We start from the raw sequence: 55,794 nt of genomic DNA, 5'->3' as shown, positions 1-55,794 counted from the left end.
CCTCACGATGCTGTTAATGCCAGATCTACCTCAAGAGTCATTGGTGACGCTCCCGCCTCATACCGCAGGTGAAATTCATAGCAGCAGCCGGCCTTCACTTCGATCGGCTCGGCGAGAAATACTACTTGCGGATTCAGGAGGAACTCGGTTGGCTCTTTTCTCAGAAGAGACGGTGTCAGATACAACTGGTACGGAATTCGTACGGCGTTGGCGATCCCGTCTCCTGTTCCCGTAAGTGAACCTCCTGCCGTAATGGACGTAGTGATGTTGTTACGGAAGTCGACATCGGAATATAATGCTTGAGTCGACAGCGTCCGATCACCGGGCAGTGCATGATATCGTGTACCGAACCCGAAGTTCAAGCCGTAAAGCTTCTCCTGCGCAGCAACGAGTTCGATGCCATTGACCATCCGTGTCGGGATCACAGTGCTGTTCGGCTTCAAAAATCGTTGAAGATTAGCCAATATCTGGAGCTGTGGCTCGTAGAAGAATCCGGCACTGATTACTTCGCTGATCAGCACATCCACTGACTCCGGAAGATCGATGGCAGCCGCGTCGCCAGCGACGACGACGATTTGATCGCTCATACCGTTGAGAAGGGCATGGCCCGCGATGACATCCAAGTACTCTTCATTGATCTCGATGCAGTAGGCCCGTCGAGCGCCAGCGCGCACGGCCAGCATCCCGAGCAGTCCGGTGCCGCTGCCCGCATCGACGACCACATCGCCAGGGCGGACGACCTCGGCAATTGCCCGGCTGAATAGATCAACTCGTTCTCGGTCGTGTAGGCACGCCTGAATATCGAGAGACGTAAAGATTCTCGCGGTGCTCGTCATGGCAACGGATGCTAACCAACGTCCGCCGCCCACGAGTTCCCATATTTGGTGGTACCGCCCACGTCGAAGTTGACGGTAGCGTAATCGGTTGTGGGACCGCTGAAGACTTCTCCCGATCCAGCTTTCGGCCGACTTTCTCGATTAGGTCCGCCAAGATCGCGTGGTCAGGCATCCTATGGTCGTGGGACGACGGTGCATGACGGAATCGAGTTCTTGCGGACCGGGAAGCAACATCTCGGCGAATAACTTACGGCAACGAGAGTCTCGCGCTCGGCGACGACATATCGCACGCGAGCCGGAGTGCAGAGAACACGCAGCCACCCAAGAGAAGAAAGCACTCGTCCGATGACCGAGGCCAAGCTCACCCGTGCCGCCATAGTCGATGCGGCCATCGCAGTGGCTGACGAATCCGGGATCGACGGAATCTCGATGCGGCGCATCGCCGAACGAATGGGTGCCGGGGCCATGTCGCTGTACCGGCACGTGCCTAACAAGGACGCGCTGCTGGCCGCCATGACCGATGAGGTCTCGCGCCGCAATCCCTACCCCTCCCCTGAGAGCCAGTCCTGGACCTGGCGCGATCGGGTCCAGATTGCCGCCGAGGTGGATTGGTACCTGTACCAGAAACATCCGTGGGTGTTGTTCACGTTCGCGATGCCGCGCTACAACTTTGGCGAACACAGTCTGATCGTACTGAGTTGGCTGGTCGAGGGCTTCACAGGAGATCTCGGGGTTGATGCCAGGGAGGGCACCCGGATGTCGCTGTCGGTCTGGAGCTTCACCGCAGGCGTGGCGCTGCAGCAGGTCAGCGCCCGGCTACTGGTGCACCGTGACGTTGAGCCGGCGGACTGTTCGGGCCTCGGCGCTCTGCTCGAGGGTGCACCGCGCTGGCCGACCCCACCGGCGCTGGCCGAGCTGCACGGCACGGGTGCCGGCAATCTGCTCGAGCCCGAGCACCTGCTCCACACGGGTCTGACCGCGCTCTGCGACGGCTTCCAGGCGTACGCCCGACGCGCCTGACATGGGCGCGTCGCCGCGGATCCTGCTCTTGACCGTCGGGTCGCGTGTCGAGCGTGCGAGCAACCGCCTACCAGCCACTCGCTGACAATCGCAAGCGCCTAACTGCCCGCTGCGGCAATATGCGCCGTGCTCACGAGCTGCACGCGATGCGGCGCTCGCGCCGTGTCGCTCCGACGCGGCTGCTCGCGGCCTAGCCGGTGCAACGATCGATTCCACTCGGGTCGGCGTCCGATACTTCCATACCTATCTCCGGTTCGGAGAGTTGAGCGAGCGTGCTGTGGTCCATGTCGACCACGGCACCTAGGAGCAGCTCGGTTATCGCGATCAAGTGGGCCTGCTCAAGGCTGCGGGAGCATGTGGACCACTAGAGTTTGAACCGCCTCGATGTCGGTCCAGGCGTGGCACAGGTGCGCGCGCTCGATATGGACGACCTGGATCTGGCCAATTTGCCCGGCTTTATAGTTTGCGTTGGCCTACTTTTTCTTGCCGACCTGCTTCACTGTGACAGTCAGCCTGGGTAACAGAGTATTCCGTGACTCTTGCGGCTGCTGTAAGTATTTCAACCATGCAGTGCCCGGTACTCACCCGGAGTCATGCCGGCTTCCTTCTGGAAGCTTCGATGGAACGTGCGTTCGGAGGTGAACCCCGACGCCGCCGCGACCGCGGCCATCGACCGCGTGGGAGGTAGGCGTAGTAGGACCTTCGCGTGAGAGATCCGGCGTCGGCGGATTAGGTCCGCCACGCCTTGACCGTCGCCCTCGAACAAACGAAAGAGGGTGCTGCGTGACATCGCGCAGGCCTGGGCGATCTGGTCGGCATTCAGATTCGGATCGGCGTAGTGGCGCTTCACGAACGCCAAGACCTGCTCGCGCATCATCGCCTTGGCCGGCTGGCCGACGACCGGGCGATCGGTGGACAGCAGGACCAGGGACGACATCAGGTCGCTCGCGTGTTCCCCCAGGACGCCGGCCGCCAGCGGGTCGGCGTCTTCCAAGTCCAGCAGTCCGCGGAAGAAGGTCTCCGCGATGCCGACCGCTCCCACCGCGGGGATCCGGACACCGGTCGGAAGCCTGCCCAGGGGCAATCCGGTTCGCTCGAGGACGTCGTCGAGTGGCATCTGCACCACGCACAGCCCCCACGCGCCTTCGAAGCGCGCGTGCATCGGGCGGGCGCTGTCGTAGAACAGCAATCCACCGGGGGCGTACTCGGCGGTCCGGCCCGCGTGCCGGAGGCTTCCCCGGGCGTTCAGGGAGAACGTTGCCCACAGCACCGGTGTCGTCGGATCCTTTGTGCCACGGGCGGTTCGGTGAACATCGTGTTCATCTGCTTCGACCGTGGACACCTGAACGGAGTCGTAGGACGCCAACCTGATGCGACCGCGAAATGGCGTGGGCTGGGGACGGCTGATGGAGAAGGGAACATACGTACGTGAGAGCGCGTCCTCCCATTGCTCGAACGCCTCGAGGGGTGCGACACCCGGTGCTGATCGCACTTCGATCGAAGTGTTCGGCACCGCGTGCGCAGACGCCGGCGATACGCGGGTCGAGCGCTTGTGCCCGACGGGGTTCTCGAGCAGTTGCGGCGCCTTTCATCGATGCTGATGCGTCAGCACTGCCTCCGTGCTCGGAACAGACTCCCCGGCAATGCTTCTCACCCGTTCCCCACCGAACGACAGGTCGTTGCATCGTAGCGAACGCGGGCCGCTCGCCCTGGTGAAACGGGCACTCTCCAAAAGATACTGGACTCGCGACAGGTCGAATCCGGCCGCTCGCCACGGTGGCTCAGCGGTACCCGGCCGGACTCGATACCGATGTCAGCGCAGCGCGACGAGTTCGTGCAGCGTCGTCCCGGAGTGGCGTTCCACGGTGTCCTCGTGGTGGATCGACAGCTCGAACGCGGACTGGAACCTGAAGTAGGCCGGGTGGCCGATCGCCCTGTGCAGCAGCGGGCGGAGCGGCTTGGCCCGGATGAACGGAACGTCGTCGAGCAGGTCGTGGGCGTGGATCACCGTGTTCACGGTCAGCCGTAGTTCGAGGTGGCCAGGCACTTCCAGGTGGACCCACTTCGGGTACTCCCGCCCGGCGGTCGCGTCGAAGCGGGTAGGCCCTTCGGTCAGCACGGTCTCCCCCGTCGACAGCAGCACCTGGTCGCCGCGAGCCAGCATCAGCGGGGCGATCGCGTGTCCTCCGCGCCGAGGCTGGGTCAGCACATTGGCGAACAGCAGCGAGTACTCGTCGGTGTACAGCCGCCCCCAGTGCCAGCGGTCGATGACGCGCTTCATGTCGCCGACGCCCCAATTGTGGTCGGCGTATCCGCGTCCGGTGACCTCGAGCTTCGTCCCGTCGATCTCCACCGTGCCGTGGACGCGCGCCCGCGGGGCTCCGACCACCCAGCCGAAGATCTCCCCCGCGCCGAAGCTGGTTTCGCCCCTACCGGGCATCCACGCGGGAGTCTCGTTCTCGAAGGTCAGGTCGAAGACTAACCCGTCCTCAGCTAGGCGCACATGGTGTTTGGGGAGCTCGCCGGGCGTGAACTCCGATCTGGCGGTGTTCTCCCCTATCCGTACGTCGCAGCCGTCTGCCGAAAAGCTGGTCGCCGCAACGGGATAGCGCCGAGCGGCCTGCCTGCGTTCGCCGTCGGGGTTGTAGACGATCAACTCCACCCACGGCTTGGCCCACGGCAGATCTTCGGGGCGGCGCTTGATCAGGAACCCGACCACCACATGGCCGCTGTCCAGGAGCGCGTCGAAATACCAGTGTTCGAAGGCCGCCCGGCTCGGTGACGGGTGCAGGCCGTTGTCGTGCGGGGCAACCGTGGTCAGGTCGCCGTCGCGGCGGCCCGGACCGTTCCACGCCTCGGTTATCGCGGTACTCGGCATAGCTTGTACATCCTTGGGAAAGAAGGGATTCGGAGAAGCCGTTCAGCGTCGCAACGCACCGCTGGCGTCGAATTGCGCTTCCCGCCCGGACATCTGGGCGCGATACCAGTTCTCGCGATGCTTGCTCATGACCCGCTCGTGCACGCGCGCGAACGGCGGGCAGACGCGCCGCGCGATCTCCATCGCGGTGATGAGGGGAAACCGTGCGACGGGAATGAGAATCCACGGGAAGGCCGGTGGCATCCGGTAACCGCGCCGGGTGCCGGGAGCCATGTACATGGCCGCGTACACCGAGTTGATCCGGTAGTTGTAGGCCGCGCGCACCCGCGCCCACCCCTGCTGGTTGGGCCGCGGCGCGAAAGCCTCCGGGTAGGACTCGATCAGCTCCGCACCGTGCTGTCCGGCGTCGAAGGAGCGGGCGATGACCGTCATGGCCAGCACCCGCAGCGAATCGGCGATCGTCTCGGGATACCACCGCACCCGGACCCCGAGCAGATGACCCATGTATCGCTGAAAGTGCAGCAGCGCACGGATTTCCGACGGTGTGGTCTGATAGCCGAGCAGCCACAGGCCCATGCCGGGCGTGACGCTGCCCGCGAGCAGGGTCAGCAGCTGGTACGTCTGGCTGATCGGCAGCCCCCACCGCTCGGTGTCCCATTCCGGGTGCTCGGCGACCTTGGCTCGCACCGAGACGTGCATGACCCGCACCTTCATCGCGGTGGCCCGGCCCGGCGACCCCGGGGTCAGCAGCGCACCCGGCTGTGAGACGTCGATCCAGAACCGGCAGGTCTCGAGAAACCGCCGCAGCGCGCTGTCTCCCGCGTACCCGCCGGCGAGTGAGAGCGGGGTCGCCACCGCCGCCTCGGTGTACACCTCCAGGGTTTCCGCGCCGGCGAAGCTGAAAAGCATTGTGCCCCAGCGCCGCCAGATGGCCGCACCCTGTTCGACCAGCTCCGGGCGCAGCCAGTCCGGATCGGTTTCGAACTCGGCGAACAGCTCCCGCATCTCGGCCGGGGCGTCGGGTACCGCGTCGATGCCTGATTCGAGGGCGGTCTCGAGCATTGCCCGCCCGCGCACCCAGCCGATCTCGCCGTGCATGACCGCGGCCACGAAGCGCTCGGCGACCGGGTCGCCGGTGAACAGGTCCGCGCACAGCGCGTGCGCCTGCTCGTCGGTGGGGAACGCCCCGCTCCCGGTGAGCGTGGTGAGCAGGCGATCCAGCCGCCGGGCCGCGGGGGTGTCGCGGGCTTGCCAATAGCGAAAGGCGCTGGGGCAGCGGGCCGGCGCTGTCGCGGGCACCGACGGGATATCCACTGACATGGGCGATCCTTCCGTTCGAATCCCGCGATCACCTATCGGGGACGACTACCTCAACATACTGAAAGGTACCTACCACCGTACTCAAAAGTATGGAAATGCGGGAGGGGGGTTCCGCCGCGCTCACGGCACGATCCGAAAACGCAGCATCATGTCGTGGTCCTCGTGATCGAGCAGATGGCAATGCCAGACGTAACCGCGAAGCTCATCGGTGTGCGGACCATCGTGCACCGGGTGCACGCCCGCACCGTGTGGTGAATGCGACGCCGCCGGAACGGAAGCCGGGGCCTGCTCCCCCGGAACCCGCGCGAACGCCGCGTCCGGATCGAACCCGAGTTCCGCGGCCGTCGGGAATCGCACGATGATGCGGGTGACGGTGCCGCCGTCGGTCCGGACGACGTCCTTCCAGCCCGATTCCCACTCCTCGGCGGGCATCGGTGCGCCGCCGAGGAATCCGTCCGGTGCCGGTGTCCACTTCTCCCCCACCGGCGGTTGCGGATTGGCTACCTGGTAATCCACGGTCCGCAAGACCGTGCGATCCAGGATCCGGAACGTCACCAGGTGGATGTGGATGGGATGCGGATCCGGGGTGATGTTGATGATGTTCCACTGCTCGACCGTGCCCTGCCTGGGCATTTCGATCTCGGAGCTGCTGTACCGCAGGTTGTTCAACGACATGATCGACGGCGGCATCCGCACCTCGTACGGCTGGCTGACGGTGACGTTCCGGATCATCGACGGAGAAGCCAAGGGCGGCAGCATGTCCGGCAGTCCGGGACCGCCGCGCAGGCGAGTAGGCACCGGCAGCGTGCAGCCGATGCGATCCTCGGCGCGGAATCGGCAGAACAACTCCATCGCGACCTCGCCCAGCACCGCGGCCTGGAACGGCGGGGCGAGATCATTGCGCAACTCCACCGTCTCCCCCGGTGCGAGCCCCGAGAAGTCGACCAGCAGATCCACGCGCTCGCCCGGGGCCAGCAGGAACTCGGTCACCGGCACCGGCGCGTCCAGCACGCCGTGGTCGTTGCCGATCACCCAGAACCGCATCCGGTTGCCGAAGAACAGATTCCACACGCTGTACGAGGCCGCGTTCAGCGCGCGAAAGCGGTACAGCCCGCGTGCCACATCCATGTTCGGCCAGACCTTGCCGTTGACCACCCCCACATCCCCGACGCCGCCGCCCTCCCAGGAGCCCTGCGGCACCACCGGTGTCGTGCGCAGACTCTGCCGGCCGTCGGCGTCGAAGATCTTCTCCTGCAACACCAGTGGCACTTCGAACTCCCCCGCCGGCAATCGGAGCGGGTTGTCGGCGGCGCCGGTGTCGAATTCGTCGCGCAGCAGCACCATGCCGGCCAGGCCCGCATAGACGTTGGCGCGGGTGATGCCCATCGCGTGGTCGTGGTACCAAAGCCCGGCCGCGTGCTGCGGGAACGGATACTCGTGCACGGCGTGCTGTCCCGGGTACACGGGGCGTTCGGGGTGTCCGTCGCTGTCGGGCGGAGTGACCCCGCCGTGCAGGTGCAGCACGGTCGGGGGCGCGGTGCGGAAGCCGTCGTGGACGCCGTGCACGGTGGTGTCCAGGTCCGCCGCGAACGGGTGCGGGCCGAGCTCGTTGCGGAACCGCACGGTGAGCGGGGTGCCCGCGCGATGTTCGATCGTCGGGCCCAGATAGTCCATGCCGCTGTAGCCCATCGCGGGTGATTCGGGCAGGTCGCGATGGAAGCGGTGGGTGGTCGTGGCGGCGGTGACGTGCAGTTCGCGCCCGGATATCACGGGCAATCTCGGCAGATCGTCGACGAACGGGGTGAGTTCCGGGGAATGGAAGATCAGCGGGCTCGGTGGCGCGCTCGCGGATCGAATTCCGTTCCAGGACAGTGCCACTGCCGCGGTGCCGATGATCCCGCCGCGCAACAATCCGCGGCGGTCGAAAGTGCCGTCCATCGTGCTCAACCCTTCTGGTGAGGGCGTATCCGAACGCCACTCCATACCTTCGGGTACAGTAGACCGTACTTTCGAGAATGGTTACTTGGCGGGTTCGTCCACCGGCCCTCGACGCCCCGCCTTCTACGATCGAGGTGTGCAGATGACCCACAGGCGCCGCCGCCCATGACCATCGAGCCCCCGCGCACCCCCGCCGCCCCGCGCAAATCCAAGAAAGCCGAAGCCCAGCAGCGCGGCGCCAAACCCGGCGGCCGCGGCCCCCGCCTGTCCTACGACGACTGGATCGACGGCGCCCTGACCCTGCTCGCGCAAGAGGGCCCGACCGCGGTCCGCATCCCCCGCCTGTGCGAGGCGCTCGGCGTCACCAAAGGCAGCTTCTACTGGCACTTCGACGACATAGGCCAACTCGAGAACGCCATGGCCGACCGCTGGAGCGCCAACCAGGCCGTGGTGATCGCCAACGTCGCGACGGTCGAGTCGATGCCGATCGAGCAGCGCCTCGAGGCCATGGCCACGATGCTCGTCGAACGCGACTGGCTCGTAGAGGCCACGGTCCGCGAATGGAGTCGCACCCACCCCAGCGTGGAAACCGCGGTCCGCGAACTCGACAAACGGATCTTCGACACGATCCGCACGGCCCTGTCCGAGCTCGGCTTCGACCCCGAGGCCGCCCGCCTGCGCGCGGGCGCGATGGTCTACCTCGGTATCGGCTTCATCCACGGCCGCGGCAGCCTGCCGATCCCCGCCCAGAACGAGGTCCGCGCGGTGCTGTCCCTGCTACTCACCCAGTAGTCGTAGTCCGCAGTTCCGCGCTCCGCGAAACGAGGGGCGTTCGATATCTCGGGCGCCTGACCTTCGAAGCGGCAGTGGTGCAGTAGGTTTGGGCAACCGTGCACAATCATGAACCCGCCGGCTACGACTGCCCGTTCTGCTTCCTGCTCGCCGGCGGCGAGACTCCCCTCGACACCCCGCGCGACATCGTGCTACGCACCGCCCACGCCACCGCCTTCACCGCCTCCCGCTGGTGGCCGAACAACCACGGACACGTCCTGGTGATCCCGAACGCCCACCACGAGAATCTGTACGACCTGCCCGCCGAATACGGGCACGCGGTACGCGATGTGGTCCGCGAGGTCGCCGTGGCGATGCGAGCCACATACGGCTGCGCCGGGGTATCGACCCGCCAACACAACGAACCCGCAGGCGGACAGGACGTCTGGCACTACCACGTGCACGTCTTCCCCCGCTACCACGCCGACGATCTGTACATGTCCCGCCCGCGGCCCGGGTTTGTGCCCGGTGAACAACGGTGGGCCTATACCGACAAGCTGCGCAGCTACTTCGGGCCTCCATCCGAGATGTGAACCCTCGAGCGGCGGACGGCCTACGGTGGTCCAGTGCCCGCTGATCGCACATCACCCACGCGGTCGACACGGCTCTCACCGGACTTCTACCGGCTGTGGAGCGCCACGGCGGTCAGCCAGCTCGGTAGCGCCCTGGGCTTGGGAGCATTGCCGCTGATCGCGATCCTGGTCGTCCACGCCTCGGTACTGCAGGTCACGTCGATGGTGGCGGTTTCTGGTCTGGTGGCCGCCATCCTGGCGCTGCCGTTGGGACCCTGGTTGGAGTTCCGGCGCAAACGTTCGGTCATGATCGCAGCCAACCTTGTGTGCTTCACAGTCCTGGCCTCGGTGCCGGCCGCGGCGTGGCTGGACGCGGTGACATATCCGCAGTTGTGCCTCGTTGCCGCGTTGAGCACGGTCTGTGCGATCGTGTTCAACGCCGCCAATAGTGCCTACGTGAAATTCCTTGTACCCGAACCGGATAGGGTCCGCGCCAACAGTCGATTGGACAGCTTGTTCTGGACGGTATCCGCGATCGGTGCGCCCCTGGGAGGTGTGCTCATCGCCGCGACCGGTGCAACGATCACCGTACTCATCGACGCGCTCAGCTACCTGGCCGCCGCACTCGGATTGCGCGGCATCACCACGGCCGAACCCGAACCCGAACAAACTCGGCGAGAACATCATCGGGCAGCACAGATGCGCGCGGGCTGGTCCTACCTCTGGTCGGACCGCGTCCTACGCCGCCTGTTCTGTAACGCCATGATGTTCGGAGGCGGACTGACTGCCGCGGGGCCGCTGTTGGCGCTGCTCATGCTGCGCGAACTGCATTTCACCCCATGGCAATACGGGCTGGCCCTGGGCCTCCCCATACTGGGCGGTCTGCTCGGCTCGGTCTGCGCGCCGATGCTGACATCCCGGTTCGGCGACCGCGTGATCCTGCTCGTCGCCGGCACCGCGCGCACCCTGTGGCTGGCCGTGACCTTGCTCGCACATCCCGGCCCCGCGGGGTTGATCATCATCGTCACCGCCGACACCGCGCTGCTCTTCTGCGCGGGAGTGTTCAACCCGGTGTTCATCACTTACCGGATGAACGCCACCACGGACCACTACATGGCCCGCGTCGGCATTGCCTGGTCGATCAGCGCGAAAACGATCCAACCCGTCTTCGTCGCTGCGGGCGGGCTCCTTGCAACGGTGACCAGCACTCGCGTTGCCATCGCGGCTGCCGCGATCACCCTGCTCGCGAGCTCACTGCTGCTCCCCTGGAAGCACATACACGCCGCGGTGACGCCGACTACCCCCGGCTGAAGCGCTCGACCAGTCGGGCGTAGCTGTCGTGGCCGTGGCCCGCTTCGAGAGCTTCGGCGACGAGGTCGCGGGTCGCCGTGGGCAGCTCGATATCGATGCCGCGGGTGCGGCTTTCGGTGAGCAGGTCGTCGAGAGACGGTAGGTGGTGGCGGAGGGCGCCGTAGGGTGTGGCGAACTCGGCGCGGTCGATCTCGCCCGCCAGCATCGGGAACAGCGACGGGAGAGCGGTCAGGGACGGCTCCGCGATTTTGGTGAAATCGCCGACCGGGAGGCCCGCGGCGCCCAGAAGTGCTGCTGCGTGCAGGAATCCGTTCAGCAGGCCCCACATGATGTCGTGGACCGCCATTCCGTAGAGCACGGATACGCCCGGGTCGGGAGAGACGTGGGTGGCGCGGCCGCCGAGCACCCGTAGCACCGCTTCGTTCCGGGCGAAGACGTCGTGGGAGCCGCTGTAGAAGACCACCGCGTCCGGCGAGCCGATCGCCGGCGCGATCGTCATTATCTGGCCGTGCAGGTAGCCCGCACCGTGCTCGGATGCCAATTCCCCTGTGGCTCTCGACTCGTCGGACGAGCCGTCCGTCAAGTCGATGACCGTCCGTCCCTTCAAGGCCGGCCCCGTCGTGCGCAGTAACTCCCGCGCCGCCGCGCCGCCCTTGACGTTGATGATCACAACCTCGGCCGCACCCGCCGCACCCTCGGGCGCCACAGCCCGGAGCGCGCCCCTGGCCACCAGCGCGTCAGCCTTGTCCGGCGTCCGGTTCCACACCGTCACCGGATAACCGGCGTCCACGAGCGCGGCGGCCAGCGCCGAACCCATCTCGCCCAACCCCAGAACCGCTACCGTCGTTGACTTCGAATTCCTGTTCGCGTTCATGGAGCGGACGTTAGGAGCTCAATATAGGTTCAGGTCAAGCGCCCAACGTCAGAGCGTTGCCGGGCAGGCGATTTCGAACCCTTGCCGGCGAATCCCGTCGATGCCGATCGAGCGCAGGCGGGCCACTTGCCCGGCGGCATACTGCTCAGGACTGGTCACCATCGTGGAGATGTCACCGAGCGCACCCGTGGATGGGTATGTGCCACTGGTGAGGTCGTCATCGGTCGGGAGGTGTACATCCACCCGGTAGCAGCGCTGACCGCCGATATCGCGGATCACCAGGGCGGTCGTGTTGTCCCGAGTCCAGGTCAGTGACAGCGGCTCGACGTGGGCAGCGATCGCGGTCCGCCGAGCTATTGCGACGGCCAAGGCGGTGAAGCACCGTGAGATTTCCGCGTCCGGGGGCGGCGGTGTCAGCGCCATCGGCCAGTAGCGGCCGCGGGATTCGCTGCGCGGTTGGTAGAAATCGGCGAAACATGGGTTTTCGTATGTGGTTTCGATCCGACAGCCGTCACGGTCGATCCGCGACACCCGCATTCCGCGGTGGCGGATTCGGAACGACACCCAGTCGAAATCGTCAGGAGCGCCGAGAGCATGGCCGTTCCTGTCGATGAAGCAGTTGAAAAACCATCGTGGAGAGTCTGTGCCGGGGCACGCGGCGGGATCCTCGGTCAGGTAGAAAGCGTCGACGTCGGGCAGCAGGACCGTCAGCCACGCGACCGCTTCGAGATAGGTCACCGCCGGGGTTGCGGTGCCGGGGCACGCGGCGTGCTGGTCGACCGCTACGAGAACGCTGACCATATGCACCGGTTCCGGACCGTCGAAAGTGCCGTAATCCTGCACGGGCCGACTGCCGATTTCGGCGACGACCGCCACCTGCGGATTCAGGGTCGACCGCACCCGGACACTGCGAGAGCGACGCGTTCCGGAAGAGACCAGTTCGGCGATATCCTCGCGCACCGAGGCCGGACTCCCCGCCAACTGTCGTGCGAGTTCTGTCCGCACACGTTCGGCCGGCCCGCCGGATGAGGTGCTCATCGTCGAAATCCTATGCCGCCCGCAACCGAAGGCCTGCTCGCGGCACGGTGCGGGATATCCCTCGCGGAGTCCCCGAAGTGGGCTACCCGGCCGCGGAGCCGGCGGCCTCGGCAGAGCCGGCGGTAATCTTGCAGGCGGCGAAGGGGGCCGACCCGGTGCTCGCCAGAATCTCGGGGCATACGGTGAAGCGAGTTGTCCGAGTGGAAGTTCCCTGAGTGGCGGTCAAGGTGTAGGTCCCCGCGGCGGTGGGTCGCCAGCTCAGTTCCACGACATACTTCGATCTGAGGTGGCTGTAGACGGGCGTCCCTTCACTCACCACCACGCCATTGATGGACACGGTGAGCAGGTCTTCCTTATCGGCGCCGGTGGCCGTCACCAGGACCGTGCACCCGTTCGATGCCTTGCCGCAGGTCTCGTACATGGATTCGTCGAGCACCGCGATCGAGCTGACTTCCGCAGTGGCGTTGGGAGCGAACAGAATTGGCAGCGCGAGCGCGATCAGAGCGGTGCCGGCAATGCGGGTGTCGACCATGATGGGGAGATTAACTGAAAACTGCATGCTTCAAATGGAGTCGGCCGCCCATGATTCTGTGGTCTGGCCAGACGCTGTCCTCCTCGTCCGAAAGGCGCAGTGCCGCAACACGACACCCTGGCACGCCTGGTCCGTTGAGCGCTCAACCCTGATCGTCGGGATGCACCCGCGGCAACTGGTCGGTAGGCGCCTCGATGCCCTGGCGGATGTGAGCCAGGAATTCGTCGAGAGTGTCGTAGCGGTTCAGGATCTGAATCAGCAACCGGCCCGCACCGGTCGTGTTCGCAGCCGTCATCGTGCAACCCCCAAGTTGGGTGGACAGCCCCGATATCCGCAGATCCGACGGGGCGGACGTGAAATGCTGGACATGCCGTCGACGGGCACGAGGCCAAGTGTTCTACCGTTCTGTCCTCGCGCCCGCCGACAGGGTTAACCGCGGGGGCCGGTTGCAGGCCGGCCTCCCCGGGACCACCATTGGGCGGGGCGACCCGGGAATACTTGCCGACCATCGCACGCCCGGCGGTAGCCGTTCACCCGGCGAATCCGCCGTGTGAGAGTTCGATGATCATGTGGCACCCGCGCACAGGCTAGAACGAACTCCCCGTCGCCGCAGGAAATCGGTGCTGATAGGCACGCGATGTCGGCGTGTCCGATACCGCGCATGTCAGGTTACTGAAAAGTAGCCATTTGCATGTGATTTCAGCGCCGGCCCGGTGGCGAGCGGCCAGCCGACCGCCTTCGCGAACCAGCCGCCAGGTGCAGCTTCGGGCGCTCCGCGAGGGCCGAGGTCCATGCTGAACTGGGCTGTCGGGACACAGCACCTGGACTCGATCAGCGGCCTGGCGCAGCGGTCCGGTGTCGATCTCGACGCGGGTCTCGGGAATCGAGGCCGCAGGTCACTCCACCCAGATCGCCATCGGCCCCGCGGGCGGGATCGGGGACAGCCCGAAGACGTAGCCGCTGTGTACTGTCACCGTTCCGCCGAGAACGGCTGAACACCGCCAGCGCGAACGCCGGGTCCTTGCGATTGCGGCACGATCGGATATCGACGCTGGCCGAAGGGCCGCCCTGTGGTGTGGGATCAGATGTCGGCGCAGCATGGAACCTTCCCGGTGTCCGAGCCGATACGAGGGTCGCGCCCCATGTGCCTCTTCGAGACCTGGGGCGAGGCCCTTGTCCACCAGCTCGGAACCACGCCATGGCGATCCGACTCCTTCTCGGCCAAACGGAAGCCCGCAGAGAGCTACCACTTCTGGACATCTCACTTCTGCGTGAAACCGGCTGCTCGGGGCTGATTGCGCCGCGACTTCCTATCGATATGGCTGTCGTGCAGTAGTTTTCCGCGTCAGATCCACGAAGTCGGGCTCGAAGCCCGGATCCTGGTTCACCGCCTCCCAGAGCCGGCCCCGGGCCGCATGGGAGATCGGCAGCACGGACGCCGGATCGGGGACCGACGACAGCAGGGTGTCGTCGTCCTGGGCCGAGCGGCGCAGGGGGCGGGGGTTCGTGGTGTCGCGAGCGCGGGTCACCACCGGCGCCATCGGGCCCACCGCCATCAGGTCGAGTGCGGTGTCATAGTCCATGCCGAACACGTCGGCCAGGTCCAGGGCTTCGCGCAGCCCCGCCTCGGCGGCCATCACCGCGACATTGGTGATCAGCTTGTAGGCCACTCCCGCCCCTACATCGCCGACGTGGCGTACGTGACCGAGCTCGGACAGGACCGGGGTCAAGGCGGTGACGGTGGCGGCCGGGCCGCCGACCAGGAAGGTCACCGCGCGCTCGCGCGCGTACCGCACCCCGCCGACGATCGGCGCGTCGAGCACCCGGGTGCCCCGGGGAGCGTGCGCCCGGACCTGTTCGAGCACCTGCGGTGTCGTCGTCGAGGTCACCACCACGATCGCGTCCGGGCCGATCCCCTCGAACACCCCGCCCGGTCCGTTGAACGCCGCATCGAGCTGATCGGACATGACCAGGCCCAGAACGATCTCGGCTCCCTTGGCCGCGGCCGCGCCCGAGGGCGCCACCTGCGCGCCGCGGTCGCTCGCCAACCGGTTCCGGTCAGGGTCGATGTCGAAGGCGGTCACCTCGTGCCCGGCGCCCACGAGGTGCGGAATCATCTCCGCCCCCATGTCGCCCACCCCGATCACCGCAATCGCCGTCATCGCATCTCCGTTCGGTCGAATTCTGGCCGGGCACAATTCGTTCACAACGGCGGGGCGGGCAACCGCCCATCGATGGCAAATTTACAGCAAGCGCAACTGTGCTCTCTGGGAGCCCGACGCGATGGCTACCAGAGAAAGGACTTACGGCGACCGCGCCGATCTTGCTTCCTTCGGTCCACCTGGGTCTCCGACGCAGTGGTGAATGTTCAGCTAACCAAGTCGGCGAGTCGCGACCAAGTCCGGCGACCGATGACCGACGATTCCCACAGGGACGCACCCGGTCGCCCCCGATGTATCGAAGTTCGCGGTGGAAAGGCGGAACGATGATCTCGGCGGCCTCCGAAGCGGTCTCCGGAGACCCGGCTCCCTTCACCTGGGTCACAGCGGTGTCGATGCTGGTGTTCTGCGCGATCCTGTGGCTGATCGTGGACTTCATGCGCAAGCATCCGCGCCCGGCGATGTGGGTGTGGGGCCTATCGCTGCTCACCTTCCCGCTGTGGATCTGGGGCCCGGGACGCGATATCGGCCTGGTCAACTGGTTCTCCTGGGCAAAAATCCTGTCGGTGTTGATCCCCCTGACCATCGTCGGGGCGATGCGCATCGCGGTCGCCGAACAACGCCCGGGCCGGATCTGGGATCTGCTGCGCAATCCGCGGTTCCTGTGGTTTCCCTACGCGATCCTGTTCCTCAACATCGCCGAGGCCACCCTGCGCGACGCCGAGATCGGCAACTACTGGAACGCGGCCGTCGGGCTCGGCCTGTGCCTGACCATCCCGTACAGTCCGCGCTTCTGGGAAATCCTGCCCGGTCGCAATGCCGAACTCGTCGCCTACACCACCATGGCCTGGAACTTCCTCTACACCACCTGGAACCTCTGCTTCACCTTCGGCGGGTACCCGCCCGAAGAAGAGCATTTCGCCGCCAGCATCTGCATTCTCGCTGTCGCCGAGATCTACCCGCTGGTCAAACGCCGTCCCGAGCTCTACATCATGGCGCGCATCTACACGTTGCCCGTCCTCATGCTCGTGATCGCCATCTACAACATCTTCCCCACCGTCATGCCCTCGGACGGCTGGTTCGACAACGACGTGTGGATCACCTGGGGCGTAGTCAATTTCGTTCTCACCATCCCGTATCTGTTCTGGTACACCTGGCAGCTGGAAAGTGGGAAGTCGTTCGTCTCGTTCCGCAGGGGATGGGCGCGCGAGGATTTCCAGCGCCGGCACCGCTCGACGCTGGAACAATTGCACACGACCAACGCGGCCCTCGATGCCGCCACCGATCCACATGACGGACAACGCGTTCCGCGTGCCCTATCCGAGAAGGCGGTCGATCCCAGTGCTCGCTAAGGACCCGGCGTCCGTGATGCCCGCGGCCTTCATCGGGCACGGCAGCCCGATGAACGCGCTCGAGCTCAACCGCTACACCGCCACATGGCGCGCGTTCGGGCTCTCGGTGCCGCGCCCGCGCGCCATTCTGGTGGTGTCCGCGCACTGGTACATCAACGCCACCGCGGTCACCGTCATGGCGCGGCCCAGGACCATTCACGACTTCTACGGATTTCCGCGGGAGTTGTTCGAGGTGCAATACCCGGCGCCCGGTATGCCCGAGCTGCTCGAAGAGATCAGTGACGCCGTCGAACCCACGTGGGTGGGTGCGGACACCGACAGCTGGGGCATCGACCACGGCTCCTGGTCGGTCCTGCGGCACGCGTTTCCCGACGCCGATATTCCGGTCGTGCAGCTGAGCATCAACGGCGACAAGGATTTCGGCTATCACTTCGATCTGGGCGCCAGGCTGGCCCAGTTGCGCGCACGGGGCATTCTGGTGCTGGGCAGCGGCAATGTGGTGCACAACCTGCGGAGCATCGATCCGCGGTACCCCGACAGCGGTTTCGACTGGGCACGGCGATTCGACGCGAGCGCCATGGATCTGATGGTGAATCGTCCCGCCGATATCTTGAACCTGGTCGGGCACGAGGACTTCCAGGCGTCCGTACCGACCCCGGACCATTTCCTCCCACTGCTGTATCTGGCGGGATTGGCCGCGGCGTCCGGCGGCAACGCGGACGTGCTCGTCGACGGATGCGCCCTCGGCTCGCTGTCGATGACCGCGTACACCCTCGATATCGACTGTCCGCAAGCGAGTACGGACGCCAGCGCCGCCCCATTCCCCGAAGGAATTCCGGCTGACAACACCAATGCCTGAGGCGTGTGCCGAAAATACGGCGGCAGGCCCGAGATGAATCGGGCCTGCCGCGGTTTGCCTGAGGGAAAAGAGCTTTAGAGAGTTCCGCCCGCCGCCGACGGCGCACCCGACGCGTCCTTGGGACCGGACATCTCGCGGGACACGAATTCCTCCAGATCGAACATGTTCCCGGCGGCGCGCTTGGCGACGACGACCAGCGTCGTCATCGTCGCCAACTCCCTCTGCTGTTCCTTCAGGAACCATTGGGTGAACTGCTCACCCTGGTAATCGCCGCCCTCGCGCGCGGCCGCGGCCAGGTTCACGATTTGCGCGGTGGTTTCGCGCTCGATCGTCGCCGCCAGCGTCACCGCCTCCTCGGCCGAGGAGAACGTGGACTTCGCGGAATCGATACCCCGCCAGTCCACCGAGATATCGTGATCCATGAGGTAGCGCGCGATCATCATCGCGTGATTGCGTTCGGTGACCGCCTGCCGGTAGAAGTACCCGGCGAGGACGGGCAGGTCGGCGTTGTCGAACCACGCCGCGATCGAGCGATACTGGTGCTCGATATTCAGATCGTGGCGGATCTGGTCCTGCAGTAGAGCCTGAAACTTGCTGTGCTTGACATCAGTTCCTGTTGGCATGAAAAGCAGGATAAACGCACGCTGCAATGCACTTCATATAAGCCGATCCTCATTGAGGAGAGCCTAAACTCGGATCGCTCGCGACCACCAGACCGGTCGAGCCGATTTCAGCGGGAACCGCGACACCGCGCGCCCGCCGGCCGTCGATCGTGGACGCGACGAACAGTGTGAAGCCCGGGCCGTCGCCGCCGTGACCCACCACGGTCGGCGGCCGGCCGTCGGTCATCAATCCCGAGCCGTAACCCGGTTCGGTCCAGGGATGTCCGGGCGCTGCCACGGGATATGTGCGGGCCATCCGCGATCCAATGTCCCCGAGCCCGCCGGACATCAGCCGTGAGAGCCCCCGTGCGGCCGAATTCACTGTCGCGGCAAAGGTTCCCGAATAGACCCAGCCCGGATGATAGTTCGAGACATCGGGCACCGTCGACGGCGCGCACCGCCCCCAATCCTCGAGATGCTCGAAAGGAAACGCCGATACCCCGAGGGGTTCGAGCACGGCATTGTCGAGCGCCTCGAAAAACGTTCCACCACAAGCGTCTTCGAGTGCCCGGCGGATCAAGAAGTAGCCGATGTTCGAGTAGTGAAATTGCCCGGGCGGATTCATCGTGACGCGATCCAGCAGAAGCTCTGCGGGCCAAGGCGTTCCCCGTCGTGCGACCGAGTCGGCGTAGTCCGGCCAAGCGCCGTAATCGCCGAGCCCGGAGCGATGGGTGAGCAGATCGCCGACGGTGATACCGGCGAACCGGGGAGCGACGGAGGTCAAGGATCCGATCGGATCGGACTCCTCGAACAGCAGCAGTGCCGCGGCGGCGGTGAAGATCTTGGCGACGCTGTAGATCGGGACGACACCATCCACCTCCCCCTCGAACCGAGGTGACTCCCGCACCGGCTCGTCATCCACGGCGATGCCGCGGCTCTGCCATCGGCGCGTATGCCTGGGCTTCGGCGTAGAGACTCGCATGGCTGACCACCACGGTTTCGTACTCCCGCAACAGCATTGAAACCCGTGGATCGTGAATCGGGTCGAACGGCCGATCCGCCGTACGCCGGTGTTCCGCCAGCGCGGAGACGAGTCGCCCGGCCCGCCAGTAACCCGGCACGCGCAACACCGTCAGCGACGCCAAGTGGTTTCCCTGCTCCCGGAAAACATCGACGCGCGTGCTCACCACCCCGAACATTCGTGCCACCAGCAATGGCACACCGACAACCACCTGCGCGGCCATCTCGACCAGCGAGACAGCGAAAAGCACAAACCACAGCACCAACGCCAGCAACTCGAGCGCCTGCCCGAGCACAACGATCACCAGCAAGAACACCAGCAGAAAGGGCAGCTTCCACACCCATTCCCACCCGCTGAGTCCCTCCAGCTTCTCCTCGCGCTCACGCTGCCGCCGCTCTTTGCGAACGGTCCGCGGCGTCGGATGTCGCCCCTCCTCCAACCCTGGAACCCGCGCCGCCCCCGCGGGGACCTCGTACCGAAAATAGGTGTTCTCGATGGCGATATGGAACGGCTGCGTCACCCGCCGCCACGGCGCGAACCGCCGCCGCAGATACCAGAATCGCTTGCCCGCGTCCCGAACTCTCACGGAGGCAAGTAAATCAGCACCGGTCGATGTCAGACGGCCGCGTCGTTCGTCGCTCGGGCCGCCGCGATCTGCGGTTGATGCTCGACCGCCCAGTCGCCAAGGGCGGACAGTGGTGTGAGCAGCGAGCGGCCGAGCGGGGTGAGGCTGTATTCGACGGCCGGCGGGGTCGTCGGGAACACCTCGCGGCGGACCAGGCCGTCGTGTGTCAGGGCGCGCAGCGTGCGAGTCAGCATCCGCTGGCTGATCGTCTCGATCCCGCGGTGGAGTTCGTTGAAGCGGTGGGGGCGTTTGCCCAGCAGCACGATCACCAGGATCGACCACTTGTCGCCGACGCGGCGCAGGACATCGGTCACCGCGCACTCCTCGTACTCCCGGGCCGGGACCGGGCTCGGCAAATCCGCGCTGACCATGGAGGGAACATCGATGTTCGCAGCGGACATGAAACTGCCTTCTTCCCCGGGAGTTCTCGGTTACCGATGATGCCAGTACGCACCATCGGTAACCACCGGAAGGACTTCGCCTTGTCCACGACACCCCGCGTCATCGTCATCAGCGGCGGCACCGACGGCATGGGGCGCGCACTCGCGCTGGCGCGGCTCGAGCGCGGCGATCGCGTGCTCGTGATCGGCAGCAACCCCGCCAAGGGTGCGCGAATCTCCGCCGAGGCGCACCGAATCGGCGCGGGCGACCGGCTCGAGTTCATCCGCGCCGACCTCTCCGGCATCGCGCACACCCGCACCGCCATCCGCGACATAGCCGGTCGATACGAGGTGATCGACGCGCTGTGCCTGTTCGCGAACCGCCAATCACGGCGGCGCACGCTGACCGCCGAAGGGCTCGAGCGGACCTTCGCGCTCTATTACCTCAGCCGCTACCTCCTCGGCCACGAACTCGCCCCGCTGCTGGCGCGCAGCGCGCATCCGGTGATCGTCAACGTGGCGGGCGTCGGTGTCACCGCGGGCAAGATCTACTGGGACGATCTGCAACTCGCGCAGGGCTACAGCACCGTTCGCGCCCAGCTCCAGGCCGGCCGTGCCAACGATCTGCTCGGCGCGTCCTACGCCACCCGGCCCCGGGACCCAATCCCCTATGTCCTCTACCACCCGGGATTCACCAAAAGCGGTGACCTCGGCCCACTTCCCGCCCCGGCCCGCGCGTTCATCCGCACCGCCGCCGTCCTGTTCGCCCGCACGGTCGAGCAATCAGTGGAGCCGATCCACGGCTTCCTCGACCATCCGCCGGCCGCCGGTCTGACCGCGATCGACCGTGGCAAAACCCTGCCGCTCGACCTGGCAACCCTCGATCCAGAAGCTGCCGAACGACTCGTCGTGCTCACACGGCAACTGCTTTCCAATGCTGTTACCGCTGAATAGGATTCATAGGCAGCAGGGCGGGGTTAGTCCCCGAAGCACCGGTGAAGAATCAACGACGAGATCGAACAGGGCACCGCCGCATGACCGCCGCCGAGAACGACGAACCGAGTCAGGTCGAACTCATAGGCCCGCGTGCGGGCGCGTTCACGTACCTGATCGGGGTGGTCCTGATAGCACTCGGCCCACTGCTCGCACTCACCGGCGGCGGGTGGGCGGACGGCCTGTGCACGGGCGTGATCACCCTTCCCATCGGCGTGGCGCTGGTGGTGAGCACCGTCCAATGGCGCGCCAACGAACGCAGATTCCAATCCGCCGGCGTCCCGGGAACAGCCCGGATCATCTCGGTCGACGAGATTCGCGCCGGTGGCGAGAACCCGGACACCGCCGATCTCACCGTCGAGATCAGCGGTGACCGATTCACCGCCTTCACCGCCGTTTGCACCCTGGATCACCATCGAGAACTGGTCCGCGGGCACACCTTCACCGTCATGGTCGACCCCCGCGACAACTCGTTCGCCGTCGGCTTCGACCACCTCTTTCCCCATGTCCAGGACACCGATCCCCCGTCCTGAGACCACGGCGGGCCGCACCGGTCCGGAGGCAGTCGGCGCAATCACCCGGATCGGATGAAGCGCCGCGCCCCGCCCCCGCGCGATGATCGCAACCGCTGCGGGGCCGCAACCGCGCCCCGCCGGAGAGGGGAATCGGCATGACCACACCCGTAACCGACCATTCCGGACGCCAGGCTTTCTCGGCCGGAACCTCGATCGGCGCCGCGATCCTGCTGATGGTGCTCGGCGTGCTGTCCCTGTTGCAGGGCATCGCCGCGGTCATCGACGACGACCTGTTCGTCGTGGGCGCGAACTACACCTACCAGTTCGACATCAGCACCTGGGGCTGGATCCACGTCGCGCTGGGCGCGGTGCTGATCCTCAGCGCCGCCGGCCTGATCTCCGGCGCCACCTGGGGCCGCGTCGCGGCCATCACGATCGTGGGAATCTCGCTGGTCGCGAATTTCCTCTGGCTGCCGTACTACCCGTGGTGGTCGATCGTGATCATCGCCCTCGACATCGTCGTGATCTGGGCGATCAGCACCTGGCGCCCGGCCTGATCGACCCAGAGGCTCCTACCCGGCCGCCTCCTCGATGACGGCCACGACCGCGGCCGGTTGGGACACCAGCGAGGCGTGTGAGGCGTCGACCTCGCTGGTGTGCGCGTTCATCCGCTGCGCCAGGAAACGCTGTGCGGCGGGCGGAATCACGCGGTCCTGAGCCGAGACCAGATACCAGCTCGGCGTCTTCGTCCACGCCGCCGGGCCGGACAGCTCGACATTGCCGATCACCGCCGCGGACTTCTGATGCGCGACCATGTTCGCGGCCGTCGCCGGGCTCACGTCCTGGGCGAACAGGTCGTGGAAGTACGCGGGCTCGACATAGGCGTCCAGACCGGACTCGGAGGGCTTCACCGCCAACGCCGGTGGCAGCAGGCGACTTCCGGGGAACTGCAGCGGGTTGATCGCCACGGCGGCGGGTTCGTTCTGCTGCGGCCCGAACGCCGCGATGTAGACCAGCGACTTCACGTCCGGATCATCGACATTGGTGATCACCGCGCCACCGTAGGAATGTCCGACCAGCACGATCGGCCCGTCGATCCCGGCCAGCGTCCGTTCGATGGCCGCGGCATCGCTGCCGGGCCCGCGTAACGGATTGTCGGGCACCACGACTCGGTACCCGTCGGCGCGCAGGCCGCTCGCGACCCCGTCCCAGCTGGTGGCGTCGGCGAACGCGCCGTGCACCAAAACGATTGTGGGCTTTGCCGGTTCGGCGGCGGCCGGGCCGGCCAGCACCGCGCTCGCCGCTGCCAGACTCAGTGCCGTCGCCGCGGCCTTTGCTCCAGTTCTCATACCGGAATTCTCCTTCGTGGTAACCGGTCAGGCGGGGACGCCACGCGGTCAGTACCTCGGCCCGCTGCTCCCGGAGGATCCCAGATCGAGCTGGTTGAGCAGATTCTGAACGACAACCCACAGGTTCATCACGCGGTCCTTCGCTTTCGTTTTCGGTGTGACGGCCAACTGCGCCCAGCCGGAAGACCCTGTGCCCCAGCCCCGCTCGGTCGCGGCGCGTTGCCGGTCGCTAGCGGGAGATCTTTCCGAGCAGGTGTCCGAATCCGGAGGTTGTGATGGCAGTCACGGTGTGCTGTAGTGAAGATACATTGATACGCCTCGCGTGTCTTTGTATCAAAGACTCAATGAAGAGGGAATGGCATGGGTGCACACCAACTCGGCAGGCGTGACGCATTGCGCGTCGGCGGCGGGCTTCTGGGCGCGGCCGGCGCCATGGCACTGGTAGCGCGAACCGCGCGAGCAGAACCGTGGACGTGGTCGCCGAACGATTCGATCGTCGGCAGCGGCGGCGGCGCGGACCCGTTGACGCTGTTCGACCCCGACGCCGACTCGGTGCTGGCCACGGTGATGAACAACGAGGACGTTCCCCGGGTGAACCAGCTGCTGGCCGGCTGGACCCACAACGGGCAGCCGCTGCCGGCCGGGCTCCCGAAAGAGTTCGCCTCCTTCATCGAGCACGCCCGCCAACTCCCGTCCTGGGCCGACCACGGCAAGCTCGCCAGCTCCTTCGAATTCAACAAGAAGCGCGGGCTCTACCTGGGCGTGCTCTACGCCTTCGCCAGCGGCATGATGTCGACGGTCATCCCGCACGAGGCCCTGGCGGTCTACTACTCGCGCGGCGGCTCACACCTGAAGGACCGCATCGCCAAAACCGCCAAGTTCGGCTACGACATCGGCACCGTCAACGCCTACGGCACCGACGGCGAAATGATCGTGACCTGCGTCAAGACCCGCATCATCCACGCGGCAGTGCGCAACCTGCTGCCGCAGTCGCCGTACTGGCCCGCCGGGGTCACCCCCATCAGCCAGGACGATCTCATGGTCACCTGGCACAGCCTGGCCACCACCATCATGCGCACCCTCAACGCCTGGCAGGTCCGCATCCCGACCGCCGAATCCGAAGGCTACCTGCACAGTTGGCAGCTGGCGGGGCACCTGATCGGCATTCGCGACGAATACATCCCCGCCTCGTGGGGCCAGGCCGAGTCCCAGGCCCAGCAGGTCCTGGACCCGGTGCTCGCGCCGACCGCCGAAGGCATCAACCTGGCCGACCAGCTGCTCAACCTCGGCGCCAACCTCGATCTGAGCCTGCTCAGCCGCGGCATCCTGGGCGCGTTCACCCGATACGTCATGGGCAACAAGATCGCTGACTGGCTCCACATCCCGCGCGAGCCCGTCTGGAGCCCGTTGCTGGAAGTGGCATGGGGGCCGTTCGTCGCGGTGCGCGAGGGCGCGCTGAACATCGCGCCCGTGGTCGACATCCCCTACTGGATGTTCGACGAGTTCCTGCGCCAGTTCGCCATGTGGTACCTGGCCGAGCTGCGCATGCCGGTCAGCATCGAAATCCCGCTGACCAACCGCTGATTCGAGCACGTCCGAGCGGCGCCGGGGCCGGCGAACCAGATCGCTACTCTTCGCCGGCCCCGCCCCCTCGAATACCGGCTGCGAAACAGTTAACGCCCGGACGTATCATCGACGATGTGCACTATGCCACGTGATTGCACACCCGGAACGCGATGGCGGCGTCATCGGTCAGTGAACGCCAGTTGAGCTGTCGCAGGAGGACATCGGTGGAATCCGAGCACGTACACCCCACGCCCCTCGCGAAGTCGCTCCTCGAACGCGCGTACCTCGCCGCCGTGCAGGCCACCGACACCGCCGACGACACCGATCCGGTGCGGACCCGCATCCTCGACGCCGCGGACGAACGCTTCCAGAAGTGGGGCATCCAGCGCTCGACCATGGAGGACGTCGCCCGCCAGGCGGGCGTCTCGCGCATCACCGTCTACCGGCGTTTCGTCACCAAGGACGACCTGGTCGAACAGGTCATTCTGCGTGAGTTCCGCCGCTACTTCGACCAGTTCCTCATCGACATCGCCGAAGCCGAGACCCCCGGTGAGCGCGTGGTGCAGGGCTTCGTCAGCTCCCTGCGCACCTTTCGCGGAAACCCGTTGATAGGCACCATGATCGCCGCCGAACCGGACCAGTTCATCGCCTCGCTCATCGGCGACGGCGGGCGCGCGGTCGCCATGGTCCGCGAGTTCGTGGTCCTGCAGCTGCGCCAGGAACAGCGCGCCGGCACGATCTCCCGCGACGTGCGGATCGAGGTCGTCGCCGAGGTGATGGTCCGGATCTGCGCCTCGTTCCTGGCGATCCCGAGCCAGATCGTCGACATCGAGGACGACGAGCAGTTGGCGGGCCTGGCGCGCGACTTCCTGGTCCCGATGCTCGAACCGCGTCCCGCGCACTGAGCGCGGCCGTCACTTCCGCATCCCCGCAGCGGTTTTCGCACCGCGTACCGCCGGCACGACGCCGGGCACTCCCCTCCCGGGGCCCGACGCCGCGCGGCCTGGCACACCGGGTGGAACATGCCCGCGTGCTCGGTCAATCGGTCAGCGAGGCCGCGCATCTGAGCGCCACCTCCAGTTTGAGACGGCGGCTGTCCACCGGGTGACCGAGCAGCTGCTCGATCTGCTCGAGGCGGTAGCGGACCGTATTGCGGTGCACGCTCAGCTCCCTGGCGGTCGACTCGATGCTGCACATCGACTCCAGGTAGCAGCCCAGGGTCTCGCGCAGGCGAACCGCGGTCGGGTCGGCGCCGAGCAGCCCGTGCAGCTCGCGTTCGACGAAGGTGCGCATGGCCTCCGGGTTCTGCCCGATCAGGTATTCGAGCTCGATCGAGTCGTACAGCACGATATGGCCCGGGCGCGCGGCCAGCCGCAGCATGCGCTGGGCGGCAAGGGCTTCCAGGTGGGTACGGCGGAAGCCCGCGATGCCGGGTGCGGACAGCCCGAACGCCGCGCGCACCGGCCCCTCGGCCGCGATCCGCGACACCTCGACACTGGCGTGGCGGGCGGTGCGAGCCCACGCCCACAGCGCCCGGGGACCGCAGGCCAGGGTGAAACAGCCGCGCGCGTCCAGGTGCGCGGCGATGCGCTGGGCGGTGCGTTCGAGATCGGCGAGCGTGCCGGGAGCGTCGTCGTCGAGCCACAGCACGTACCCCAGGTGCGCGTCGTCCAGGACGTAGCCGAGCCGATGCTGCGCCACGGTCGGATCGATGGGTGCGCCCGCGACGATCGCCCGCACGGTGACCCGGCGACGCGCGAACCGGCCCGCGTGGTCCACGGTGTGCTCGGCGGCGAACACACCGCTCAGCGTCTCCACCGACGTGCCCGCCCAGTCCGCGACGCACGCCGCCGAATGCATGACCAGCTCCCCCGCCACACCGGGCTCGAGCGCGGATCGCTTGATCTGATCGGACAGTGCGCGAATCATCGCCTGCTGCCCGGATCGATAGATACGCAGCAGGATCCGCAGATCCAATCCGGCATAGGCCAGCGATTCGGCCAGTACATGTGCTTCGTCCGGCAGATCGCTGGGGGTGAGGCCGGTGACGAGCCCGGGCAGCATCGTGCGCCCCAGCGCCAGCGAGCTCGCGTGCAGGTTCGCGCGCAGGACCTTGGTGTCGATCTCGGGGACGTCGCGCAGTATGTGTTCGTCGGTGTAGGCGACGATCGTTTCGAGCTGATTGTGGTCCAGCAGATCGGGCACCAGGCGGCGCAGCCAGGCCGTCCCCGCCTCGGTGATGGTCGATGTGGTCATGTTTCCCGCGGGCCGATCAGATAGTGCAACCGATAATGTCGAGCAGAGGGCCAACGCTAGTGTGAAACCCGCTCACCCGGTGCCCGGTCGGCGGACGGTGGCGGGATCGGCGGATCGAAGGCGCCGCTGCGATGGAACTCGTAGAGGTGCGAGGCGATGCGACCGCGGCTGGGCAGGTGCAGTGCCAGCGCGTGCAAGCATCCCGCGAGGTAGGGCATTTCGAAGTTGTCGCCGAACGCACCCGCGCCCATCGACTCGATGAGATGGGCCGCGATGCGGGACAGATTGTCGCGCAGGGCGCATCGCACGTACATGATCCGCACCGCCGCGGCGGTGTCGCGCGCACCGGCGTCGAACTCGCGACATGCGAAAAGCAGCGCGCTCCAGGATGACTCGACCGCCGCGGCCGCCGACGCGAACGATCCCGGATCGCGGACCCCGAGGTCGAGCACCCGCTGCATCAGCGCGGTCGCCATACCCAGATACGAAGCCACCACCAGCATGGACGACCAGGATTGCGCGATGCGCTCGATGTCGGGCTGCGCCGCTTCGGAACCGAACAGCAGCGCCGCGGCCGGCGCACCGGTGAGCACGAGCTCCTCGGTCTCGGTCGCGCGCAACAGCGGGCTGTTCCACGACCGGCTCGGGTACAGCCCCGGAGAACCCGCGGCCGCCACGGCGATGCCCAGACCCGCGCCATGGAATTCGTTGGGACACAGCACCAGATCCATCGACCGCGCCATCGAGCACGGTCGGATGTAGCCGTCCACCAGCAGGCGGTTTCCCTCCCCGCGCACGCGGGTGGTGGCGGGCAGGGTCCGGCCGCCGCCGGGTATGTCCTCGACGAACCCCGAGGTCACCAGCGCGCCCGCGGCCAGCAGAAACTGCACCGCCTCACGCTCGGCCGCGGGACCCGCGGCCGTCAGTTCGATCAGTGCCGCCAGGGACATGTGATGGAACGACGAGGCGACCGCGAGCGAGGGCGCACGCGAGCCGATGGCACGGTATATGTGCGCCATCTGCTCGGCCGAGGCCCCAACTCCCCCGGCGCTCTTCGCGACGATCAGTCCGGTGGCCCCGCATTCCTTGAACATGCGCAGCGCGCCGCCGTCCGGTCGCTCGAGCTCTTCCACGCTGGATCCGCGCAGGAAGTCCGACAACTCCGGATGAAACCCGCTCAGAATGCGCCAGGCATCGGACAGCAGGTCGTTCGCGGCGGTGGGGTGCTCTGTCATGGGATCTTCCGGGCGATGGGCGAACGACGTTGTCCTGCGGTAGTGGGAATCGATGGCGATGACCGGGCGCGTGACACCCGATAAGGGGCGGCAAAATTCGGGCATCACGCGCCGGTCGGGACGGCGCGACGCGATCATCCGCGGACCGGCGCGCCGCATCCCTTCGACAGCTCGGCGGCCACCCCCGTGTTGCTGCGCGGAGTGGGATGGCCGCCGAGCTGCTTCCAATCTACACATTGTGCGGAATCTTCACCAACATAGCGCACGGGGGGAGCATGTGGTGTTGCAAATCGCCGTTTTCAATCTGCCTTGTACAAGGCGTGTTATCTGCGCTCGCGGAGGGACGTGTCACCTTCTCTGAGTGAACCAATGTGAGAAGCGTCAGTAACTTAGACTCGCCTGCCCCGGTACGCCGTGCGGGCCGTGCCCCATCGTCGCCGCCTCGGGCGCACCGATACCCATCAGCTGCGTCGGGATCAGCACGATCGCACAGATCCCGCCGAACGGCGATTCCCGCAGCCGCACCGAAATGCGGTGCCTGGCAGCGACGGTCGCGATGACGAACAACCCCAGTCTGCCGTCCTCGACGAGAGTCTCGAGGCTGAAGCTGGGCGGCTGCGCCAGCAGCGCGTTGTGCATCTCCACGTCCGCGTCGGGGATGCCCAGGCCCTGATCGACGATCTCGATGACCGCGCCCTTGCCCACGATCCGCCCCGTGACCTCCACCCGCGACTCGGGCGGAGAGAAGGCGGTGGCGTTGTCCATGAGTTCGGCCAGGATGTGGATCAGGTCCGCGACCATCGCGCCACCGAGGTGCACATCGGGCATCTTCGCCACCGAGATCCGGCGGTAGTCCACGCTCTCGGCGACCGCGCTGCGCGCGATGTCGATGAGCGGCACCGGCTTTCGCCAGCGCCGTCCGGGGGTGCCGCCACCGAGAATGATCAGGTTCTCGGCGTTGCGCCGGGCCCGGGTCGCCAGATGATCCAGCCGGAACAGCAGGTCCAGACGATCCGGACTCTCCTCGCGCTGTTCCGCGGAGTCGAGAATCTCGAGCTGCTTGTGCACGATCACCTGGCTGCGCTGGGCGATGTTGACGAAGACGGAGTTCACCCCGGCGCGGAGCTTCGCCTCGGCGAACACCGCCGCTAGTGCGGCGCCGTGCGCGCGATTGAAGGCGTCGGCGACCTGACCGATCTCGTCGGTGCCGAAATCCAGTTGCTGCTGCGTGTCGGTGCGGAGCGGGGGATCCGCTTCGACGCGCCGCATCGCCTGGGGCAGATGATGATCGGCCAGCTCCAAGGTCTGCACCCGCAACCGGTGCATGCGCGCGATGAGCCGGTTGGCCAACTGCAACACCACGAGGAACCCCAGGATCGCGATACTCATCGCCGCCAGTCCGCCGAGCAGTGAGTTGCGCTGCGTGGCTTCGGAATTACGCACCGCGATGTCCTGCGCGTCGCGGGTCTGGCCCTCCCAGAGCGCGACCAGCCTGGTCTGGATCCGCATACCCGCGGCCAGCGCGTCGGTCTCGTCGGCCGTCGCCTCGCCGCGGGGCTTGTCCGCGGCGGTGGACTTCGCCCCGCGGCCCAGCAGCTCGTTCTGGAACGCGAAGACACCGCGCCAATCCTCGCCGCCCAACAGCTCGTTCAGCTGGTCGAGCCTGGGCCCCGCCAGAATGCCGGTGGCGAAGCTCATTTCGGCGCGCAACTCGCCGACCTCATTGCTGAACTCGACGAAGTGCTCCACACTCAGCGTGTCGAAGACCGAGGCCAGCGCACCGGCGCGCGAGAGCGCCTCACTGGCCCGCAGGGGGCCCAGTCCCTTGGACAGTTCGGTGGCCACATCCGAGGACGGGGCCGCACGCCCGGCCAGGAGCGTGGCGGACATGATGACGTCGATGATGGACCCGAACACCGCCACGACGGGTTGCGGGGCCATCACCCGACGGTCCACGGCTGCCCGCAGCCCCGGCAGCTGCTCGTACAGCTTGTCGTATCCGCTGATGTCGGTGGCGAAGTCGGCCCGCATCCGGGCCGCGTCGATCCCCTGCTGCCGGAGCTTGAGCAGCGCGTCGTCCGAGCGCTGGCGGGCGGTGGTCAGATACACGGCGACCGATTCGTCGCCGCCGATGTGCAGCACGGACAGGCGGCGTTCCTCCTGGAACGCTTGCACCATCCGCACCGCCGGACCCAGCGTGGCACTGGCCAATTCGGCCCACTGTCGCGCGTCCCGGCCCGCGAGGATGAGGTATCCGGCGGCGCCGACACCCGCGCCGAGCAAGGTCAGGCTCGGTACGAGCACGATCGTCAGCAGGCGTGCGCGCACCCCGAACCTGCCACCCGAAACCTTGCGGTCCCGGCCACCGCGCCCCGCGAGCAGTGATTTCCAGGTGAATGCGGCCCGCTCGAGATCGTCGGCCTTCGAAGCCGCTGCGACATCTGACATTCCGCGAAGTGTGATCTGCGTCGCTCCGCACCGATAGGACAGTTCATCCAACTTGGCCGTCGCTGTTCTGGACAGGACGGCCAAGCGATAGCGGCGTCCCGCTGCGGCTCGGTCAGTCCGTGATCGTCTCGAGCCGGCTCCGCACCAGTTTCCCGGTGGCGTTGCGCGGCAGTTCGTCGATGAACACCACGTCCCGGGGCACCTTGTGCCGTGCGAGATTGGATTTGACGTACTCCCGGATCTCCTCGGCCGTGGTCGTGGCCTCGGGTGCGCGAACGACGAAGGCACGCAGCCGCTTTCCGAACTCCCGATCGGCGACCCCGATCACCGCGGCCTCGAACACGTCCGGTCGCCCGGCGAGCAGGTTCTCCACCTCGAGCGGATAGACGTTCTCGCCGCCGGACACGATCATGTCGTCATCGCGGCCGTCGATGAACAGCCGTCCGTCGGCGTCGAAATGGCCGATATCGCCGCTGCAGAGCAGACCGTCGACGATCTCCTTGTGCCGTCCGTCGGTGTACCCGCCGAAACTCAGTCCGCTGGACACGAAGATGGTGCCGATCACGCCCGCTTCGCTGATCTTCTTGCGCTTGTCGTCGTACAGGGCCACCCGGCAGCCGACGGGCGGGCGGCCCACCGTTCCGGGGGCCGCGCGCAGATCCTGCGGTGTCGCCACCGCGGCGACCGCGACCTCGGTGGAGGCGTACAGGTTGTACAGCACATCGCCGAAGGCCTCGGCCGTGCGCAGGCTCAGGTCCGGGGACACCGACGATCCGGCGGCGAAGATCACCCGCAGTGACGAGGTGTCGAATTCGGCGAGCACCTCGGGGCCCAGATCGACGATGCGCTGCAGCATGGTCGGCACCAGAATCAGTGCCGCGGCGCGATATTCGGCGATATTGGCCAGCGTGCGGCGGGCGTCGAACCTGCGCTGCTGGAACACGATCGCGTTGCCCAGGCCCCAGCCCAGGGTGAGCTGTGACAGTCCGGTGCCGTGGAAGATCGGCGCGGCCATGACGAAGGTGTTCTCGCGCGGCAGCGGAACCCGATCCAGGAACTGCGCCGACTGTAGGGGTGAAACCTTGTCGCGCGGAGCGCCTTTGGGGGTTCCGGTGGTTCCGCTGGTCAGAATGACGATGCCGCCGGGGTTGTCGGGCGCCGGGACCGAACCGCCGTCGTGGGCGGCGATCAGCACGTCGGTGGTGACCGCCCGGCGATCGACCTTGTCCTCGGCGTCGACCCAGGTCAGCACGCGGGGAATCGCGGCCGGGATGGCGGCGAGCAGATCGAGGAACTCGCTGTCGTGCAGAACCATCGCGACCTGCTCGCGCTGCACCACATCGGCGAACTGTGGTTTGGCGAAGCCGGTGTTCATCAGGACCACGCGCGCACCCAGCCGGCCCGCCGCGAGCAGCGCGAGCACCATGCCGCGATGGTCACGGCACAGCGTCGCCACGACCGCACCCGGCCGCAGCCCCGCCGCGGCCAGTCCGGCCGCCAGCGCGTCGGCCTGTTTGTCGAGCTGCGCGAAAGTGAGCGGACCGCGTTCGTCGATGATGGCCACCGAGTGCGGGTTTCGCCGCACGGAGTGGTTCAGCACGGTGACGAACGGCCCGAACACTTCGGCGTCGCGCAGTGATCGAACGATCTCGCGGGGGTCGCGCAGCTCGAGCATCCCACGTTTGTTCAGCACCGCCAGGGCCGCCGCCGAATCGGTCAGGGTGCGTAGCACCTGACGCGGTGATTGCTTGGTGATTCCCATCGGTTCTCCACTCGCCGCGGCCCGGACGCATCCGCGCCGGGCGCCACTGAATGCCCGAAGCGTAGCGCAAGGTGAGAATTGTCATTCACTTAATCTCGAGTTCGGGTTCGAAGGTCCGTTGCCTGACCCGGGTCGCTCTGAGAGACTTTAGCCCTACTTATCTCATCGATTCGCAGGGTTGTGATGGCACTTCCGATAGAGAACTCCGCCGCCGAATCCGCCGCTGACGCGCGCCCGTATCTCGCGGGCGCCGGGGCACTGCTGGGCGGCCCGGCCAACGTGATCATGCAGCTGAGCCTGCCGCCCGTCGGGCGCGGCGTCGTGGAAAGCACCGTGTCCAGCGGCAGTTACGCCCTGCGCCCGGCCAAGCGCGGACGCACGACGCTGACCTACCTCGCGGTGGCGATGCTGGGCACCGACGAGGACCGCGCCGCCTACCGTGCCGCGACGAACACCTCGCACCGCCACGTGCGGTCGAGCCCGGGAAGTGCGGTCTCCTACAACGCTTTCGACCCGAACCTGCAGCTCTGGGTGGCGGCCTGCATCTACCGCGGCGTGGCCGACGCGCTGACCCTGCTGTACGGCCCGCCCGACGACGAGTTCGCCGACACCCTCTATCGCCACGCCGCTCGCTTCGGCACGACGTTGCAGATGCGGCCCGAACAGTGGCCCGCCGACCGCGCCACCTTCGCCCGCTACTGGCAGAACAAACTTCCCGAACTCTCCTTCGATGCCGAGGTCAAGGCTTACCTGCTCGATCAGGTCGTCGATCTCGCGCCCTACGGCCGCGGCCGCCGCCTTGCGCTGCGCCGGCTGAACCGGTTCTTCACCACCGGCTTTCTCCCGCAACACTTTCGGGATCAGCTCGGCCTGGACTGGGGTCCCCGCCGCCAGCGGGCCTTCGAGGTCGTCATGCGCACCATCGGCCGCGTCATGCAGCGCCTGCCCGAGCGCTGGCGCCTCTACCCCCTGGACACCTATCTCCGCGACATGCGTCGCCGCCGCGCCGCGGGCAAGCCACTGGTCTAGGTCCCGGCGCGTCGCGTACAAAAGTAGAATCTTTAGTAACTTATTTCTGTGGGGGCGCGGCCGCGACTGGTCGACTTGTTCGAGCGTCACACCGGCGACTTTTCCTGCGGGCCGGTTCCGCTGTGCACACTGCGTCGTTCCGAGCGCACGACCGCCACGACCGGGGGCCTTCACCCCACGGGGTCAGCGCTGACGCGCGGATGTCCGGGAGTCACCGCTCGGGAGCCAACTGTTGCCGGGACGGGTCCACTGTCGGTCTTTGATCATTCGTCGGGCCTCCCGCCTGTTCCGGCCGATGAGGCGGTCGAGATAGAGGCGGCCGGCGAGGTGGTCGACCTCGTGCTGCAGGCAGCGGGCGAGGTAGCCGGTTGCTTCGACCGTGATGGATTGCCCGGTCATGTCGGAGCCGGTGACCGTGGCCCGGTGTGCTCGCCCGGTGGGATACCACTCGCCCGGCACGGACAGGCATCCTTCCAGGTCGTCGTCGGGGTCGGGCATCGTCTCGGGGATCGCCGAGGTTTCCAGGACCGGGTTGATGACGTGGCCGCGGTGGCGTCGGCCCGCGTCGAACAGGTCGTAGACGAATATCGCACGCGGATCACCGATTTGGTTCGCCGCCAGACCCGCACCGTTGGCGGCGGTGTTGGTGTCGTACAGGTCGTCGATGAACCCGGCGAGGTCGCTGTCGAAGACGGTGACGGGAACGGCGGGTGTGGTCAGCCGGTGGTCGCCGGCAATGAGGATCGGTCGAACAGCCATGCACCGCAGAGTACTCATATTTGAGTAGTCGTGTCAGACTAGCGACGTGAACGAGACCCGGTTGTTCGTCCTTGCCGCGCTGGCCACACGCGGTCCCATGCACGGCCATCAGCTCCGTCGTGATGCCCGCCTGGACCGAGCCGACCTGTGGTCACGGGTCAAACCCGGTTCGCTCTACGGCGCCCTGCATCGCATGTCCGACGAGGGACTGATCCGGGCGGTACGTACCGAACAGGACGGCGCGCTGCCCGCCCGCACGGTCTACGAGATCACCGGTGAAGGACACCGAGAACTGCGGGCCCTGCGCGATGAGGCCTTCACCGAAGTCGACATCCGCCCCGACCCAATCGATCTCGCACTCGCGGTCAGCGGTGATCTCGATCGCGAAGTGCTGCGTGGATACCTTGAGGACCGCCTCGCGGCGCTGCGTGCCCGCCGTTCGCGGATCGAGCACCAGCCCGATCGGCGCTGGCCCGACCAGACCGCCGCCGACGATCTCATCGTCGAACACGCAGTCATGCGGATACAAGCCGAAATCGACTGGCACGTAAAGGTACTCACCGACATCGATAAACTCGACAAACCTCGTTGACCCCGATACCGCCGTGTGACACGAACCGTCGTCGCGACCGTCCGCCAGCCTTGATCCACGTCGCGGCGTCCCGTTGACAAGCTCCGACACCGGGAGCAAAGTCGTTCGGGCAGAATTGTTCTGGGGAGGAACACGATGTCGAACGGATTCTCCGGCGCCGTCGCCGCCACGGCGGTACGCCTGTCGTCGCTGCTGGGGCCGCGTCGCATGCGCACGGTGGCGAAGCTCAACCGGTACGTAACCAACCCGGTGCAGCGCCTGTGGGCGCCACGGCTGCCGAACTACGCGCTGATCGAGCATGTAGGCCGCAAGTCCGGCAAGACATTCCGAACGCCGGTCATGGCGTTCGTGCAGGACGGCACAATCTCCGTGCTGCTGAACTACGGCACCGGATCGGACTGGGTACGCAACATCCAGGCCGCGGGTGCGGCCGAGCTCGTGCATCGCGGACGGCGCTATCGGCTGAGCGAGCCACGGGTGCTGCCGAGCGAAGCGCCGGAGCTGCCGGTTCAGGTTCGCCAGGCCGGCGACGGATCCAGCAGTGCACTGTACGGTGTCCTCACACCCGTGTGACCGCTATCCGGCGGTCCGAGCCCGGCACCGGCAGACAGTCACGGGGCCGGAGTCATTGGCCCCGAGAGGAATTCGTCGACCTGGCGCTGGGTGCGCAGCACATGGATGTCCGCGGCCGGCGCGTGCTCGGCAATCGCGGCCATGACGACGGGCAGGCTGCGTCGCCGGTACCCGATCAGCCAGCGCCAGAAGACCAGGTTCTCGCGGGAGCGACGGGCCGCGCGCCAGGCGCATCGCCAGAGCGCGAAGTCCAGCACGACGACGGTGTCTGCGGCCCCGAGGCGAGTGCCGAGAACGTCATACGGGCCGAGATCGCCGTCGAGGATCCAGCTGTCCGCGACCGTCAGTCGTTGCTGGACGATCTCCCACTGATCGCCGGTCAGCGGCGTGAGGTCGGCGGACCAGAAATGCTTGTCCAGCTCGTCGACGGGCAGCCCGGTAACCGCGCCGAGCCGTACCGCGAACGTGGACTTGCCCGCCCCGCCTCGACCGAGCACCACCACCCTGTTCATACCCGGCCCCTCCCCTTTGCCATTCGGTAACAGTGTCCGCCGACACGTTGTTCGCCGCCGGATCCGCTCCTAGCGTTGGTTGGCGTCTCGCAATGACCATCTAGTCCGGTTCACCGTATTAGGAGGATTCATGCCTGTGTGTACGACGCGTGACGGAGTCGGAATCCACTACAAGGATTGGGGCTCGGGTCGCCCGGTGGTTTTCATCCACGGGTGGCCGTTGAACGCCGATGCCTGGGAAGACCAGATGAAATGGGTTGCCGACCACGGCTTCCGCGGCATCGCACACGATCGGCGCGGGCACGGGCGGTCGGACCAGCCGTGGACCGGCTACGACTTCGACACTTTCGCCGATGACCTGCGCGATCTGCTGGACCACCTCGATGTCCGCGACGTGACGCTGGTGGCGCATTCGATGGGCGGCGGCGAATTGGCCCGCTACATCGGCAAACACGGCACCGACCGGGTGCGTTCGGCGGTGTTGCTGTCCGCGATTCCCCCGCTGATGGTGCAGACGCCACAGAATCCCGAAGGCGTGCCCGAATCGGTGTTCGACCAGATCAAGAGCGGGATCATCAACGAGCGCTCCCAGTTCTGGCACGAGACCGCCGAAGGCTTCTTCAGCGCGAACCGCGAGGGAACCAAAGCCACCCCGGGCAACAAGGACGCGTTCTGGCTGATGGCGATGCAGGAGAACATCCAGGCCGGCGTGGCCTGCGTGGACGCGTTCGCCTACACGGACTTCACCGACGACCTGAAGAAGTTCGACGTCCCCACCCTGCTCATCCACGGCGACGACGACCAGGTCGTCCCCATCGACGCGACGGCCCGCAAAGGCGTGACCCTGATCCCCGACGCCACGCTGACGGTCTACGAAGGCGGTTCGCACGGCATCGCCATGGTCCCCGGCGACAAGGAGCGCTTCAACAACGACCTGCTGACCTTCTTGAAGGCGTGATGGCCGGCTTGAAGGCGTGATGGTCGGCGCACGCACAGCTCGGGCCGCACATCAAGCGACCAGTTTGTGTCATGTCACCGACTAGGAGTGCCGAATTGCCGGGCTCGGGGGCAAACGCCACCCGGGCGAATGCCCGGATGCGTTAGCTTCGGAACGTCCGGACAGCAAGTGGTACAAGGTGACTCGCGTGTCGGCACCGGTGAATGCACCCCCGCGGGGTGCGGCAGCGAAAATCAGACTCCCGCTGTCGCGCTCGGCCCGCATCGCACCGGCGTCCTGCGAGGTCGCCGCTGTCCGGACCCGGGACGGTCCGGATGCCTATCAGCTGCAAGGCGTCCGGACCGCCCGCGCCACCGGCGGCGGGATACGTGAGCTGACTACCGGCCGCCGGCGGCGGGATCGCCGTCCATGATCGCGTCCCACCACTGACTCAAGGGACTGGGGTCCGGCCAGACGGCCACGACGGGTCCCTGCGATTTTTCGCGAGTCGGGACGTCGGCCTCGTTGATTACCCGCACGAGAAACGCTCCTTCTGAGTGGAGTTAACCGGTCAGGCTTACGGTCAGTCGACTGATGCCGACCTATTCATGATCGATCAGTAGTTTTGCTGCCGGTTTTCCGTCAGGTAACGGTTAGCGTTCACGTGGATGACAGTGAGGCTCGAACGGCAACACAACCGGCCGAACGACCGGTTTGCTGACAGGTCGCCCGAAACGGCCGGCAATCCGCTCACATCGCGTAACGCAGGATCGCCGCGGCGGGCGCCGAGTCCGGGATATCGGCGGCACGCACCGCCAGCACCCGGCCGCTGGACAGCAGGACGCGCCTGGCGATCTCGTCGACGACACCCGGTGTATCCGCCTCCGATTCCGTTGCTAGCGTAAGGGATCCGTCCGACTCCGCGATCGTGCCGTGAATGGTCGCATCGATATCCACCAGCAGGGTGTCGATGATGCCGAACGTCGCGGAGCGTGCGATATCGGACAGATCCGTCGTGCCGCGGCCCTCGGACCGGCGTAGCTCGAACAGGCTCCGCAGGTCGGCCAGTTCGCGCGCGTAGTGGTCGTCCAGGATCGCGCGCGCCCGGGTCGCGAGCTCCTCGTCGGTGAGGTGTTCGGGATTGCCCGCGATTGTCTCCTCGAGCAGCCCGTCGTAGCTGTTGACCGATCGGAACAGTCCCGCGATCGGCTCGGCCGCCGCGAGGATCAGCGGCAGGTCACGCCCGGTCAGCAGGTCGCGCAACTCCTGGTCCACCGCCCGCGCGTACTGGCGGACACGGAGCTTGCGGCCTTCGGTGCCCTGAATCCGGCCCTTGGGCGCGCGACCGCTCAGCGACGACTTGCGCGCGTAATCGGCGGCACTGGTCGGCAGCCCGGGGACGCGCACCTCCGCGGCCGGACTGTCCGGGGTGATCTCCACCAGCCGGACCGCGCCCTCGGCGAGTGCCAGGACGAACGCGGACTGGGGGAAGGTGACCGCCCGCAACAGCGGCTTGACGAAGAATCGCTCGCCGACCGTGACGCCGGCCTCGAGTCGATTGGGAATTCGGAAAGTGCGCATGCGTTCGGGAGTGGCGTGCACGACCAATGTGCGCGATTGAAAACGCCAGAAGTCCTCGTCATCGATCAGATCCTCGAGTTCCTCGGCCAGGGACGATCGCGCTTTCCGGTCTTCCACCAGTTCCAGGGCCTCGCGCGTCTGATTGGAGAACGCGATGCGGTTCTCCTCCGGGCTCGCGGTATCGGCTTCGGTCGGGGTGTAGATCGACACGGACCACGGCGCGGAGGCGTTGACCAGAGCTTCGAGTTCGGATCGGGAGGGAATATCGGTGTGCAGCATGTCGACCCTTCTGAGGTGGATTACTGTCATCCCGAAGCTAGAAGGTGAACGTCACGAAGTCATATAGTCACCGCGCGACGGGGAACTCATCTATGTTCCCCGCACCACATTCTCCTGGGAACATACGTTCGCATTCCGAATTCGAGTGATCGGCTCGGCGCACTGCAATCGGCGGATTCGAGAGGATGACCATGGCCGTTCTCCTGCGTGGCGCGAATCTCTGGGACGGATTGACCGACAAACCCGCGGGCCCCCGCGACATCCTCGTCGACGCGGATCGCATCGCCACGATCGGAGCGAAACTCACCGCTCCCCCGGACACACGGGTGATCGACCTGAGCGGGCACACCGTGACCCCCGGGTTCATGGACTGCCACACCCACGTGACCGTGACACCGGACCTGGTCTCCGCCCTCACCCTCTCCCCCACCGCCGTCGCGTTGCGCTCGCTGGCCACGCTGCGGACCCTGCTGCTCAACGGATTCACCACGATCCGGGACCTCATGGGCGCGGACCCCGGCTTCAGCGTCCTGGATCTGCGCGACGCCATCGCCACCGGCAAGATCGTCGGCCCGCGCATGCTGGTCGCGCCGCACCTGATCTCCGCCCGCGGCGGCCACGGCGACTTCAGCGCGATCCTCGACGCGAATCTACAAGGGCCGCATCGTGTTCTGGAGATGGCAGCCGCCGACGGCGAGGACGAGATCCGCACCCGGGTACGCCAGGAAATCCGGGCGGGGGCGGACTGGATCAAGTTCGGCGCGACCGGCGGCTTCTCCAGCCCGTCGGACGACCCCTCGCACACCACCTACAGCCAGGAGGAAATGAACATCCTGGTCGCCACCGCCAAGGACCTAGGTCGCCCCGCGACCCCGCACTGCTACGGCGCCGAAGGCATCAAACGCGCGGTGCGCGCGGGTGTCCGCAGCATCGAACACGGCAATCTCGCCAACGCGACCTCCCTCCAGATGATGACCGACCACGGCGTCTTCCTGATCCCCACCCAGTTCACGGTCCTCCAGGACGCCCGCCACGTCGACGACGACGAATTCTGGGCGGGCAAACCGGCATTCAAACGCCGCAAGTTCCACCAACACCACAAAACCCTGCTGGACGGCGCGGACCTGATCGCCGCCAGCGAGGTGCGAATCGCCTTCGGCACCGACGCCGGGATGTTCCCGCACGCCGAGAACTGGCGCGAGTTCCCCGCGATGGTCTCCAACGGGATCACCCCGGTCCGCGCGCTCCGCGCGGCCACCAGCGTGGCCGCCGAACTCCTGGGGCTGGACGACCTCGGTGTGCTGGCCAAGGGCAAGATCGCCGACATAGTCGCGATGCCGGGCGACCCGTTCGCCGACATCGAGGTGACCGGCAAGGTGGACTTCGTGATGAAGGAAGGCGTGGTGTACGCGGAGCCGAGCGAGTGAAGTATCGAACGGACACGAATCCGTAGCGAACTCGCCGAACCAGCGGGGGCGGCCGGGCCTCGAGGGCGCCCGGCTCGGAGATGAACGCGCAAATCCGGCCGGTAGCGGCGGACTCGACACGACGCGCGCCGGGACCGTCACCGGTGAGGCCGCGAAGGATCGCCTATCGCGTCGGCGGGGTGAGTACTCGTTCCACGAGCGCGGTGTCGCAGTGCTCGATGACCTCGGTGAGCTTGCCCTCGGTTACCCGGAAGACGAAGCAGTACTTCTGCGGGTAGGCCTGCCCCGCGGTGGTCGTTCCGTTCCCGGTCGCCTGCACGACCACGCGGTCGCCGTCGGCGAGCACGAAGTCCGCGCTCATCCGGTAGGTGTGATCGAGCTGGCTCATCAACGGCCGCAGCAACCCGTGCACCACAGCCTCTCTCGACTCCCAGGTGCCTGCCCACGACCACGAGCCCGGAAATATCCACCGGAAGTCCTGAGCCATCGACTCGCTGAGCGCTCGCATGTCACCCTGCGCCATGCGCTCGAAAATCCGGGTGAGCAGCTCCCTGTTCGCCTTCTGCATGTTCTCCATGCCGACGATGCTGTCACCGGCGCAGCCATGCGACAATCGACTCTTTCGCACAACAGATATCAGGATCACGCATGGCTGAGTTCACCCTGGTCGGCTTGCGGGTGGTGCGCGCGGTCACCCGGCACGGCTCGTTCTCCACTGCGGCAGAGTGGCTCGGATACACCCAATCAGCCGTATCGCGGCAGGTGGCGCTCATGGAACAGGCCGCGGGACGGCCCTTGTTCGAGCGCCATGCCCGCGGTGTCGTTCCCACCGAGGCCGGACGCCTGGTGGTCAGGCACGCGGAGGGCGTGTTCAGCGAACTCGACGCCGCGCGCCAAGCACTGGGCGACCTCGACGGCTCGCGTGGAGGCCGCCTGCGCGTCGGCGCGTTCTCCACCGCGATGGCCGCGCTCGTACCCGACGCCATCGCGGCGGTCACAACGGCTGATCCCCGCCTCCACGTTGTTCCGCGAGAGGGTTCGAGCGCGAGCCTGCTGACCGCCCTCGCGCGCGGCCGGCTCGACGTCGCCGTCGTGACGCTGCCGGACCGCACACCCGACGGGGTCTCGCTCATCACGCTGGTGAACGACCCACTCCTGGTAGCGGTCCCGCACGATCACCGACTCGCCGGCCGTGGCCAGGTCTCACCCGCCGAACTGCGTGACCTGCGGTGGGTGGCAGGGTCGGCGGACGTGCGCGCCACATTGCTCGGCGCCTGGGCCGACAGCCCCTGGGAACCGGATATCCGGTTCGGAGTGCGCGACTGGATGGCCAAACTCGGGCTGGTGGCCGCCGGACTCGGCGCGACGATCGTGCCCGGTATCGCCGTGTCGGCCCTGCCGCCCACCATCGCCGTGGTCGGCATAGACCACCCGCGAGCAATCCGTTCGGTCACCCTCGCTACACCCACCGGCACGGACGAAGTCGCGTACCGGGGTCTGTTTACCGAAGCCCTGGTGGACAGCGCTGCACAGCTGTCAGCACGAGTACGGCGGCGGCTGCGCGAGTAGCCGAAGAGGTCGGACGACCAGAAGGCCGCCGCGGTCCCCGCCGCCCGGGACACGGAACAGCACCCGGATGCATGCCCCATCCGGGTGCTGTCGTCGATCATGTTGCCGGGCCGAACCATTCGGCTGCGCGGCGGTCGCTAGCGCGGCGCGGTCACCTCGGCCGGGAAGTCCTGATCCGGGGTGACGGTCCGGCCGTCCGAGCCCAGCGTGAGGGTGATGACCGTCGGGCCGCCGGACGGGCAGCAGTTGGCGTCGTTGCCGGTGAGCCAGCGGTACTGCACCTGGACGGTGCGATCGCCGGAGCCGACCACCGAGGTGTACGAGGTCGCCTTCTTGGTGGCGGTCCCCAGGTAGCCGTCGTGGTTGAACAGCAGGACGTGCCACGGCGAGCTGGCGGTCCCGCGCGGCGTTCCGGCCAACGCCCACAGCAGATCCGGGCACTCACCGAGCGCGGCATCGGTACCGCTCTCCACGGTGTAATTCTCGCCGCCGACCCCGGGCCCGAGCTTCTGCAGCGCGGCATTGACCACCCCGGAGTTCACATCCAGGCACAGGCCGTGCCCGGCGGTGGCGGGCGCCTTGTTCCCTGCCGGGGAGGTGGTACCCGGTTCGGACCCGCCGCCCCCCGATCCGGAACCGCCGGGTGCGGACCCACCGGGTTGGGTGGCCACGGTGGAGCCCGGCGCGGACGGCTGCGGCTGCGTCGTCACGTCGTCCTGACAGGCGGTGGTCAGGGCGAGTGCGGCCACGACCGCGACAATGCCAACGATTCTCTTCATGGGAACCAGCGTAGAAACGATTCCGGCACAACGGTATCGGGCATTCGACCCAAATTGTCGGGGCGCGGGCACCTGTTAACGGAAGTCGACCCGGGCGCTATCGCGCGATCGGTCCCGCGTCGAAGTGTGCAATTCAGCCGACAGCGCGATGTTGCCGCATGGCGCGGTGCCGCGCACGATGGCAGCGGGTGACATCGCACGTTATGGCCGCAGAGGGTCCTCCGGCGTCGCGATCGGCGCCCTAACGGCAGCCACTTACACGAATGGAAGTCGGCCATGAACGAGACGGATCCGTTCGACGACCTCGATCCCGGCGAGCTACAGCTCGCATTCGAACTGGGGGCGGCTCACGCGCGGGGCGAAACCCCCGACAACGGGTGGAAGATGTACCGCGAGTTCGTGACTCCGTTGGGGGTGCGTCGGTACTCCAATGTCCGGATCCTCGTGGACGGGCGCGTGCAGGCTCGTGAGTACCGGGCCAGAATGAACGATCCCGCAACGTTTCTCGACCTCGAGATGGATCGCTATTTGCTCGAAAACGGCATTGTCCATCAGATCGAATGGATCGTCGGTCCGGAATGACCGCGCTGAAGACCACGAACCGCTGTCAGGGATTCGCCGACCGAGGCCATACGTCACTGTGACTTTGATCCGAGGCATTTCGCCCGCCGCATCATGCGCCAGTGAGATCGATGGATGCGCCGTCGCGCGAGCGCGGTACGGTGAGCGCTCATAGCCGCGCCGAGACAAAGGTGGACCGCATGCGTTCGGGTGAGTCCGATGGGCCCGGTCGATCGACGCCGGAACCGTGGGGTGGAATCTTCGGCGCGGATCAGGAAATCGGGCGCGATCTGTCTCGGGTGGACTGGGACGCGACTCCGCTGGGGCCGGTCTCCGAGTGGCCGGTGAGTCTTCAGACGGCGGTGAACATCCTGTTGTCGTCCCGGTTTTCGATGTGGATGGGGTGGGGGCCGCAGCTCACGTTCTTCTGCAACGCCGCCTACCGCCGTGACTCGCTGGGTCGCAAATACCCGTGGGCGTTGGGCCGACCGGCCAGTGAAGTGTGGGCCGAGATCTGGGACGACATCGAGTCGCGTACCGCTACCGTGCTGAGCACGGGCGAGGCCACCTGGGACGAAGCGCTCCTGCTGTTCGTGGAGCGTTCCGGTTATACCGAGGAGAGCTACCACACCTTCTCCTACAGCCCGTTACGTGATGACGCCGGCGCGGTGGTGGGGATGCTGTGCGTGGTCAGCGAAGAGACCGAGCGGGTCATCAGTGAACGACGCATGGCGTCGCTGCGCGATCTCGGTTCCGACCCCAGCGTGATCCAGACCGAAGAACAGGTGCTGAGATTCGCGGAGAAGCAGTTCGCGAACAATCCCTTCGATTTTCCTTTTACCGCGAGCTATATGTTCGACAGCAGCGGCGCGGCCACGCTGGCGGGAACCAGTGGTGTGCAAGCCGGACATGCGCTGGCACCCCTGACTCTCGGGCCCGCGGATCAGGCGGTGTGGCCCATTGGTGAACTGCGGCAGGGGAATTCGGTATTGGTCGACCTGGCCGACGCGGCGTCAGCGGATTTGCCGCGTGGGGCATGGCCACAACCACCGGCCCAGGCGCTGGCTGTGCCGCTGGGTCGGCAGGGCGGTGAGCCCTATGGCTTTCTGGTGACCGGGCTCAACAGATTCCGGGCACTCGACGACGATCATCGCGGATTCATCTCGCTGGTGGCCGGGCATCTGGCGGCCGGCATCGCCAGTGCACGCAGTTTTCAAGCTCAGCAGCGGCGGGCTGAGGAGTTGGCCGAACTCGATCGGGTGAAAACCCTGTTCTTCTCCAATATCAGTCATGAATTCCGCACCCCGCTGACTTTGATCATGGGTCCCGTCGCGGAACTGCGCCGGCGCGGCGATCTCGGCGACGATGCCCTCGAGGCACTGGAGCTCGTGCACCGCAACGGGTTACGGCTCAACAAACTCGTGGCATCTCTGCTGGACTTCTCTCGTCTGGAAGCCGGGCGCATGCAGGCCCGGTATGCGCCGGCCGATCTGGCCACGATCACGACCGACTTTGCCAGTGTCTTCGAATCTGCCATGGCCAGAGCGGGTTTGGAGTTCGTGGTGGACTGCACACCACTCGACGAGCCGGTCTATCTCGATGCGGGCATGTGGGAGAAGATCATCTTCAACCTGCTGTCGAATGCCCTGAAGTTCACCTTCGCCGGGTCTGTGCGCGTCGGGGTAGAGCGCGCGGCAAGCCACGCGAAAGTCACGGTCAGCGATACCGGGGTCGGAGTCCCCGCTCACGAGATGCCCCGGTTGTTCGAGCGGTTTCATCGAATCGCCACGACGCGAGCACGTTCGCACGAAGGCAGCGGTATCGGACTCGCTCTGGTACGCGAGTTGGTCGAACTGCACGGCGGCACCATCTCCGCGAGCAGCCGGGAGGAGGCGGGAACCACCTTCACCGTGCTGCTGCCGTTCGGGTCGGCCCACCTGCCTTCGCAAGCGCTCGCCGCCACCGCCACCGCGACCGACGCCGTGGTGGCGGAGCAGTATCTGCAGGAGGCGTTGCGCTGGCTGCCCAGCGACGGTGCGTCGCCCGGCTCGAAGCCGGACGTCACCGCGGACGTTGCCGCGGCGGTCGGCGGCGCGGGGCGCGTGATCGTCGCCGACGACAATGCCGACATGCGCGAGTATCTCGTGCGGCTGCTCAGCGGTGCCGGCTATGACGTGCAAGCAGTCGGTGATGGTCTGCACGCGCTGCGGGCTGTGCGGGCGGAGGTTCCGCAGTTGCTGGTCAGCGACATCATGATGCCCGGGCTGGGCGGACTCGAGCTGGTGCGCGCGTTACGCGCCGAGTCGCGTACCGCCGCGGTGCCGGTGCTGTTGCTCTCCGCCAGAGCAGGGCAGGAGGCTGCGATCGAAGGCCTCGAGGTCGGAGCCGACGACTACCTGGTCAAACCGTTCGCCGCGGCCGAGCTTCTGGCGCGCGTTCGGGCGATCGTTGATTTGAACCGGCTGCGCAACCATCATGCTCGCTGGCGTGCGGCGCTCGTGGACTCGCTGCACGAAGCGTTTTTCATCTGCGACGAAGACGGCGTGATCATCGAGATCAACAACGCGTTCAGCGAGATCGTCGGGGTTCGCCCGGAGAGCTTGCCTTTGCATCCGGCTCGGCATGTCGCGCCCGGGGATCAACCCGATGACACTCCCCTCCCCATCGCGGACGCGCTGGCTCTCGCTCGGGCCGGGCAGCACGTGCTGCCGGTGCTGCACCGCGACGCACACGTGGTGTGGATCGCGGCCACCGCCAACCCGGTGCAGGACCCCGATACCGGACAGCGAGTGTTCGTCGGCACGTTCCGAGACGTGTCCGCCGAGCATTACCAGGAGCAGTATCAAACGGCCCTGGCCGCGGTGAACAGCCAACTCGCCCAATCCGATTCCATCGCCGAGGCACTGGCCGGTGTGGTGGTCGAGCTGCGCGACATCTGGCACGCACGCCGGGTGCTTGCCCTCGTCTTCCCCGAGCCGACCGGCCTTGTCGTCCCCGCCATGACCGTCAGCGCCGCGTCCGAGCCGACCATCGTCGCCGCCGGAGAAGCTGTCTCGTGGGCGGACCTTGCGGCCCCGGTCCGCGACGTCATCACCGCGGTGCGTGACGGGGAGCCTCTCACCGCGGTGATCCATCAGGCCACATGCGTGGGCATTGCGATGCGACACCCCGATGGAGTGCTCGTGTTGTGGATCGAGATGAGTGAACAACGATCGTTGAGCGTGGTAGATCGGACCTCACTGGCGATTCTGGGCGGACGGCTCGGACAGGGCCTGGCGCGTGCCCACCAACTGCAGCTGCAACGGGAAACAGCTCTCGCGTTGCAGCACGCGATGCTCGGTCCAAGCCAGCTGCCGCCCGATTTCGCGGTGCGCTATCAGCCCGCGACGCGTCCACTTCAGGTCGGTGGCGACTGGTACGACGTGGTCGATCTCGACGACGGTCGCATCGCGCTGGTTGTCGGTGATTGTGTCGGCCACGGCCTCGCCGCCGCCACGGTGATGGGGCAGCTGCGCAGCGCCTGCCGGGCGTTGCTGTTGGAACACCCGCAACCTGCCCGCACCCTGACAGCGCTCGACAGGTTCGCCGCACGCCTACCGGGCGCGAAATGCACGACGGTGTTCTGTGGCGTGCTCGATCCCGATACCGGCGAACTGGTCTACGCCTCCGCCGGACACCCGCCACCGATTCTGATGCATGCCGACGGCGTGACCACTCACCTGCGGCAGGCGCGGTCGCTGCCACTGGGCGTGCGACCGGAGCACAGTCGCTCGGAGGCCGGCATCCGGCTCACCGCACGATCGACGCTCCTGCTCTACACCGACGGTCTGGTCGAACGCCGCCGGCACTCGCTCTCCGAAGGCATCGAGGCCGCCGGGGTCCTGGTACGCGCTGGTTCGGACCAAACCCCCGAGGAGTTGGCGACCGCGGTGCTGGCGGGCATGACGCCGGACGACGGTTACGAGGACGACGTCGCGTTACTGCTCTTCCGCCAACCCGCGCCCCTGCGCCTGGAGTTCCCCGCGCAGGGTGACAACCTCGCCGACGTTCGTGCGACGTTGCGGGACTGGCTCGGTCGGTGTGGGCTCGAGGAGGAACAAGCGTTCAACGTCTTGTTCTCGGCCAGTGAGGCGGTCAGCAACGCCATCGAGCACGGACACCGTGAGCTGCCCGACGGCCTGATCCGGGTGTCCGCCACCGCGCTCGTCGATCAGGTGCGCCTCACCATCACCGACACCGGCGTCTGGCGACCACCACTGGCATCCGACAGGCCCTACCGCGGCCGCGGCCTGGACATGATGCGGTCGCTCATGCACGACGTGCAAGTGTGCCCCGGCGACTCCGGTACCACCGTCCATCTGCAGGCAAGGATTCAGTCATGACGACGCATCTCACTCTGGATGTCGACCACCGTGACGACGGCGCGGTCGTCGTGACCGCCGACGGTGAAATCGACATGACCAACAACGGCGCCTTTCGTCACGCCGTGTCCGACGCCGTCGCACAGCCGCATACCGGCCATGTCGTCATCGACTTTCGCCGAGTGCAATTCATCGACAGCGGAACCATCGAAATCCTCTTCGAGTACGCCGACCATATCGAGCTGATCGCCAATCCGATGCTCGCCGCCGTGCTCGATGTCAGCGGGATCACCGAACTCGTCACGATCACCTGACCGCCACCGGCGGTCAGGATGCGCACACCCTGTGCGTCAGCACGATCGGCGGAACGCCGGAGAACGTCTCGACCGCCAGGTGCCGGCTGATGCACGCGCATCCGCTACTGCCCGGGACCGTCCTGGGCTACCGGCCGGCGCGGGAAGCGAGCCCGGGAGAAGGAGCCGATATCGAACAGGCGGGTTGCCGGCCCCACCGAAGTCGCGGCCTCGAGCTCAGTCGTGCTCGGGCAACCGCACGACGGTGAGGAAGAAGTCCTCGATCTTGCGCAGCGCGGCGGTGAACTCCTCGATCTCGACGGGCTTGGTGACATAGGCGTTCGCGGCGAGCCGGTAGCTGCGCAGAATGTCGGACTCGGCCGCCGAGGCGGTCAATACGATGACCGGGATCGCCGCCAGGTCCCGGTCGGCGCGGATTCGCGTGAGAACCTCACGGCCGTCGCATCCGGGCAGCTGCAGATCCAGCAACACCAGGTCCGGGCGCGGAGCATCGGCGTACTCGCCGGTGCGGAACAGGAAATCCAGGGCCTGGAGGCCGTCGCGGACCACGTGCAGGGTGTTGTGTATCTTGTTGTCCGTGAACGCTTCTCGGGTGATCAACTCATCGCCCGGATCGTCTTCGACGAGCAGGATATCGATCGGACGACCCATGGCTGCCACGAGTGTCCTCCCTTCACCTCGGGCACGGTTCTGTTGAAAACCGCGTCGCCACAGCAAATCATCGTGAGTCAGTCGACATCCGCTGCGTTGCCGTTTCGATCTTGCCGGTTGCCAGCGTATTCCCGGTTAGGGTCGAGCGAAACAATCTCCACGGTTCGGATCGAGCTACTCCGCGGTTCACAATCGGCCCGTCCGCGGAACGTGATGAATCCCGCCCCCGCGAGGACCGGTCAACCCGCCAGGTCCAGCACCGCGTACTGCGTGGTTTGCCCCGGTGTGGTGTGTGTTCGGAACAGATCGCACAGCTGATGCACCAGCAGCAGGCCGCGGCCGCCGAACTGGCCCCGCTGCGGCGGGTGCCGCCCGGCGAGCGGGTCCGCGATGTAACCGCCGTCGCGGGTCTGACAGATCAGGCTCTGCTCGTCCCGGTACAGCCACATGTGGCAAACGCTGTCGCCATGCGCGATGCCGTTGGTCACCAGTTCGGTGGCTATGAGCTCGAGGTCGGGTATCCGCTCGGGTGAAAGTCCCAGCAGCGCAGCCTTTTCCGCTGCGAGATGGCGTGCCGCGCCTACATCGCCCGGGCCGGAAACGATCATGTCGGGTGCGGAGCCGGGGCACGGGAGCGGCTGGTTGTAGCGGTCGATGACGGCCTTCGGGTCGTAGCACTTGCTCGTGTAACGACGCTCCGGCTCCCAGATTTCCGGATGGTTCTGGCGGGCGTCGGCGATCGCGACCGCGTCCAGCGCCGAGACATCGTAGGGGCACAGGATCGTGACCGCACGTCCGGCGAACGCGAGGTTGATCAAGGCTTCGTGCTGCGCGCACGCGGGATACTCGAAGGCGGTGCGGCCGGCCCAGATCGGTTCTCCCACAATCCGCACGTGCCGATCGGGATGCTTGTCGGCGAACGCGCGCATCACACCCGGGATGATCCGGCCGGGGTTACGCCCGGCGACACTCATGTCGATCAACGTCACCGCGGCGGGATCCACAACCGTGCGCAGCAGCTCGAGCCGGGCGGGGGGCACGGCCGCGGCGACGGGGTCCTGCGATTCGGTCAGGAAGGGAACGATGCCGTCGAGGTACTGCCGGTCGGTGCGGTAGAAATATGCGGGATGTCCGTGCGAGTACGTCAAACCCCGTCCTCCACTCGCACATTCGGCAGTTCCAGCAATTCGGCCAGGCGCGCGACCCCTGGCCATGCCGTCTGCACGACCAGTTCGGCGTCCCGGGATTCCGCGTAGGCGGCGAGGCGCAGGAGGCCGTTGTGGTCCAGAAAGCTCAGCCTCGTCGCGTCGACTCGTACGCACCCGTTCTCGGGATCCGGCTCGATTCCGGCGAGGCCGGCTCCGAAGAGTTCGCCGCAGGAGCCGTCGACTTCGCCCACGATCGCGACCGCGTGTGCCGTAGCTCCGAAAATGCGGAATTGCGTGTGCACGTTGGTATTCGGGTGCACCGAGGCCAGCCGCATCACAGCGGCGGCACCCACCGCGCCGCGGTCGTAGGCGCACATCGCCGAAAACGGTTGTGCGGCCATCAAACGGTCGGCCAGGTATTCGTAACGCACGAACGCCGCGAGCTGGGCCGGGGTCCGAACCAGCGGGGTCGTATCGGCCGCGACGCGCAGCCCGCTGAAGCCGGCGGCGATTGCCGCCTCGGTCGCGGCGGCATAGGTGCGGACCTGCTCGTCGCCGATCACCGGGGCCCCGGGCTCGTAGACGTCCTCGATCGAAACCACCTGCGCTCCACCCGTGCGCAGCGCCTCGTTCCACCCGGGCAGACTCTCCAGGTCCCCGGCCAGCGCGCCGGCATCGCCGGAAGCGATGTACCAGACCCGGCAGCCCAGGCGGAGCCCCTCGCCGAGGAATTCGCTTGCGCGAAGCCGGAACTCGCCCGGTTCATCGAACGCCCAGCAGGCATGGTCATGGATACCCATGCCCTGCGCTTGCTGAATGACCGATGACCGACGCACTCGGGTGAGTGTAGCCCCGGCCACACCGCGGCACTGCGGGCCGATCCCCCGGACGAGCGGGCGAAGCTTCGGTGCATGGTGTTTGGCGGGCGTCGAGGGCGGTACTCAGGCCGGACGCTACCGGGCCCGCGCCGCGGGCGCGTGCAGGCGTCTTCGAAAGGGGCACGTCATGAGCAGCAAGGGCAGATGTATCGCGGTAACCGGCGAGGAAGCTTCGGCCGCCGTCCCGCGCACCACCCGCACCGAGCACAAGTGAACGCGGCCACGAACGGGCGAGTCCCGAAGCCCGGTGCGGCGGCGACGGGAACCCGCGACGTAGTGGTGACGGTGGGAGAACAGGAGTGGGAGGTGCTCGCCGAGGCGGCCGAGGCTGCCGGGATGAGCGTTCCCGACTATGTGTCCTGGTGCGTGCGCATTCAGGCCGCGCGGGCCGCCAATCCCCGCTCGCGACGAGCCGACAACGTCATCGCAGCCCGGCGACCGGCAACGGGCGAGGACGAATCCGAATCCGCGGCATGGGTGGAGACGTTCTCTCGCCGATGTGCGCATCACACCGATCGCGACGCCGAGATCTGAACCGCTTGTCCGGCAACGGTATCGAGGACTGACCGGCGTCGGCCGATCGGGTGATCAAGGGATCGCGGTCACGTCGCGGAGGAACGAGACCGCGTCGGCGAGAGCGGACTCACCTCGCCGATGGGTGTCCGTGTCCTTGAAGAACTGTGCGAAACCGTGCTCTGCCCCGGGCACGACGCGGTGCACGACGGGCACCCCGGCCGCGAGCAATGCTTGGGCGTAGGCGAGGTTTTCGTCGAGCAGCGGATCGTGTTCACCGACGAGGATCAGCGTGGGCGGGAGGCCGGCGTGGTCGCCGCGCAGCGGTGACACCCGCGGGTCGTCGGTGCTGATTCCGTCCGGAAGATAGGCCTGCAACGCGAGCCTGTTGAGTTCTCTGGGCGGAAATCGTTTGTCCCCGAGCTGTTTCCACGACGCGGTATCCATCGCGGCGCAGAGGCTGGGATAGAACAGCACCTGGGCGGCCACGCGGGGATGCCGTCGGTCACGGGCGATAGCGGTGGCGGCCGCGGTGAGCGTTCCGCCGGCGCTGTCGCCGCACAGCACCAGCCGGGTGGTATCCGCCCGGAGCTCTTCGCCGTTGCCGCCGACCCAGTCCAGCACCGCGAGCACGTCTTCGAGCCCGGCCGGGAACCGATGCTCCGGTGCGAGTCTCCAGTCCACGGCAACGACCAGTAGCTCGGCGCGGTTCGCCAGAGCCCGGCACAGTACGTCGTGGGTATCCAGGTCGCCGGAGATGAAGCCGCCGCCGTGCACGAACACCATGACGGGCAGGCGGTCGGCGTCCTTGAGCGGGCGATAGGCGCGCACCGTGATACAGCGCTCCGGCTCGGTGGCCGGAATGGCCAGCCTGCGCACGTCCCCGACGGGGTCGGGCGCGCCGGCGTCCGGCATCGAGGTCCAGTAACTCTCACGCATGCCGCGTACGAAATCGAGCAGATCGGGATCATCCAACATCACGAGTCGAATGCCCGCCGCGGAGTGCGTGAAACGGCCGTGTTTGTCACTGGTTTACATCCGTGGAGACGGGTATGCACCGACCGGACACACAGCCCGTCGAACACGGGCTGACATCGAGGAAAGGAGCGGCGCGATGCTCGGACTGGGAATCCTGGGGTGGATCATCATCGGCGGGCTGGCCGGCTGGATCGGCAGCAAGATCATGAAGACCGATGCCCAGCAAGGCATTCTGCTGAACATCGTCGTCGGAATCATCGGCGGACTGCTCGGCGGGTTCCTGCTGAAGCTGCTGGGCGTGGATGTCGAGGGCGGCGGCCTGTGGTTCAGCTTCTTCACCTGCCTGGGTGGCGCGGTGCTGCTGCTGTTCCTCGTCGGCCTGGTTACCGGCCGCCGCGGCGCGATGCGCTGACACGCACGCCACACCGCACGGTGCGGGGCTGCACGGTGTCAACCGTGCGGCCCCGCACTCGTCTGCGAGCACGAATTGTTACCCCGGCGCATTGCGCACGTTCAGGCCCACCTTCTCGACGCCCCCGACCGGCTTCTGCCGGTTCACGACGTTTGTCCCGCGATAACCCGGGTAGTTGCGGGAGTGTCGCTGGTTTCGCTGTCGCGAAGCCGAGCGGACAGTTCGATCGCTAGTCAATCTCCTTCCGAGAACACCCCGCGCCTGCGCGGGGACATCGAATCATTCGAAGATCGAGGAGGAATCATGACCGGTTTGCTCGACGAAATCATCGGTAACTCCGTGTACGACCGGGGCGGCGACAAGATCGGCAAGGTGAAGCAGATCTACATCGATAACGCTTCGGGCGCGCCGACGTGGGCGGCGGTGTCCACCGGCCTCTTCCACGACGACTCCCTCGTGCCCCTGGCCGGTGCGCAGCATCGGGCGGGGTCGGACCAGCTGCAGGTGCAGGTCGACAAGGAGGAGGTGAGGTCCGCGCCGCACATCCCCATGGACCACGAGATCACCGCCGACGAGGAACAGCAGCTGTTCGTGCACTACCACGTCGACCCGCAACGTGCGGGCTGGGACGCGTTCGCCGATCCGGCAGCTCAGGGCCGTGATGAGCGGCGTGGGATGGGCGGCGGCGACGAGGGACTCGTCCGCTCCGAGGAACACCTCGAGGTGCACAAGGACCGCGCCGAGTCCGGCACGGCCCGCCTGCGCAAGTACGTGGTCACCGAGGAACAGACCATCAAGGTACCCACCACACACGAGGAGGTACACCTCGAACGGGAGCCGATCACCGATCCCACCGCGGTCGGCACCACGGACTTCGGTGAACAGGAGACCGAGGTGGTCCTGCACGAGGACCGGGTCACGGTGACCACGGAGGCGGTACCGGTCGAGCGGGTTCGCCTCGCGGTCGACGAGGTGCAGGACAGCGAGACCGTGTCCGGCACCGTGCGCAAGGAACGCTTCGAGACCGAAGGCGTCGACAAGGACCCGAAGCGGAAGCGATAGCCCAACGGCGGCACCGGGTTCTGGAGTAAGGGAAGACTCCGGAACTCGGCGCAGGCCGGTCCCCGCAGCAGCGATGAGCAGGCTCTACCGCACCGCGTCGGGCGAAAATCACTCCTGCCGAGCGGCTTTCGCCTCGTCGATCGCATCCTGATCCAGCGGATCGAGCTTGCGGGTATCGCGCGGTACGGCGAAGGGTGACACCTCTTCGGGTAGACCTTCGGCGATGGCGCGACCGTGATCCAGTTCGGCGTTGATCTCGGCGCCCAGTAGCAGCGCAATGTTGGTGAGCCACAGCCACACCAGAAAGATCACCACACCGGCGAGTGACCCGTAGGTCTTGTCGTAGGACGAGAAGTTGGCGACGTAGACGGCGAAACCGCCCGAGACGATCACCCAGATCAGGACCGCGATCACGCCGCCGGGGCTGATCCATTTCACGCCGCCCTGTTTCGCATTGGGGCTGGCCCAGAACAGGATTGCCAGCAGTACCGAGACCAGGACGAAGAGCACGGGCCACTTGGCGATGTTCCACACCAGCACCGTGGTCTCCCCGAGTCCGAGGAAGTCGCCGACCTGCCGCGCGACCGGCCCGCTCACCACCACGATCACCGCGCTGAGCAACAGCAGAATCACCGCCAGTACGGTGACGCCGAGCCGGATGGGCGTGGTCTTCCAGATCGGCCGCCCCTCCCCGATGTCGTAGATGACATTGGAGGCGCGCATGAAGGCGGCGACGTAGCTCGACGCCGACCACAGCGCGATCGCCAGACCCAGGACCGCGCCGAGTCCGGCGCCGCTCTTGTTGGCCTGGGCCTGGTCGATGAGCGTTTGCACGAAGTCCGCGCTCGAGCCCGGCGCGAGTTCACGGACCTGACCCATGAGTTCGTCGGTGGCATCGGGTCCGAGCAGGCCCAGCAGCGAGACGAGCACGATCAGCCCGGGCACGATCGACAGCATCGCGTAGTAGGTCAGCGACGCCGCCAGATCGGTCAGGTTGTCGCGCTGGAACTCTCGGCCCGCACGCTTGACCACCGCGATCAACGACGGTTTCGACAGGTCGGCCGGACTGTCCGGGTGATCGGCGTCCAGGTCCGGCCGAGCTCCGGTACCGGTCGACGCCGGGTGATCCGCGGTGGTCATGCTCGGCTCACTTCCCGGGCCAGGTGCCCGTCAGCCGCTGATAGCCCGAGGCGCCCGCGCGGTCGATCGACGCCTTCACCACGCCGAAGATCGCGCCCTGCAGCGCCGCGGCGACCAGGACTTCCTGCCAGCCGTAGTCGCGCGCGGTGGCGCTCGGGGCCTGGTCCTCACCGCTCACTCGCCGCCAAACCTGGGCGAACACGAGGTTGGCCGCGATGCCGCCGAGCACGCTCACGACCATTCCGACGGGCTTGTACAGGGTGTTCACGCGCGCCTCCGACGTCGCGTCCACCAGATCAGCGCCGCACCGGACACCAGCGCGACCGCGACGGGCACCGGATTCCGCCGGGCGGCCGCGACCGCCTGACTGCTCTTCTCGCGCACCGGTTCCGGCGTCGCGGCCACGGCACGATCTGTCGCGGCCACAGCGCGATCGGCCACCTGCCCGGCGCTGACGCGCACGTTCTCGGCGACCTCGCGCGCCTGCTGAGCCGCCTCGCTCGCATGTTCGCGAGCGGCCTCGGCCGTGTCGTGCACCTTGTCCTCCGCTCGCGCGCGTACGTCGACCTTGTCCGCGAGTTCGGCCACGGTGTCGCCGAGTTCCTGGCGGGCCTGGTCGCGGTCCGCCCGCAACCGCGCGACCTCACTCGGATCGTTCTCCGGGCGTGGTGTGTTGTCGCTCATCGATGAGTCCTGTTCTCGAGTACGTCGACGTCCCGGCGGACGTCCTTGATCGCCGCGGCGGGCACCGGGGGCGCCGCCTCTTCAACGGCTTTCTTGCCGGCCAGCGCCGCTATCGCGCCGAGCACGAACAGCGCGACCGCCACGATCAGCGCGGCGGCCCAGGCGGGCAACACGAGCGCCAGAGCCAGAATCGCCGCGGCGGTCAGCGCGCCGCCGCCGTAGAACGCGAGCAGCCCACCGGCGCCCGCGAGACCGGCACCCTTGGCCATGCCTATGCCCTTGTCCCGCATCTCGATTCGGGCAAGTGCCATCTCGTCGCGGACCAGCCTGGTCAGCTGTGCGCCGGCGGTGTCGACGAGTTCGCTCAGTGAGCGCCTGTCGTTCTCGAGGGTCACCGCCGCGGAATCGGCCCGGGGGTCCGAAGTGGGTGTCATGCCTCTCACCTCCTGTTCGTCGGCGATTACCCGGAGGCTTTGACTCGAAACAGGCCGGTGGCGGCTCGAAACAGGCTGCCGGCGCGGCGGCGGCACGGCAGGTGTTTGTGCTTGATCAAGTCGGGTAGCCGACGTAGTGGCCATCCGCTGCCGATCGCGGTGTGGCCGACCAACGAACTACGCGGGAGGTTGGAAAATGGAAATCGAAAATGTCATCGCCCAACTGCACCAGGACATCACCACCGCCGAAGACGCCGGCGACACGGCGACGGCCGACAGGCTTCGTAAGGATCTCGAGGAGGCGCGTCGCGCCGCCGCCGAGCAAACGGGTCAGCAGTAGAACCGGACCGGAACGCCGGGCGTGGCCAACGGCCACGCCCGAACCCCGCGAGCACCGTTCGCGAGGGGT

The 55,794-nt window shown here is 66.8% G+C and carries 57 protein-coding genes; 24 read left to right on the top strand and 33 right to left on the bottom strand.

Going from position 1 to position 55,794, the window contains the following annotated elements; translation table 11 throughout:
- Positions 1-2: 2 nt before the first annotated feature.
- Positions 3-836 carry a methyltransferase domain-containing protein gene (locus ABZ319_RS19885; RefSeq protein WP_354987908.1) on the bottom strand — a complete coding sequence of 278 codons (834 nt, stop codon included), beginning with the start codon at positions 834-836 and terminating at the stop codon, positions 3-5.
- 345 nt (positions 837-1,181) lie between these two features.
- Between ABZ319_RS19885 and ABZ319_RS19880 the strand changes: the two genes are divergently transcribed.
- Positions 1,182-1,856 (top strand): TetR family transcriptional regulator, encoded by a 675-nt coding sequence (locus ABZ319_RS19880; protein ID WP_354987907.1) that lies wholly within the window; start codon positions 1,182-1,184, stop codon positions 1,854-1,856.
- 559 nt (positions 1,857-2,415) lie between these two features.
- Here ABZ319_RS19880 and ABZ319_RS19875 read toward each other — a convergent pair.
- From ABZ319_RS19875 to ABZ319_RS19860, 4 genes are all read right to left on the bottom strand, one after another.
- Positions 2,416-3,348, bottom strand: coding sequence for a helix-turn-helix domain-containing protein (locus ABZ319_RS19875; RefSeq protein ID WP_354987906.1), 933 nt, complete (start codon positions 3,346-3,348; stop codon positions 2,416-2,418).
- A gap of 321 nt (positions 3,349-3,669) precedes the next feature.
- Entirely contained in the window at positions 3,670-4,734 is a 1,065-nt protein-coding gene (locus ABZ319_RS19870) for a lipocalin-like domain-containing protein (protein ID WP_354987905.1), read from the bottom strand.
- 42 nt (positions 4,735-4,776) lie between these two features.
- Positions 4,777-6,054 (bottom strand): oxygenase MpaB family protein, encoded by a 1,278-nt coding sequence (locus ABZ319_RS19865; protein ID WP_354987904.1) that lies wholly within the window; start codon positions 6,052-6,054, stop codon positions 4,777-4,779.
- Between the two features lie 120 nt (positions 6,055-6,174).
- Positions 6,175-7,992, bottom strand: coding sequence for a multicopper oxidase domain-containing protein (locus tag ABZ319_RS19860; protein ID WP_354987903.1), 1,818 nt, complete (start codon positions 7,990-7,992; stop codon positions 6,175-6,177).
- Positions 7,993-8,157: 165 nt separating this feature from the next.
- Between ABZ319_RS19860 and ABZ319_RS19855 the strand changes: the two genes are divergently transcribed.
- From ABZ319_RS19855 to ABZ319_RS19845, 3 genes are all read left to right on the top strand, one after another.
- Positions 8,158-8,784, top strand: a complete 627-nt coding sequence (locus ABZ319_RS19855; RefSeq protein ID WP_354987902.1) for a TetR/AcrR family transcriptional regulator — start codon at positions 8,158-8,160, stop codon at positions 8,782-8,784.
- A gap of 98 nt (positions 8,785-8,882) precedes the next feature.
- Positions 8,883-9,356, top strand: a complete 474-nt coding sequence (locus ABZ319_RS19850; RefSeq protein WP_354987901.1) for an HIT domain-containing protein — start codon at positions 8,883-8,885, stop codon at positions 9,354-9,356.
- A gap of 33 nt (positions 9,357-9,389) precedes the next feature.
- The gene (locus ABZ319_RS19845) at positions 9,390-10,646 is read left to right on the top strand and encodes an MFS transporter (RefSeq protein ID WP_354987900.1); all 1,257 of its coding nucleotides are present in this window, start codon (positions 9,390-9,392) and stop codon (positions 10,644-10,646) included.
- Here ABZ319_RS19845 and ABZ319_RS19840 read toward each other — a convergent pair.
- The 5 genes from ABZ319_RS19840 to ABZ319_RS19820 all read right to left on the bottom strand — a co-directional run bounded on the left by ABZ319_RS19840 (position 10,633) and on the right by ABZ319_RS19820 (position 15,252).
- Positions 10,633-11,520 carry an NAD(P)-binding domain-containing protein gene (locus tag ABZ319_RS19840; RefSeq protein ID WP_354987899.1) on the bottom strand — a complete coding sequence of 296 codons (888 nt, stop codon included), beginning with the start codon at positions 11,518-11,520 and terminating at the stop codon, positions 10,633-10,635. The two genes, ABZ319_RS19845 and ABZ319_RS19840, sit on opposite strands and share 14 nt — an antisense overlap.
- Positions 11,521-11,568: 48 nt before the next feature.
- Positions 11,569-12,480 (bottom strand): hypothetical protein, encoded by a 912-nt coding sequence (locus tag ABZ319_RS19835; protein ID WP_354987898.1) that lies wholly within the window; start codon positions 12,478-12,480, stop codon positions 11,569-11,571.
- Between the two features lie 160 nt (positions 12,481-12,640).
- On the bottom strand, positions 12,641-13,090 hold the full coding sequence (locus ABZ319_RS19830) for a hypothetical protein (RefSeq protein WP_354987897.1): 450 nt from the start codon (positions 13,088-13,090) through the stop codon (positions 12,641-12,643).
- Between the two features lie 142 nt (positions 13,091-13,232).
- The gene (locus ABZ319_RS19825; RefSeq protein WP_354987896.1) at positions 13,233-13,385 is read right to left on the bottom strand and encodes a hypothetical protein; all 153 of its coding nucleotides are present in this window, start codon (positions 13,383-13,385) and stop codon (positions 13,233-13,235) included.
- 1,015 nt (positions 13,386-14,400) lie between these two features.
- Positions 14,401-15,252: an NAD(P)-dependent oxidoreductase gene (locus ABZ319_RS19820; RefSeq protein WP_354987895.1), complete on the bottom strand. Its 852-nt coding sequence runs from the start codon at positions 15,250-15,252 to the stop codon at positions 14,401-14,403.
- A 323-nt stretch (positions 15,253-15,575) separates the two neighbouring features.
- Between ABZ319_RS19820 and ABZ319_RS19815 the strand changes: the two genes are divergently transcribed.
- Both ABZ319_RS19815 and ygiD read left to right on the top strand, forming a co-directional pair.
- Positions 15,576-16,601, top strand: a complete 1,026-nt coding sequence (locus ABZ319_RS19815; RefSeq protein ID WP_354987894.1) for a hypothetical protein — start codon at positions 15,576-15,578, stop codon at positions 16,599-16,601.
- Positions 16,602-16,617: 16 nt separating this feature from the next.
- Entirely contained in the window at positions 16,618-17,460 is an 843-nt protein-coding gene (gene ygiD / locus ABZ319_RS19810) for a 4,5-DOPA dioxygenase extradiol (protein WP_354987893.1), read from the top strand.
- Between the two features lie 74 nt (positions 17,461-17,534).
- Here the strand turns inward: ygiD and ABZ319_RS19805 are convergent, their stop codons facing one another.
- The 4 genes from ABZ319_RS19805 to ABZ319_RS19790 all read right to left on the bottom strand — a co-directional run bounded on the left by ABZ319_RS19805 (position 17,535) and on the right by ABZ319_RS19790 (position 20,109).
- Complete coding sequence (locus ABZ319_RS19805) at positions 17,535-18,083, bottom strand: ferritin (RefSeq protein WP_354987892.1); 549 nt, start codon at positions 18,081-18,083, stop codon at positions 17,535-17,537.
- A gap of 49 nt (positions 18,084-18,132) precedes the next feature.
- On the bottom strand, positions 18,133-18,939 hold the full coding sequence (locus tag ABZ319_RS19800; protein ID WP_354987891.1) for a serine hydrolase: 807 nt from the start codon (positions 18,937-18,939) through the stop codon (positions 18,133-18,135).
- A 37-nt stretch (positions 18,940-18,976) separates the two neighbouring features.
- Positions 18,977-19,603 (bottom strand): hypothetical protein, encoded by a 627-nt coding sequence (locus tag ABZ319_RS19795; protein ID WP_354987890.1) that lies wholly within the window; start codon positions 19,601-19,603, stop codon positions 18,977-18,979.
- Between the two features lie 95 nt (positions 19,604-19,698).
- The gene (locus ABZ319_RS19790) at positions 19,699-20,109 is read right to left on the bottom strand and encodes a helix-turn-helix domain-containing protein (protein ID WP_354987889.1); all 411 of its coding nucleotides are present in this window, start codon (positions 20,107-20,109) and stop codon (positions 19,699-19,701) included.
- Positions 20,110-20,190: 81 nt separating this feature from the next.
- Here ABZ319_RS19790 and ABZ319_RS19785 point away from each other — a divergent pair, with 81 nt between their 5' ends.
- The 3 genes from ABZ319_RS19785 (at position 20,191) to ABZ319_RS19775 (ending at position 22,153) form a co-directional block, all read left to right on the top strand.
- Positions 20,191-21,042, top strand: coding sequence for an SDR family NAD(P)-dependent oxidoreductase (locus ABZ319_RS19785; RefSeq protein ID WP_354987888.1), 852 nt, complete (start codon positions 20,191-20,193; stop codon positions 21,040-21,042).
- Between the two features lie 80 nt (positions 21,043-21,122).
- Positions 21,123-21,614 (top strand): hypothetical protein, encoded by a 492-nt coding sequence (locus ABZ319_RS19780; protein WP_354987887.1) that lies wholly within the window; start codon positions 21,123-21,125, stop codon positions 21,612-21,614.
- A gap of 137 nt (positions 21,615-21,751) precedes the next feature.
- Positions 21,752-22,153, top strand: coding sequence for a hypothetical protein (locus ABZ319_RS19775; protein WP_354987886.1), 402 nt, complete (start codon positions 21,752-21,754; stop codon positions 22,151-22,153).
- Positions 22,154-22,168: 15 nt separating this feature from the next.
- Here ABZ319_RS19775 and ABZ319_RS19770 read toward each other — a convergent pair whose 3' ends face one another.
- Complete coding sequence (locus ABZ319_RS19770; protein WP_354987885.1) at positions 22,169-22,945, bottom strand: alpha/beta hydrolase; 777 nt, start codon at positions 22,943-22,945, stop codon at positions 22,169-22,171.
- A 360-nt stretch (positions 22,946-23,305) separates the two neighbouring features.
- Here ABZ319_RS19770 and ABZ319_RS19765 point away from each other — a divergent pair, with 360 nt between their 5' ends.
- Positions 23,306-24,529, top strand: a complete 1,224-nt coding sequence (locus ABZ319_RS19765) for an oxygenase MpaB family protein (RefSeq protein WP_354987884.1) — start codon at positions 23,306-23,308, stop codon at positions 24,527-24,529.
- 206 nt (positions 24,530-24,735) lie between these two features.
- Positions 24,736-25,416, top strand: coding sequence for a helix-turn-helix domain-containing protein (locus ABZ319_RS19760; RefSeq protein ID WP_354987883.1), 681 nt, complete (start codon positions 24,736-24,738; stop codon positions 25,414-25,416).
- Positions 25,417-25,549: 133 nt separating this feature from the next.
- Here the strand turns inward: ABZ319_RS19760 and ABZ319_RS19755 are convergent, their stop codons facing one another.
- The 4 genes from ABZ319_RS19755 to ABZ319_RS19740 all read right to left on the bottom strand — a co-directional run bounded on the left by ABZ319_RS19755 (position 25,550) and on the right by ABZ319_RS19740 (position 32,212).
- Positions 25,550-26,767 carry a helix-turn-helix domain-containing protein gene (locus ABZ319_RS19755; RefSeq protein WP_354987882.1) on the bottom strand — a complete coding sequence of 406 codons (1,218 nt, stop codon included), beginning with the start codon at positions 26,765-26,767 and terminating at the stop codon, positions 25,550-25,552.
- A 56-nt stretch (positions 26,768-26,823) separates the two neighbouring features.
- Positions 26,824-28,002: a hypothetical protein gene (locus ABZ319_RS19750; RefSeq protein WP_354987881.1), complete on the bottom strand. Its 1,179-nt coding sequence runs from the start codon at positions 28,000-28,002 to the stop codon at positions 26,824-26,826.
- A gap of 381 nt (positions 28,003-28,383) precedes the next feature.
- Positions 28,384-30,450: a nitrate- and nitrite sensing domain-containing protein gene (locus ABZ319_RS19745; RefSeq protein ID WP_354987880.1), complete on the bottom strand. Its 2,067-nt coding sequence runs from the start codon at positions 30,448-30,450 to the stop codon at positions 28,384-28,386.
- A 112-nt stretch (positions 30,451-30,562) separates the two neighbouring features.
- Positions 30,563-32,212: an acyl-CoA synthetase gene (locus tag ABZ319_RS19740; protein ID WP_354987879.1), complete on the bottom strand. Its 1,650-nt coding sequence runs from the start codon at positions 32,210-32,212 to the stop codon at positions 30,563-30,565.
- Between the two features lie 183 nt (positions 32,213-32,395).
- On the opposite strand from ABZ319_RS19740, the gene ABZ319_RS19735 reads away from it, so the two are divergent.
- Positions 32,396-33,241, top strand: a complete 846-nt coding sequence (locus ABZ319_RS19735) for an oxygenase MpaB family protein (protein ID WP_354987878.1) — start codon at positions 32,396-32,398, stop codon at positions 33,239-33,241.
- 183 nt (positions 33,242-33,424) lie between these two features.
- Here the strand turns inward: ABZ319_RS19735 and ABZ319_RS19730 are convergent, their stop codons facing one another.
- Positions 33,425-34,000, bottom strand: a complete 576-nt coding sequence (locus ABZ319_RS19730) for a peptide deformylase (RefSeq protein WP_354987877.1) — start codon at positions 33,998-34,000, stop codon at positions 33,425-33,427.
- Positions 34,001-34,046: 46 nt separating this feature from the next.
- On the opposite strand from ABZ319_RS19730, the gene ABZ319_RS19725 reads away from it, so the two are divergent.
- Entirely contained in the window at positions 34,047-34,592 is a 546-nt protein-coding gene (locus ABZ319_RS19725) for a PadR family transcriptional regulator (protein WP_354987876.1), read from the top strand.
- A gap of 135 nt (positions 34,593-34,727) precedes the next feature.
- A complete protein-coding gene (locus ABZ319_RS19720; protein WP_354987875.1) occupies positions 34,728-35,165 on the top strand; it encodes a nitroreductase family deazaflavin-dependent oxidoreductase in 438 nt (145 codons plus the stop codon).
- 38 nt (positions 35,166-35,203) lie between these two features.
- Here the strand turns inward: ABZ319_RS19720 and ABZ319_RS19715 are convergent, their stop codons facing one another.
- Positions 35,204-35,677, bottom strand: a complete 474-nt coding sequence (locus tag ABZ319_RS19715) for an adenylate kinase (RefSeq protein WP_354987874.1) — start codon at positions 35,675-35,677, stop codon at positions 35,204-35,206.
- Positions 35,678-35,807: 130 nt separating this feature from the next.
- Here ABZ319_RS19715 and ABZ319_RS19710 point away from each other — a divergent pair, with 130 nt between their 5' ends.
- Positions 35,808-36,635 carry an alpha/beta hydrolase gene (locus tag ABZ319_RS19710; RefSeq protein ID WP_354987873.1) on the top strand — a complete coding sequence of 276 codons (828 nt, stop codon included), beginning with the start codon at positions 35,808-35,810 and terminating at the stop codon, positions 36,633-36,635.
- Between the two features lie 377 nt (positions 36,636-37,012).
- On the opposite strand, the gene ABZ319_RS19705 is transcribed toward ABZ319_RS19710, so the two are convergent.
- Together ABZ319_RS19705 and ABZ319_RS19700 are read right to left on the bottom strand one after the other, a co-directional pair.
- Positions 37,013-37,153, bottom strand: coding sequence for a hypothetical protein (locus ABZ319_RS19705; RefSeq protein WP_354987872.1), 141 nt, complete (start codon positions 37,151-37,153; stop codon positions 37,013-37,015).
- 211 nt (positions 37,154-37,364) lie between these two features.
- The gene (locus tag ABZ319_RS19700; protein WP_354987871.1) at positions 37,365-38,474 is read right to left on the bottom strand and encodes a hypothetical protein; all 1,110 of its coding nucleotides are present in this window, start codon (positions 38,472-38,474) and stop codon (positions 37,365-37,367) included.
- Positions 38,475-38,665: 191 nt separating this feature from the next.
- Here ABZ319_RS19700 and ABZ319_RS19695 point away from each other — a divergent pair, with 191 nt between their 5' ends.
- Positions 38,666-39,901, top strand: a complete 1,236-nt coding sequence (locus ABZ319_RS19695) for an amidohydrolase family protein (RefSeq protein ID WP_354987870.1) — start codon at positions 38,666-38,668, stop codon at positions 39,899-39,901.
- A 163-nt stretch (positions 39,902-40,064) separates the two neighbouring features.
- Here ABZ319_RS19695 and ABZ319_RS19690 read toward each other — a convergent pair whose 3' ends face one another.
- On the bottom strand, positions 40,065-40,478 hold the full coding sequence (locus ABZ319_RS19690) for a nuclear transport factor 2 family protein (RefSeq protein WP_354987869.1): 414 nt from the start codon (positions 40,476-40,478) through the stop codon (positions 40,065-40,067).
- A 71-nt stretch (positions 40,479-40,549) separates the two neighbouring features.
- Here ABZ319_RS19690 and ABZ319_RS19685 point away from each other — a divergent pair, with 71 nt between their 5' ends.
- Positions 40,550-41,470, top strand: coding sequence for a LysR family transcriptional regulator (locus ABZ319_RS19685; RefSeq protein WP_354987868.1), 921 nt, complete (start codon positions 40,550-40,552; stop codon positions 41,468-41,470).
- 137 nt (positions 41,471-41,607) lie between these two features.
- Here ABZ319_RS19685 and ABZ319_RS19680 read toward each other — a convergent pair whose 3' ends face one another.
- The gene (locus ABZ319_RS19680) at positions 41,608-42,249 is read right to left on the bottom strand and encodes an LppP/LprE family lipoprotein (RefSeq protein WP_354987867.1); all 642 of its coding nucleotides are present in this window, start codon (positions 42,247-42,249) and stop codon (positions 41,608-41,610) included.
- Between the two features lie 276 nt (positions 42,250-42,525).
- On the opposite strand from ABZ319_RS19680, the gene ABZ319_RS19675 reads away from it, so the two are divergent.
- From ABZ319_RS19675 to ABZ319_RS19665, 3 genes are all read left to right on the top strand, one after another.
- The gene (locus ABZ319_RS19675) at positions 42,526-42,831 is read left to right on the top strand and encodes a hypothetical protein (protein ID WP_354987866.1); all 306 of its coding nucleotides are present in this window, start codon (positions 42,526-42,528) and stop codon (positions 42,829-42,831) included.
- Positions 42,832-43,010: 179 nt separating this feature from the next.
- Positions 43,011-47,192, top strand: a complete 4,182-nt coding sequence (locus ABZ319_RS19670; protein ID WP_354987922.1) for a SpoIIE family protein phosphatase — start codon at positions 43,011-43,013, stop codon at positions 47,190-47,192.
- Positions 47,189-47,485 carry an STAS domain-containing protein gene (locus ABZ319_RS19665; protein WP_354987865.1) on the top strand — a complete coding sequence of 99 codons (297 nt, stop codon included), beginning with the start codon at positions 47,189-47,191 and terminating at the stop codon, positions 47,483-47,485. Before ABZ319_RS19670 ends, ABZ319_RS19665 begins: the two co-directional genes overlap by 4 nt.
- A 216-nt stretch (positions 47,486-47,701) precedes the next feature.
- On the opposite strand, the gene ABZ319_RS19660 is transcribed toward ABZ319_RS19665, so the two are convergent.
- The 3 genes from ABZ319_RS19660 to ABZ319_RS19650 form a co-directional block, all read right to left on the bottom strand.
- The gene (locus tag ABZ319_RS19660) at positions 47,702-48,145 is read right to left on the bottom strand and encodes a response regulator (protein ID WP_354987864.1); all 444 of its coding nucleotides are present in this window, start codon (positions 48,143-48,145) and stop codon (positions 47,702-47,704) included.
- Between the two features lie 230 nt (positions 48,146-48,375).
- A complete protein-coding gene (locus tag ABZ319_RS19655) occupies positions 48,376-49,284 on the bottom strand; it encodes a sensor histidine kinase (protein WP_354987863.1) in 909 nt (302 codons plus the stop codon).
- Positions 49,281-50,120, bottom strand: coding sequence for an MEDS domain-containing protein (locus ABZ319_RS19650; RefSeq protein WP_354987862.1), 840 nt, complete (start codon positions 50,118-50,120; stop codon positions 49,281-49,283). Before ABZ319_RS19650 ends, ABZ319_RS19655 begins: the two co-directional genes overlap by 4 nt.
- Before the next feature lie 252 nt (positions 50,121-50,372).
- Here ABZ319_RS19650 and ABZ319_RS19645 point away from each other — a divergent pair, with 252 nt between their 5' ends.
- Positions 50,373-50,696, top strand: a complete 324-nt coding sequence (locus tag ABZ319_RS19645) for a hypothetical protein (RefSeq protein ID WP_354987861.1) — start codon at positions 50,373-50,375, stop codon at positions 50,694-50,696.
- Between the two features lie 54 nt (positions 50,697-50,750).
- Here the strand turns inward: ABZ319_RS19645 and ABZ319_RS19640 are convergent, their stop codons facing one another.
- Positions 50,751-51,653 (bottom strand): alpha/beta hydrolase, encoded by a 903-nt coding sequence (locus tag ABZ319_RS19640; RefSeq protein WP_354987860.1) that lies wholly within the window; start codon positions 51,651-51,653, stop codon positions 50,751-50,753.
- Between the two features lie 136 nt (positions 51,654-51,789).
- On the opposite strand from ABZ319_RS19640, the gene ABZ319_RS19635 reads away from it, so the two are divergent.
- Together ABZ319_RS19635 and ABZ319_RS19630 are read left to right on the top strand one after the other, a co-directional pair.
- Positions 51,790-52,065 carry a GlsB/YeaQ/YmgE family stress response membrane protein gene (locus ABZ319_RS19635; protein WP_354987859.1) on the top strand — a complete coding sequence of 92 codons (276 nt, stop codon included), beginning with the start codon at positions 51,790-51,792 and terminating at the stop codon, positions 52,063-52,065.
- A 303-nt stretch (positions 52,066-52,368) separates the two neighbouring features.
- The gene (locus ABZ319_RS19630) at positions 52,369-53,127 is read left to right on the top strand and encodes a PRC and DUF2382 domain-containing protein (RefSeq protein WP_354987858.1); all 759 of its coding nucleotides are present in this window, start codon (positions 52,369-52,371) and stop codon (positions 53,125-53,127) included.
- 108 nt (positions 53,128-53,235) lie between these two features.
- On the opposite strand, the gene ABZ319_RS19625 is transcribed toward ABZ319_RS19630, so the two are convergent.
- Genes ABZ319_RS19625 through ABZ319_RS19610 form a run of 4 tightly spaced genes read right to left on the bottom strand, consistent with a single transcriptional unit; the run spans position 53,236 to position 55,385 of the window.
- Positions 53,236-54,267 carry a YihY/virulence factor BrkB family protein gene (locus tag ABZ319_RS19625; RefSeq protein WP_354987857.1) on the bottom strand — a complete coding sequence of 344 codons (1,032 nt, stop codon included), beginning with the start codon at positions 54,265-54,267 and terminating at the stop codon, positions 53,236-53,238.
- Positions 54,268-54,274: 7 nt separating this feature from the next.
- A complete protein-coding gene (locus tag ABZ319_RS19620) occupies positions 54,275-54,535 on the bottom strand; it encodes a DUF4235 domain-containing protein (RefSeq protein WP_354987856.1) in 261 nt (86 codons plus the stop codon).
- Positions 54,532-54,951: a DUF3618 domain-containing protein gene (locus ABZ319_RS19615; RefSeq protein WP_354987855.1), complete on the bottom strand. Its 420-nt coding sequence runs from the start codon at positions 54,949-54,951 to the stop codon at positions 54,532-54,534. The genes ABZ319_RS19620 and ABZ319_RS19615 overlap by 4 nt, the downstream gene beginning before the upstream one ends.
- A complete protein-coding gene (locus ABZ319_RS19610; protein WP_354987854.1) occupies positions 54,948-55,385 on the bottom strand; it encodes a phage holin family protein in 438 nt (145 codons plus the stop codon). The genes ABZ319_RS19615 and ABZ319_RS19610 overlap by 4 nt, the downstream gene beginning before the upstream one ends.
- Before the next feature lie 196 nt (positions 55,386-55,581).
- Between ABZ319_RS19610 and ABZ319_RS19605 the strand changes: the two genes are divergently transcribed.
- The gene (locus ABZ319_RS19605; protein ID WP_354987853.1) at positions 55,582-55,725 is read left to right on the top strand and encodes a hypothetical protein; all 144 of its coding nucleotides are present in this window, start codon (positions 55,582-55,584) and stop codon (positions 55,723-55,725) included.
- The last annotated feature ends 69 nt before the right edge of the window (positions 55,726-55,794 follow it).

This window comes from Nocardia sp. NPDC005978, assembly GCF_040614455.1.
Classification (GTDB): domain Bacteria; phylum Actinomycetota; class Actinomycetes; order Mycobacteriales; family Mycobacteriaceae; genus Nocardia.
Note: the sequence above shows the minus strand (reverse complement) of the source record. Positions and strands in the feature narration are given on the sequence as shown.

Excerpts from the sequence above, each read along its gene's own strand:
- ABZ319_RS19840 (WP_354987899.1), bottom strand. The coding sequence starts at position 11,520 with ATGAACGCGAACAGGAATTCGAAGTCAACGACGGTAGCGGTTCTGGGG.
- ABZ319_RS19870 (WP_354987905.1), bottom strand. The coding sequence starts at position 4,734 with ATGCCGAGTACCGCGATAACCGAGGCGTGGAACGGTCCGGGCCGCCGC.
- ABZ319_RS19710 (WP_354987873.1), top strand. The coding sequence starts at position 35,808 with ATGCCTGTGTGTACGACGCGTGACGGAGTCGGAATCCACTACAAGGAT.
- ABZ319_RS19735 (WP_354987878.1), top strand. The coding sequence starts at position 32,396 with ATGGCACTTCCGATAGAGAACTCCGCCGCCGAATCCGCCGCTGACGCG.
- ABZ319_RS19885 (WP_354987908.1), bottom strand. The coding sequence starts at position 836 with ATGACGAGCACCGCGAGAATCTTTACGTCTCTCGATATTCAGGCGTGC.
- ABZ319_RS19615 (WP_354987855.1), bottom strand. The coding sequence starts at position 54,951 with ATGAGCGACAACACACCACGCCCGGAGAACGATCCGAGTGAGGTCGCG.
- ABZ319_RS19670 (WP_354987922.1), top strand. The coding sequence starts at position 43,011 with ATGCGTTCGGGTGAGTCCGATGGGCCCGGTCGATCGACGCCGGAACCG.
- ABZ319_RS19700 (WP_354987871.1), bottom strand. The coding sequence starts at position 38,474 with ATGCTGCACACCGATATTCCCTCCCGATCCGAACTCGAAGCTCTGGTC.
- ABZ319_RS19625 (WP_354987857.1), bottom strand. The coding sequence starts at position 54,267 with ATGACCACCGCGGATCACCCGGCGTCGACCGGTACCGGAGCTCGGCCG.
- ABZ319_RS19790 (WP_354987889.1), bottom strand. The coding sequence starts at position 20,109 with ATGTCCGCTGCGAACATCGATGTTCCCTCCATGGTCAGCGCGGATTTG.
- ABZ319_RS19680 (WP_354987867.1), bottom strand. The coding sequence starts at position 42,249 with ATGAAGAGAATCGTTGGCATTGTCGCGGTCGTGGCCGCACTCGCCCTG.
- ABZ319_RS19860 (WP_354987903.1), bottom strand. The coding sequence starts at position 7,992 with ATGGACGGCACTTTCGACCGCCGCGGATTGTTGCGCGGCGGGATCATC.
- ABZ319_RS19865 (WP_354987904.1), bottom strand. The coding sequence starts at position 6,054 with ATGTCAGTGGATATCCCGTCGGTGCCCGCGACAGCGCCGGCCCGCTGC.
- ABZ319_RS19605 (WP_354987853.1), top strand. The coding sequence starts at position 55,582 with ATGGAAATCGAAAATGTCATCGCCCAACTGCACCAGGACATCACCACC.
- ABZ319_RS19770 (WP_354987885.1), bottom strand. The coding sequence starts at position 22,945 with ATGAGAACTGGAGCAAAGGCCGCGGCGACGGCACTGAGTCTGGCAGCG.
- ABZ319_RS19690 (WP_354987869.1), bottom strand. The coding sequence starts at position 40,478 with ATGGAGAACATGCAGAAGGCGAACAGGGAGCTGCTCACCCGGATTTTC.
- ygiD (WP_354987893.1), top strand. The coding sequence starts at position 16,618 with ATGCCCGCGGCCTTCATCGGGCACGGCAGCCCGATGAACGCGCTCGAG.
- ABZ319_RS19715 (WP_354987874.1), bottom strand. The coding sequence starts at position 35,677 with ATGAACAGGGTGGTGGTGCTCGGTCGAGGCGGGGCGGGCAAGTCCACG.
- ABZ319_RS19675 (WP_354987866.1), top strand. The coding sequence starts at position 42,526 with ATGAACGAGACGGATCCGTTCGACGACCTCGATCCCGGCGAGCTACAG.
- ABZ319_RS19755 (WP_354987882.1), bottom strand. The coding sequence starts at position 26,767 with ATGACCACATCGACCATCACCGAGGCGGGGACGGCCTGGCTGCGCCGC.
- ABZ319_RS19635 (WP_354987859.1), top strand. The coding sequence starts at position 51,790 with ATGCTCGGACTGGGAATCCTGGGGTGGATCATCATCGGCGGGCTGGCC.
- ABZ319_RS19825 (WP_354987896.1), bottom strand. The coding sequence starts at position 13,385 with ATGACGGCTGCGAACACGACCGGTGCGGGCCGGTTGCTGATTCAGATC.
- ABZ319_RS19805 (WP_354987892.1), bottom strand. The coding sequence starts at position 18,083 with ATGCCAACAGGAACTGATGTCAAGCACAGCAAGTTTCAGGCTCTACTG.
- ABZ319_RS19665 (WP_354987865.1), top strand. The coding sequence starts at position 47,189 with ATGACGACGCATCTCACTCTGGATGTCGACCACCGTGACGACGGCGCG.
- ABZ319_RS19685 (WP_354987868.1), top strand. The coding sequence starts at position 40,550 with ATGGCTGAGTTCACCCTGGTCGGCTTGCGGGTGGTGCGCGCGGTCACC.
- ABZ319_RS19855 (WP_354987902.1), top strand. The coding sequence starts at position 8,158 with ATGACCATCGAGCCCCCGCGCACCCCCGCCGCCCCGCGCAAATCCAAG.
- ABZ319_RS19740 (WP_354987879.1), bottom strand. The coding sequence starts at position 32,212 with ATGGGAATCACCAAGCAATCACCGCGTCAGGTGCTACGCACCCTGACC.
- ABZ319_RS19750 (WP_354987881.1), bottom strand. The coding sequence starts at position 28,002 with ATGACAGAGCACCCCACCGCCGCGAACGACCTGCTGTCCGATGCCTGG.
- ABZ319_RS19820 (WP_354987895.1), bottom strand. The coding sequence starts at position 15,252 with ATGACGGCGATTGCGGTGATCGGGGTGGGCGACATGGGGGCGGAGATG.
- ABZ319_RS19730 (WP_354987877.1), bottom strand. The coding sequence starts at position 34,000 with ATGGCTGTTCGACCGATCCTCATTGCCGGCGACCACCGGCTGACCACA.
- ABZ319_RS19775 (WP_354987886.1), top strand. The coding sequence starts at position 21,752 with ATGACCACACCCGTAACCGACCATTCCGGACGCCAGGCTTTCTCGGCC.
- ABZ319_RS19830 (WP_354987897.1), bottom strand. The coding sequence starts at position 13,090 with ATGGTCGACACCCGCATTGCCGGCACCGCTCTGATCGCGCTCGCGCTG.
- ABZ319_RS19815 (WP_354987894.1), top strand. The coding sequence starts at position 15,576 with ATGATCTCGGCGGCCTCCGAAGCGGTCTCCGGAGACCCGGCTCCCTTC.
- ABZ319_RS19880 (WP_354987907.1), top strand. The coding sequence starts at position 1,182 with ATGACCGAGGCCAAGCTCACCCGTGCCGCCATAGTCGATGCGGCCATC.
- ABZ319_RS19695 (WP_354987870.1), top strand. The coding sequence starts at position 38,666 with ATGGCCGTTCTCCTGCGTGGCGCGAATCTCTGGGACGGATTGACCGAC.
- ABZ319_RS19720 (WP_354987875.1), top strand. The coding sequence starts at position 34,728 with ATGTCGAACGGATTCTCCGGCGCCGTCGCCGCCACGGCGGTACGCCTG.
- ABZ319_RS19780 (WP_354987887.1), top strand. The coding sequence starts at position 21,123 with ATGACCGCCGCCGAGAACGACGAACCGAGTCAGGTCGAACTCATAGGC.
- ABZ319_RS19610 (WP_354987854.1), bottom strand. The coding sequence starts at position 55,385 with ATGACACCCACTTCGGACCCCCGGGCCGATTCCGCGGCGGTGACCCTC.
- ABZ319_RS19630 (WP_354987858.1), top strand. The coding sequence starts at position 52,369 with ATGACCGGTTTGCTCGACGAAATCATCGGTAACTCCGTGTACGACCGG.
- ABZ319_RS19765 (WP_354987884.1), top strand. The coding sequence starts at position 23,306 with ATGGGTGCACACCAACTCGGCAGGCGTGACGCATTGCGCGTCGGCGGC.
- ABZ319_RS19640 (WP_354987860.1), bottom strand. The coding sequence starts at position 51,653 with ATGTTGGATGATCCCGATCTGCTCGATTTCGTACGCGGCATGCGTGAG.
- ABZ319_RS19745 (WP_354987880.1), bottom strand. The coding sequence starts at position 30,450 with ATGTCAGATGTCGCAGCGGCTTCGAAGGCCGACGATCTCGAGCGGGCC.